Below are 57,671 nucleotides of genomic sequence, written 5' to 3' on the forward strand. Positions count from 1 at the left end.
TGACATATCGCGCTCATGTTTATCATTCGTATTGCACAGAATCAGATTCCAGCCCTGCCTGCGGCAGGAGTCCTCCACACCTTTTGCCAGCGTTGAGAAAAATACATTACTGACATCCGATATAATCAGGCCGATTGTCTGCGTCCGCTTTTTAACCAACCCTACCGCCAGCTGGTTAGGATGATAATTTAATTTTTCAACGGCTTCTAAAATCTTATTTTTCGTACTCTTGGGAATCTTATCTGCTTTATTATTTAACACCAGGGATATCGTCGTAACTGAAAAACCTGTGTAATTTGCAATATCCTTAATTGTCGTTCTCAACTTTTCACACCCTCACCAAACTATTATTTTTCTGCGTATATACTGGCAGAGCCTCGGTCGCTTCGCTCGCCAAATTACCGGAAGCATGTCCTCTTGAGCTTGCTCATCGGAGCTGGCACTTTACTCTTTCGCCGCTTCCGGGCAGAGCCTCGAAAAAGCTCCGCTTTTCCTCGGTCGCTTCGCTCGCCAAATTACCGAACAAGTGTCCTCTTGAGCTAGCTCATCGGAGCTGGCACTTTACTCTTTCGCTGCTTCCGGGCAGAGCCTCGCAAAAGCTTCGCTTTTCCTCGGTCGCTTCGCTCGCCAAATTACCGAACAAGTGTCCTCTTGAGCTAGCTCATCGGAGCTGGCACTTTACTCTTTCGCTGCTTCCGGGCAGAGCACCTCGCAAAAGCTTCGCTTTTCCTCGGTCGCTTCGCTCGCCAAATTACCGAACAAGTGTCCTCTTGAGCTAGCTCATCGGACATTTGTTCGGTAACTTGGCTCTGCCCTATACGCACATTATACCCTATATTTCCATAATATGGTTAAAATAATCGACTTAAGACCGTGATATATTGTAAATATTTTTCGATTTCTACGTATTCGTTTGGCTTGTGTGCCATCTCGGGCTGGCCGGGGCCGAAGAGGAGTACTGGGGTGTTGGGTATTCCTTTTGCTAGTATGGACGCGTCGGTGAAGTAGTTGATTCCTGTTCGTTCTTTTGGCAGTCCTTTCAGCTCTAATTCCCATTGTAATTTTTTTAGCCATGGGTTTGTGCTGTCGATTTCTATGGCTTGTCTGTCGTTTTTTATATGTACTTCTGCTTTTAGCTGGCCGTCAGTTTCTGCCTTGTATTTGTCAATAATTTCTTGAGTCCATTCGCTGACCATCAGTGTTGTGATGCCGGGAATTACTCTGATATCCAGCATGAATTCTGCCATATCGGGGGTCATATTGGGGGCGATTCCTCCTTCTGCCATGGTTATCTGGCAGGTGGGCTCTCCTAGAATCTCGTGGTTGTATTTTTTCAGGCATTCCTTTAAATCTTGAAAAATACGGATACCATATTCAACTGCATTGACGCCCTGCTCCGGGTATGCTCCGTGGCTGGTTCTACCTTGTATTTTTAATTGCAGCCAGATGCAGCCCTTCTGAACTGTGCCGGGGCGCAGTCCGGTTGGTTCTCCGATGAGGAGCAGTGCTGGCTCGCCCAGCATCTGATATTCGAGAAGCTGTTTTGCTCCCAGTCCATCCTTTTCTTCATCACACGTACCACAGAAATAAATAGTGTGGGAGGGCACATATCCTTTTTTCTTCATCGTCCCTAAAACATAGGCCATCGCCGCCAGCCCGCTCTTCATATCGCTGGCGCCTCTGGCGTAAATACAGCCGTTTTTCTTGATTGGCACGGACGGTTCTGTCTTCCATTCGCCCATCTTACCATAAGGAACCGTATCTAAATGCCCATTCCAGATGACCGTCTCTTTCGACTTTCCCTCCAGAACTCCTATCACGTTGGCTCGTTTGCTGTCAATTTCCTGTACAACAGCGCTGACTCCGCAGTCTTTCAAAAAATCACGTAGAAATACAGCCAGCGCCCGCTCATCATCTTTCCCATTCACCGTCGGTATTTTCAGCGTTTCCATCAAAAATGTTTCTGCATCGTATTTCATCTGTCTTTTCCCTTAATCAGTAAGCCAGCCAACAATTCCCTGCCAGATCTGGTTGTAGTTTTCCCACTCGCAAAATTCCGGCGGTGCCCAGTGTGGCGCGCAGTCTGTGGTAAACACAGCGCTCTTTCCTTTTCCGTAGGTTCCGAACGCGATAAATGGATTGTCTTCTACTGTCGCAGCTACAAACGCTTCCGGTTTCGCAATGGTCTTATTGTAACCGAGAACTTCCGGCCATTCTGTTTTAATTCCTTTCAACGCCTCGTGTTCTTTTATCGTGACAGGACGCACTCCCTCACAATGCTCCATCCTGTCATCCACAGTCAGGACTTCAACGGGCAGAACCTCCTGCACCGCTGTATCATGCCATTTTCCTTTGGCGTCCACGCCTGAGAAGGTCAGATAACCGCCTATCATCAACAGCGCTCCTCCGTCCATGACATAATCTCTAATTACTTTTGCACGGTTCGGCATTTTTTCGCTCTTTGTGAAAGTAGGAACCGGAAGCAGCAATGTATTTGCCCCTATGTCTGACAAGATGACACAATCATATTCCTTTAATTCTTCTACTGTGAACGGAAATTGTTCTGTGGCCAGATGATTGGGCAGAAAATCCACTTCATATCCGCCTTCTTTCAATGCCGCCACCAGCCATTTTTCCCCAGTCTCATATACTGATGTATAAAAACTGTCAAATCCCTTTACATGGGTGGTATAACTCATCCATGATTCTCCGGCTAATAATACTTTCTTCATTTACTTGTACCGCCTTTCTATTTTATATCATACATGGGTAATTCTCCGATTCCCATGCTTTTCTTTGTCTGAAATTTGCTGACCCAGTATCCGGCTTTCCCACCCGAGCGGAGGTATCTTTTCTCAAATGACACCAGCCTTCCATTCGTCAGCACATAAACTGCATATTTTCGCTTCGGCTCCACAACAGTAATGTTGGCGTAGGCACCGGAACCAAGATGTCCATATCGACTTTTCCATTCCTCATTTCTTGTTCTCTGTGCCAACAGTTCTGCCGGATTACTGGTCATCAACGCAACTGAATCCTTTTTGCTTAGAACTTTATTTTCTGCAAGCTCAAGCAGACACGGAATATTATCTCTTGTATCTCCGAACCCTTTCATAGTAGATTGGTTTTGTCCATCAGATACTAAAATCTTAACTACATGTTCTGACAATGCTTCCAGCGCTATCTGTCTCGCAGGTTCGGTCATTTTCAGGCCTTCCCGGCTTCCTCCGCCCTCACGAAGCATAGTCGTGACAAATTCTCCCGTCACTTCTTTTCGCCTGCACAGATCAACCATTTGTCGCATCGACCACACTGCTTCTCCATGTGTACCACATCCGACAGCATTTGCATGTCCCATATGTATGTTTCTTCCTTGCGCCATATCACACAAGTGTAACGTGTGTTCAATATCTTGCGTATGAGAAGTAAACATTAGATTAGCTTTATCTGTAATCGTAAACAATTGCTCCATTTTTTCATCCGGCAATAGGAAATGTCCCATATGTTCCTTGATTCCTATAGCGTATTGAGCCGTAGAATTGACAATATTATTATGACTTAATTTTTTCTCTTTCTCCGCCTGTCCCAGCGTTCCCGCAAACAACTCAATCAGCTCATTCTCATTTAGTCTCGTTCCTAAGATATTAGCCGCGCCAAGGAATACACCTACATTAATCGGAAGACCCCTGTCCATTTCTGCACCCAAAAGTGCCGGTGCCATAAAAGTATTGCCTGCCCCCGGAGAAAGTGCTGTCGTGACCCCGTCCTCAGCGGCTCCATACGCCGTATTTGTATGTATCTCAAAAAGGTCACTAACATGAAGATGCATGTCAATCAATCCTGGCCATATTTCCAGTCCCGAACAATCGATAATATAGTCACCGGTTTCTGCAGCTGCACTGTCACATACTTCATGAATCAAATCACCTTCTACGACAATATCTTTTACCGATTCTATTCCATTTGCCGGGTCAACTACAAAACCATTTTTCAAAATCATACGGCCTGAACAATTTCTGTCCCTTTTCATGATTTCACATCCCTTATTCTGCTGATTCCGCCCACTCTAAAATCAAGTTCGCATAAATTTTAATTGCATCAAGATATTGTTCCACAGTAACATATTCATTTACCGCATGACATTGTTCCAAGGACCCCGGTCCATACTGAAGCGTTGGGCATCCTACAATATTATGCCATGTTCTGGAATCACAGCCCGCCGGAGAACCCGTCAGTTTTACATTCTTTCCCGTAGCTTTTTTATAAGCCTCTTTAAATGCACCTACAAAAGGGTGGCCTAATTCCATTTCAAATGGATTTCCAGTCTGGTATACGCTGATTTTAGGTTTGTGGTCTTTCAGCCACTCATCTCCCTCACAGCATCGTAGTATGGCACCTGTATACTCTTCGACTACCTGCTCGTGGCTCATTAAATTGGGAAGGTAATGGACACAGGTTTTAAAACAACAGTAATCCGGTATAGTAGAACCAGCTTCTCCGCCATAAATAACTCCAACATTACTTGACGGCGGCGGTAGGAGCGGATGTTTATATTTTAAAAGCCAGCGGTGTTCTAACTCATCGATAGCGTTCATTAACTTTCCGGCTTTTTCTATTGCATTTACTCCCGCGAGTTTTAATCCTGAATGTACTGCAATTCCCTCTATCTCGACTTGAAAAAATACCCAGCCCATATGTGCCACAATCAGCTCGTAGTTGGTCGGCTCGCAGACAACCACCGCATCACCTTTTATGCCACTCATCGCCGCGCACAAAGAACCGTTTCCTCCGCCCTCTTCATCACATACTGATGCATATTTTACAGTAACCGGTAATTCTATACCTGCATCCTTCAATAGAGCCGTAGCCATTACAGATGCCATAAGTCCTGCTTTCATATCAGCCACACCGAGCCCAGTTATTCTATTTTCAATAACTGCCGGGCTAAGCGGTGGTATACACCAATTCTCTTCATTTTCTGCAGGCATATGGTCAATATGACCGTTAAACAGAATTGATTTTTCAGATTTTCCCGGAAAACTTGCATAAACATTGTATCTGTTATCGTAGTTATGTCCGGTATTCCCTTCTCTGTATTTCTCTTTACAAGCGACAATACTTTCTTCTTTCAAGGGATCTTTCACAACTTCATCGGCGCCCAACTCGTGGAAAATGTCTGCCAAAAAATCCTGCCCCGCTGCCTCCAATCCTCCTTCGATTCCATGCCCGATGTCATGTGTGTCAATAGAAACAATCTTCAACAAATAGTCTATATATTTTTGCCTATTTTCTTCCAATGCTTTTTCAATTTTCTTATTCATCATATTCCTCCTTACCTATAATCATTTTATAAACACTTTCTGCCAGCTTTTCATGTCCTTCTACATCAAGATGAATCTTGTCAAAAGTCCCTGCACTTACCACATTACCTACATTCAAAAACTTCCATCCATGTCGAGATGCCAGCCTTTTATAACAAGCCGCAAGTTCCTTGCTTTTTTCTTCCGCTCCTTTTCCGAACTCACTGTAAAAAGGACTTTTTTCCAGATTACTAAGTATCGGTGGTGCCGCAACAATAATTTTTGCCCCAGTCTTTTCAAATGTTTCAGCTATTTTCTCTATACCTTCACCAATCACTTGCGCTTTTGCACAATATTCATCTTTACAATCATTCGTTCCTAGCATGATAACAGCTATATCAATAGGTTCATTTATCATGGCACAAACTTTTGCCTCTTCAACCCCATTTACATAAGGTTCTGTTTTACTGTCAAAGCAAGTGGTCCTACCGCATAACCCATTTTCTATGACTCGGTATTCGGTGCCTAATTTTTTGCTTAAAACTCCCGGATACCTCTGTTCCCATGAATACCTACCGTCCTTTTCCGGCTGATATCCCCATGTATTGGAATCTCCGTAGCACAATACTTGTATCATGATTCCATCACTTCTTTATATCGTTTTACGAACTCTTCTGCATTTAAAATATCTTTCCCAAGTCCGATACGGTCTGCTATCTGCCCGATTTCAGGACGCTTTATCTTACTCTGCCGTAATATTTCATCCTCCTTAAATATATCTCTCACATTTCCGTCTTTAATTATCTTTTTATTAGCCATGGCTACCACACGCTCAAAATTGTTGGCTGCAAATTCCATATCATGCGTAATCGTCACTACACCGATTTCCTGTTTCTCCAATTCGTCTAAAACTCGTATAAGGACCTTTATTCCTGTCAAATCCTGTCCTGCCGTCGGTTCGTCCAAAATCATATATTGTGGCCTTGTCGCTAAAATTGCGGCAATGGTTACAAATTTTCTAATAACATATGGAATTTCAAAGGGGTTTGATTTCAAATAATTTTCTATTTCTAATAATTCTGCAACCTCTTTTACTCTCTTTTCAACTTCTTTCTCATCTAGTTTATAATATCTAGGCATATATGCGATTTCTGCATATACGGTTTGGTTAAATATTTGGTCATCTGGATTTTGGAAAACATAACCTACTTGCCGGGCTATTTGGGCAGTAGTAAAATCTTTTGTGTTTTTTCCTTCTACAAATACATCACCTTTACAAGGTTTATGTAATCCATTCATCATTTTTACTGCTGTTGTTTTCCCAGCGCCGTTCTGACCTACAATTGCAACTCTTTCTCCTCTTTTTACAACAAGGTTCAAATTATCATTTGCTAAAAATCCATTTGGATACTGAAAACTTGCATTTTTCAGCTCAATTTGATTCATGCTTTTCATCCCCTTTCTGTAAAAGTCGAATACATTCTTCTGTAGTAACCGGTATCTGCGGAAGAATAATTCCATTGCGCCTTAATTCCTGTTCTAAAATAACCGCCTGCGGCAGCATCGTTCCATGTTCCAAAAGCTCCAAATCACTCAATACTGTTCTGGCCGGCCCTTTTTTTAACAAAACACCCTTTTGAAATACTAATACTTCATCCGCATACTCAGCAATAAGGTCTATTTTGTGTTCCACTAAAATGATAGTTTTCCCCTGCTCTTTCAGCATCTGTATAATTTCAAATATTCGCTCCGTCCCTTCCGGGTCAAGCTGAGATGTAGGCTCATCTATCACAAATATATCAGAATCCATAGCTATTATCGACGCAAATGCCACCCTTTGTCTCTGGCCTCCTGACAGTCGGTTTGGGTCATTTTGCAAAAGTTCCTCTATCTTCAAAAGTTTTGCCACTTCAATGACCTTCTCTATCATACGCTCCTTGGGGACCCCTAGATTCTCAAGTCCCAACGCGATTTCCTCAAATACTGTTTTCCTGACACCACTTATCTGAGTAAACGGATTTTGAAATATATATCCCATCTTTGTAGATAAAATATCCACATCAACTTTTCGGATATCTTCTCCGTTAATCGTCATATCTCCAATGAGCTTACCTTTATAAAAATGTGGAATAAGGCCTCGCAATAAGTTGCAAAATGTCGTCTTCCCCCCTGCATTTTCACCAATAACCCCATAAAATTTCCCCAATTCCAATGAACAGGACACGTTTTTTAGCGCCGGTTCTTTCATAAGCGGATATGTATAGGTAATCTCTTTTAACTCTATATAAGCCATAAAACTATCCTCCCTATTATCAATCCAACAAATGCAATATCAAACAGTATGACAAATACTTTTTCCTGCCTGCTCACTTCAGGAAGTTCTGACAAAAATGTATGTGCGACAGGTGCAGAGAATGCTCTGGCATCCATAGCTATCGACTTCTCCTCCGTACTGGATATTGCATTGAGCACAAGCGGCCCCATAACTGGAATATACGCTTTCGCCCTCTGCAGAAGATTTCCTTCTGTTTCAATTCCCCTAGCCTTTTGGGATTCCATGATTACCTGTGCACTTTGTTTCAAATCTGTAATCGTTTGAAAGGACGAAAGAATAACAAATGAAACCATGTGTGATACGCCCTTCTTCTCTAAGGCATATGTAAATTCATCCATAGGCGTTGTTTTCACAAATAAAATGAACGCACCACTAAACGCTAAAACCAGAGATACAATATTGAGCCCTGACTGTATACTTTCGGTAGTAACACAAATCCCCCAAAGCTTAAATAAAACATGTTCTCCTGGTGCAAACGCCGCCTTTACTATAAATAGGAATACTCCAAACAAAAGCAGGACTTTCCAATATAGTGAAAAGAAAGAGCGAAAACATCCCGCTACGGCTGAACACAAAATGAAGAACAGCACCATCCCAAATCCGAAAAAATAGTTTTGAACAAAAAATGGAGTCAATCCCAACACCAGCATTAAATTGACTTTACTCATAGGATTCAAATCTTTTATTATATTCCCTGTTCTTTTGGGATTCATATACTGTTTTGCAAAATCATAATCCATCTAATCATCCTCCTTTTGGAAAAGATTGCAGTCATGTCGTGCATGACTGCAACCGATTTTTACTGCTCTTCTTTGATAAAGTGTTTTCCATTTGGAAGCTTTACTACAAAACGTGCCGGCATAGCCTTCAATACAAAGAAAATAATAATTAAGCAAATGATTTTGTCCATCAGCTCAGATGATAGCTCACTCACAAAGGTAGCCGGAAGAACATCCCATCCTGCTGCCATCAACGTGGTAACAATAACACTGGCGCCCGTCCCGACAAATCCTCCATATAAAACAGCCGTAATCGGAACCGCAAGACATGTACTGATAATTGCTATTACCACACCATTCACCGGAGCTTTCCAGAATTTTGAAAACATTTGCTTCTTAGCTAAAAATGAACCTAAAAATCCAAACAATACACCGATAATCGTGTATGGCAGAAGAGTCGGCAGGGAAATAGCATTAATTAATCCGCAGCCTAATCCTACCAATGCTCCAGGAATACCTCCACATAAAGCACCAACAACGAACGTTCCAATACTATCCAAAAATACTGGCAATTTTAGCAGAACCGCAAGCTGTCCGCCTACTACATTTACCGCAATACCGATTGGAATCAAAAAAATTGTTAACTTGTTAAATTTTTTCATGTTTTTCCTCCTTTTACTTTGACCTTTCTCTCATTGTTGCGTAAATACGTTTGGTAAATCGTTTTTCCAAATGATTTAATAACATCATACTTTACAATTTGCTAAGTGTCAATCGGCACATTTCGACGATTTATACGGTTATTTTTTGTCAATTGTCACAATTATAACTTTTATTCTCGTTATTTTCACCAAAATTAAACTGTATTTTTGTGCATAACGCCATTTTATAAAACGTTTTACCTAGTATAGATTATATAAAAAGGCGTTGACAGTTTAATCTGCCAACGCCTTTCTTCTCACTCTCTATATGCTTTTTCAACCGCTTGCCTACTCTATCTCCCGCTTTATCCTCTCCATATCCTCATCCGTAAGAATTGTAAAAAATCCCTTGAATTCTTCTATATCATCTCCACGTTTCAGCAATATTCTGGCAAACTCCGTTTCCTTACTTCTTGCCACCTCTGCCGACGCTTTCTCCACCTGTTCTCTCGCATACTCCAGCTTCTCTTCTTCAATCAACCTTCCTACTTTCGTCATCTCAAGCCACCTCCTGATTTCTTTTGAATCCCTATCTGCTATCACTTTATCCGCAAACACCAGCATTCCCGACAGCATAAATGTCTGCACCGGTATATCCTGCACTTCCTTCGCCATCTCAAAACACTCTCTAATACACGCCTGCTTCTTCTCCTGCCCCTTGTAAGTCAGCGGCAGAATAATAAATTGCATCTGCTCCTCCTCTGTGAGCTTTTCTCTATGTTTTACTCTTTCCCATAACCTATCTCTGATACCCTCAGAATCCAATTCTGTCAAAAAAGCCTCCTGAAGCTGAAATTTCAAGCATCCCACATCCATGAACGGGCGAGTGCGTGCCGGTTCAATGTCCGCTGTGTAAATGACAATCATACGGATTTTACGGAGCATGCTGTGCTTCTCCATGTTGCGTTTCAATGTGCGGACAATATAATTCAGATACTTGATTTTATCAATATCCGCATACGTGCTCTCATAATCCACCAGCGCCAGAGAACCGTCCTCCAACTCAAATAGATTGTCAAGCCTTAATTCATTTGCCTCTATTATCGGCAAATTCGTTGGCAGAACATCCACTATCTTCGGTATGTTAATTCCATACACAGCAAAAGACTTATTTTTCAAATGCTGCTCCAAATACTTTGCAGTGATATCCTTGTTTTGATAAGCTATCTCGCTTTCTCCTGACATATCTGTCTCCTCCTTTGAGGCCAAATATGTCAGCAGAGACCAGCTTCTCCTGTTACCTCTATTATACGAAGACAACAAAAAAACTGCAATAAGACCTTGCAAAATCCAAAACACATCCAGCCTATTTTATTTTTTCATTAAATTTGATTTTCCGGCTGAAGCGCCACGAAAATTAGAATATCCATTCCGGAGAAGCCGGAACGGTCTTGGAACAGATTAGAATATTAGAGAAACTCCGTCCACGATTTTGATGTAACATCAGTATACCACAAACGCAGGAAAGGAAGCAACGTTTTGCGCCATTTACTTTTCAATTTGAATAACTCAACAAAATAATAAAACATGCAACCTCAAAGATTCCTGTCTTGAATAAAACAGAAAATGTGGGGCCGGTCTCGTCCCGGGACAAGACCGGCCCCACATTTTCGTTATATAATCAATTAATCAATTAAACCTCACCTTCGACAAATTCTCTCATTCCTTGGAAAATGAGCCACACGGATGTTGCTCCGGCATCTTGATGTCCGATTGCTCTTTCCATCAGTGATTTGGCACGACCGAATTTTGCCACGTAATCTTTGGTGTTCTCCACACCTTGTCTTGCTGCTTCTTCTGCTGCTTTCAGCATTTCAAGAAGCGGTCTGTCTTTATACTCTTCCATAGCAAGGACAGCCGGCTCTAGCGCATCTACCATGGTCTTGTCTCCTACCTCTGCTTTTCCACGCTCTTTGATGGCCTCCAGACTCTTCCGCTCCATGGCAGCCAAATCGGCTGAAGTGAGCTCTGTTTTTGCATCTGCCCCCTTGGCTCCGGCCAGATACAGGCTTCCGAAGATGACCCCGGACGCTCCGCCCATGGACATTAACATTGCTTTTCCGGCCGTCTCAAATACGGCATATACATTTCCCTGTGCATCCAGATTCTCAAGCTTGCCCTTGGCCTTCTGCATACCACCTGCCATACCAATTCCATGGTCGCCGTCGCCAATAGCGCTGTCGATCTCTGTCAGATAGGGTTTCTTTGCAATCACCTTATCGGCGATATACATCAGCATCTCACGTGCATCTTCCGCAGTCAGTGTCTCTAAAACACCTTCCCGTCTCTTGCCGCAGCACTTCGCTGTTTCAGCCTCAGCCTGGCTCCCCGCAGATTCCTGTGGCTTATCCGTCTCGGACTCCGCCGGAACTGGTGTATCGGCAGAAGTATTTTCTACCGCCCCTGTCAATTCCCCTTTTGCATAATAGGGAGAATAGCAGGGCATATCATAATATGTTTTCAGTTCATCATCCAGCTTCATGAATGTGATGGAGAATCCTCCCATGCCCTGACTGGTACAAAAGTTATTCATGTCTGAATCATAAACATAGATTCCGTCTTTATCAAGCAGTTGTTTCACCTTACGGTAAACAATTGCCAATTCCAGATTTGTGGTAGCTCCCAATCCGTTGATAACTACACACACCTGATCTCCTTTTTCTAGCTTTGCGTCCTGCATCAGATTGCGGTACAGTTCTTCCGTAAGTACGTCCGCAGGCTCCATTTTCGTTCTCTGAATTCCCGGCTCCCCGTGAATTCCCATTCCGTATTCCATCTCATCCTCACCAAGCTCAAAGGTCGGCTTATCGAGACCCGGAATCTGTCCCGGTGAAACAGCGATACCGATGGACTTCGTGTTATCTCTTGCTTTTTCTACTATTCTCGTTACTTCCTGAAGGTCAAGTCCTGCGTCACAGGCAGCGCCAGCCACTTTAATTACCGTTACATCCCCGGCAATTCCCCGGCGGTCCTCGATTCTATCCGCAGGAGCAGATGCCACATCATCCCACACCCGTACATGGGCTGTGGGAATCCCGTCATCATTGAGAAGCTCCTCCGCCATATCAAAGTTCAGATTATCTCCCGCATAATTTCCGTATACGAAAAGAACTCCCTTCCCTTCATTCACTGCATTGGCAGTCTCATAGACAGTATTAGGATCGGGTGATGCGAAAATATTGCCACAGGCAGCCGCGTCCGCCAGCCCCTTGCCTACAAATCCCGCGAACATCGGTTCATGTCCGCTTCCTCCGCCGACCACGAGCGCCACTTTGTCTTTTCTCCGGTTCTTAGAAATAACACCCTTGACTTCCGGGTGCTGTTCATAATATTTGCTATAGCAGGCCACAAAGCCTTCCAGACCTTCCATAACTGTGTCATCTGCATTGTTGATTATTTTCTTCACCTTCAAACCCTCCTGATTCTGCCTTTTTTGCATAAAAGGGGATGCATAAGCACCCCCCTTTACATTTACTTTTGTCTTATGTCATGATAAACCCTGACATCATGTTATTTTTTGAGATATTCATCAACATTGTCTTTTGTTACGAGTACGAATGGAATCATAACTTCTTTCTCTGTTGTTTCGCCATTGATAGCTTTCTTGATTAAGTCAATAGCTCCACCAACCTGTCCAGGACCATCCTGAAGAACTGTTGCGCCCATTTCGCCATCTTTAACCATCTGAAGTGGGTTCTCATTTCCGTCAACACCTACACAAACGATGTCTGTTCTTCCAGCGTCGTTACAAGCCTTCTGAGCTGCGGAAGACATATCGTCGTTGTCACAGATGATAGCTTTCAGTTCATCGCCGTACTGGTTCATCATATCTGTTGCTACGTTAGCAGCCTTGTCAGCCTGCCATTCACATGGGAAATCACCAACTGATTCAAATTTGTCGTTGTCCTTCATAAGCTCTTCGATACCCTGTCCACGCTGAATCTGAGCAGAGTTACCGATAACGCCCTGACAGTGTGCGTATTTTCCGCCATCCGGTACATTGTCGATTACCCACTGAGCAAGCATCTTACCAGCTTCAACATCGTCTGGTCCAACATAAGCCATAGCTACGTCGTCTGTGCTGTCTGTCTTAGAGTTAACTACGATAACTTTGATGCCTGCATCTGTCATCTTTGTTACAGCTGCGTCAGAAGCTGTTGCTTCTGCAGGAAGAATGATAACATAGTCACAGTTTTTAGCGATACACTCGTCAGCACGGTCAATCTGCTTATTAGCATCTGTCTCACCGTCAAGAACTCCTGTCCAGTCATCAATTGTTCCGTCTTTTTTCAGTCCGTCAAGTGTTTCTTTTGCGTAATCATTGATCGGTGCATGGAATGGGTCAACAATGTTCTTGGAAATGTAACCAACTACAAGCTTTCCGTCACCGTTAACATCTCCGCCTTTAGCTTCGTCTTCTGTTTTCTTGTCGTCAGTTTTACCTGCGGTATCATCTTTTTTGTCAGATCCACATCCGATAGCCATTGATGCTACCATAGCTGCACAGAGCAACACGCTTAACACTTTTTTCTTCATACTTTTTTCCTCCTTATATTGAAATAAACTTTTTATAATCAGGGAGTGTGAAGTGCACTCCCAAAATTATCCTTTAAATTAGCTGTTCTTTTTATTCATTACCATGTCAAGAAGAACCGCGCCGATGATAACCGCACCCTTTGTCATAGACTGATAATAAGAGTCGATACCAATCAGGTTCATACCATTGTAGATAAATCCAATAATGAAGATACCCATAAGCACGCCAGGGATTGTGGTAACACCACCTGCGAAGGAAGTTCCTCCGAGTACACAGGCTGCAACGGCGTCTGTCTCATATCCTACACCGATATTAGACTGCGCGGATGCTGTCTTTGCAGTAAAGATAATTCCTGCGATACCTGCCAAAAATCCTGAAATTGCGTAGGCTCCGGTTTTCGTCTTCAAAATACTTACACCAGATGCGATTGCTGCCTGCATATTATCGCCGACTGCGAACACATAGCGGCCAAATTTTGTCCAGTGAAGCAGAAGATACATTAAAATTGTAACAATAATCAACACGATAATCGGGAACGGAATCGGACCGATTTTTACGGAATAAATCTGCTTGAAGGAAGCGTCCGTTATCGGGATTGCCTGCCCGCCGCTGACCAGCTGTGCAAGTCCACGGATGATCAACTGTGTAGATAAAGTAACAACGAATGGGAACATATTGAACTTAGAAATCAAAAATCCATTGATAACTCCCCATGCCGTTGAGATAACCAGCGCAGCCAGACACGCCATCGGAATGCTCCAGCCTTTATTGGAAATCAATGTTCCAAGGACACAGCTTACAAGTGCCAGCTGTGCGCCTACAGAAAGGTCGATACCTTCTGTCGTAATTGCAAGGCACATACCATAAGCGATCATTGCGTTGATAGAAACCTGCGTCGCTACGTTGATCATATTACTTCCGGTTCTGAATGAAGGCTCCATAACCGCAATTACAATCATCATGATCAACAATATTACTCCAATTCCGTATTTACCCATGAACATACGGAACTTTTCTCTGTCCATTCCTAAAATCTTTGAATTATTCTTCGCCATCGACTCTTCCTCCTATTTTCCTCCGAATGCTTTGCCTAAAATGGTCTCCTGATTGGCCGCACCGCTCAGAATCTCTTCTCTCATTACTTCTCCATTAATCTTGCCCTCATGGTAGATTAAGATGCGGTCACTCATACCCATAACCTCGGGCAGCTCAGAAGAAATCATAATAACTGCCATTCCCTTTGCCGCAAACTCACACATCAAGCTGTGAATCTCTGATTTTGCGCCTACATCCACACCTCGGGTAGGTTCATCCAGTATCAGAACCTTAGGGTCAGCCAGAAGCCATTTTGCAAGAACGACCTTCTGCTGGTTACCACCACTCAATGAGAACGCATCGTGATCGATGCTGGCTGCTTTCAAAGTAAGCATCTTTCCCATATCCTGACAGTCTTTTTCTTCCTTCCTTTTATTCAGAAGCGGCGCCTTCTGCTTGATTGGCAGAGTCGGAAGCGCCATATTTTCACGGATAGAACGGTGCAGTGCAAGACCATAATTCTTCCGGTCTTCATTTACCATACATATACCATGCTTAATCGCCTGACTTGGCTTTTTAATCTTAATTTCTTCACCGTCCAGATACATCTTTCCACTGGTAATCGGATCCATTCCGAAGATTCCTCTCATGGTCTCGCTTCGTCCGGAACCTACCAGACCAGAGATACCAAGGATCTCACCTCTCTTAACTTCAAAGGTGATATTTTCAAACCCTTTTCCGCTAAGTCCTTCTACCCGGAACACTACATCCCCTATTTCACAATCAGTCTTAGGGAATACATTTTCAACCTTACGGCCGACCATCATGGAAATCAGCTCATCTCTCGTAACGCCGTCCATCTCACGCTCGCCTATGTATGTACCGTCACGGAATACGGAAACACGGTCGCAGATTTCAAAAATCTCTTCCATTCTGTGTGAGATGTAGATAATGGCAACCCCTTTTTCTTTCAGCTCACGTATGGTTCTGAACAGATGTTCCGTCTCCTCGCTGTCCAGTGAAGACGTAGGTTCATCCATAATAATCATTCTGGCATTACAGGATACTGCTTTGATAATTTCCACCATCTGCATCTGTGCCAATGTCAATTCCTTCATCAATGTCTTAGCGCCATGAGGAAAATCAAACTTTCTCAAAATCTCTTCTGCTCTTTCATTTTGAGCTTTCTTGTTAAGGAAAATTCCTTTTGTGTCTTCTCTCTTCAAGAAAATACTTTCCGCAATGGATAAATGCGGCTCCGGATTCAATTCCTGATGGATCATGGAAATTCCGGCATTCAGCGCCTCGACCGGGCCTTTTACAGAGTAAGGCTTGCCCTCAAATGTGATACTTCCTTCATCCTGCTGGTGGAGTCCGATGATACATTTCATCAATGTGGACTTACCTGCACCGTTCTCTCCGAGCAGTGCATGTACTTCACCCGGTCTGATATGAAGCTCTACATCCTTCAAGGCCTGCGTCCCCCCGAACGCCTTCGATATGCCGTGACATTCCAGAACGTAATCTTCTTTTTTCATTGTTGTGTCTGCCAAGTGTCTCACCTCATCCTTCCTAATCTCTTCTGCCTGCAAGTGTTATCTTCTCGATAACTCCCCTGCCTTCCTGATACATTTCTTTGAATAACCCATAATATTCTTTATATATCTTATGATTTTCAAGGCTGGGTTCTATCACAAAGTCTTTATATCGTACAACTCTCTCGCAGCCTTCCTCTACATCCTTGTAGATTCCGGCTCCTACACCTGCCGCAATCGCGGCTCCGAGGCTGGCCTGCTCTTCCGTATCGGCAACCCTGAGCGGAAGATTATAGATATCGGCCTGAATGTGAAGCCACGGCATGCTCTTTGTCGCCCCGCCCGAGGCAATCATGGAATCTGTCTTAAGTCCCAGTTCCCCGCAGACCTCAATACATTGATTGAGCGCAAAGGAAACTCCTTCCATGACGGCTCTTGAAAGCTCTTCCCGGCCGGTGTTCAGATTCAATCCCACAAACGCACCGCTGATATTCGGATTCAAATGTGGCGTCCTCTCACCGTTCAAATAAGGAAGAAAGATAACTCCGCCGCTTCCCGGTTTCACATTTTCAATTTTCTTATTCATACTTTCAAAATCCACTGTTTCAAACAAACTGTTGAACCATTTGTATGAAAGTCCGGCATTCATGATGGCTCCCATAGTAAACCATCTATGCTTCTTATACCCGCAGAATGTATTCGTGCTCAACAGCGGATTCAGAATCGGTATGCCGCTCTGGAAAGACACCTGACCGCTTGTTCCGATGTTAACGGACGCCTGCCCTTCTTTCGTGACTCCGTTTCCGATTCCCTGCATGACCTGATCGCCGCCGCCCGCAGTAACTATGGTCTTTTCAGACAACCCTGTCTCTGCCGCAGCTTCCTTGCAAACCGTTTCAGTGGGTGCGCACGTATCATAACATTTGGGGAACAAATCCTTCGAAACATCGGTTATTCTTAAGATTTCTTCCGACCAGCAGTTCTCTTTGATATCAAACGCCAGTGTGGCCGACGCATCCGAATAATCCGTAGATATCTCCCCCGTCATCCTAAACTTTAAGTAATCCTTGGGAAGCATCACATAAGCTATCCTGTCAAAATTCTCCGGTTCCGCCGTCTTCACCCACAGAAGTGAGGGAAGTAAAAAGCCAGTGTAAATCGGATTCATAATAATATTCTTGATCTTATCCGGTCCAATGGTATATTTCAACCACTCTACCTGCTCGGACGATCTCGCGTCGCAATGCAGTATTGCCGGACGTACTACTTTGAAATCTTTATCCAGCATTACCACGCCGTGCATCTGGCCAGAGAATCCAAGACTTTTTATTTCCTCTTTTGCTACCCCTGAGTCACTCAAAACCTCCCGCACAGTTTCGCAGCAGGCCTTCCACCATTCCCGGGGGTCATGTTCCGCATATCCATTATGCGGAGACGCAAATTGATAAGCTCTGGCGCTCAGTGCCAGCATCTGTCCTTCCTCTGTAATCAGCATGGACTTCAGGCTGGAGGTTCCCAAATCAATTCCTAGTAAGCAGCTCATCTTCATCCCCCTTTCCATCATATCTCTTATATTCAAATTATAGTTATATTTGCCCCAAATGTCAATGTGTGCACGAAAACATTTTTTATCCAGCATTCATTTTCGTCAGATTTGAACATTTTCTAACGCCTTTTTTGTGCATATACTATAATCTTGGCTTTCGCTCGTGAAATTTTTTTTCATGGAGGGGTATAAAAAAAAGAAAACTACTTTACAAAACACATTTGCATTCCCGCCACAAAGGTATCTCCAAGCCCTATTGTGAATCTTGGTTTCTCCATATAGCGTGACGGCACTAAAATAGCCGTATGCTTCAAATCCATCTTGTTGATTTTCTCTGCAAATTCTACCCCTGTCGGACTCAGTTCAAGTTCTAATGATTCACGGCAGTCACTCTGTGTACCGTAACGTCCGATTCTGGCTCTCGTTCCTGACATAAGGTTGCCGAGTGTAAGTCCCATCTCAAGGTCCACTCCATCCATTGGCTCCCCATAATATAAAGCATAATCCTTGCTGTGCATGACAATCCCTTTTACCGGGTAAAGCTCCAGCACATAATCAAGTCCCGACAATACGGACACAATATCATCTTTATCAACTGGGTGCTCCTTTTTCTTTGTCAAGTCTACCAGCTCTTCCTCATTCATTCCCATGATATCTACATATCCTGCCAGTACCGAGTACAGGTAATCTCTAATCTTCGCGCTGATAAAGTGCGCGCTTTCAAAATAAATCTTCAAATCCGGGTTCTTTTCTTTTAAAATCTGGTAATGCCGCTCCAGCTCACAAAGTCTTTCTTTCAGTACATCCAGACTAACAATTGCATTAAATCCCGAAACGTCATAAGAATACATATTCTCTGAATGCGCTTCCATATAATTCAAGAAGTCTTTCTCTACCGGCATAATCTTATGAACCTGATCATAGCCCATAATCAATCTGTTGGAAAGTGGAATCTCATACTCTCTGCCATTGGCACGGATGATATCGCCCTTCGTGAACTGCATGATCAAATGAATCAGAGGCTCATCTCCGGAAACGCACTGTGCAAGAGGTACTCGTTCTTCCCCCTTAATAGATTCCATTCCCTCATAGTCCATCCATTCCAGCACTTCCTTGGAACGGTCAGTGATATGAACCATCACCGGCATCCCCATGGCACCGAGAGCCGCCGCACCCTGCGCACAGGTGCCTCCCAGTCCGTGCTGCATCTCAAAATAACTCTTTAACTCTTCAATCACTTCTCCTGAAGTAATATCCACCTCGCCGCCGTATCCGTTAATGGCAAAATATGTAACGATTCTCGCAAAATCTTCCATATTATCAACAGACTCTTCCTCGGCAAAAGAAGGTTCGTCCTTTAAATACTTCTCCAGCAGGCTGTTAAAGCTTTCCACGTCCCATTTGACTATGGCGTCCAGATTGCTGGTATAAGCCAGTACCGGCCTGTTTCCTGTCTCACGGCATCGGTCTACAACGCCCGGCACCGCCTCAAGATATTCCAAATACTTATCCTGATAAGCCATCTTCGCCCTCCGCTTAATATGTTATATTACAATTTGTATTCGCTCAACAGCAATTCCACATCATCGCTGTAATTATCAGCTTTCTTGTTATCCTGCGCACTTTTCATAAATGCGTCAAAATAACGGACGACGTAAAGAATTGCATCACTGATTGCCATCTCACACAAATGCGAATCCGGTTCAATCCCCACTCGAATCTTCTTCTGTTTGTCCACTATCTGCAGTACACAGTCTGTATATTCGGTAAGCTGGGTTTTACGTTCTCCTGAAATGACTATCGAGTGCATATTATTTTTTCTTGCAAGTTCCATCGCCTGCACGACCTGTTTAGACGCGCCAGAACGAGAGATTGCAATGATAGTATCATCGCTTGTACCTAAGCTGATATGATTGAGAAAATGTTCCGGTATCATAGAATAAGAACAGGGGATTCCACATCTTTCCAGACGAAATCCCAAATCCATAGCTATAGGACTTGTATTCCCGGCAGCTATGACATATACCATCCGGCTCATTCTCAGCAGTCTTGCAGCCTTTATAAGCATCTCAATATCAATGGTCTCCCCCAGTGCCGCAATTCTTGCGGCACTGAAGTCGAACAGTCTTCTGGCTGAATTCAGCATTTCATTTTCATCATAAGATACCCGATTCTTGCCCAAGTCGTGGGACATAAGGAGCCTCATCTGATAATATCCCTGATAACCGACATGCTTGCACATCCGCACGACCGTAGCTTCGCTCGTACCGCTCTTTTGTGCCAGCTCGGAAATATTCATCATAATGCATTCCCCGGGGTTAGCCAAAATATAATCGGCCGCCCGTTTCTCTGCAGAAAACAGCTTATCATATTTCGCTTTTATGTCTTCAATTACAGAATTGCTTTTTTCAGCCATTGTTGTTTCCGTCCTTTTATTATGTATAAACTCTTATAACATCTCGTTCAATGAATAGTACTGTACTTTATCATCATCATTGAACAGTTTGATCTTGTGCTCAACAACGTCCTGCATAGCCTTAACACTAGCCGGATACAGTTCGAAAGGCTCTCTGATCTTCGGATCCTGAAGTGTCTTTCTCAGTTCCTGATAGAATGCATCTTTGATATCAGAAGAAATGTTAATCTTATTGATACCACGTTTTACTGCTTCTGCAATCTCAGAATCTTTGTTTCCTGAGCCGCCGTGAAGTACGAGCGGTACAGATACTTTGCTCTTGATTTCAGAAAGAAGATCCTGCTTCAATTCTGGTTTCATTCCTGCCGGGTAGATTCCGTGAGCTGTTCCGATCGCGATTGCAAGTGTGTCACAGCCTGTCTCTTCTACAAAGCGTACTGCATCTTCCGGTTTTGTATAGATGATCTCGGCTGTTCCGCCTTCTGTGTCGCCGTCTGTTGTTCCGATTGTTCCAAGCTCGCCTTCAACGGATACTCCAAGTGGATGAGCCAGTTCGCAGACTTTCTTAGTAATCGCAACATTTTCTTCGAATGGTAGAGAAGAAGCGTCAATCATTACAGATGTAAATCCAGCTCTGATTGCTCTTACGATTGGGCCCCACTCGCTGTGGTCCAGATGAATACATACCGGAATCGGAGATTTGTTCGCACGGTCAATGCACATCTTTAAGAAGCTGTCCCCCTGAAAGTCATGCTCTAACGGGTGAATAGCAAGAATAACCGGAGCCTTTAATTCCTCACATTTGTCCATGACACCATTTAAAATCTGTCCTGTTCCGATGTTAAAAGCCGGTACCGCAAAGTTGTGTTCGTTGGCAACTGCCAAAAGTTCTTTCATGTTAAGTAACATTTTTCTTCCTCCTTATGCCCTCAATTAGTCAAGGTTGCTTTGTTAATAAATGTTATAACTGTATATTAGCCTACCTGAAACTTAATGTCAATATTTTCGTGAAATTTTATTTTATGCTATTGTTCTTTTTGTCTAATTTAGCTATTTATTTTTCTATTTTTTTGTGCTATTATATATTAAAACTTGCTTTCAAAGAAGTCTTAACGAAAAAAGTTTTCACAGCATGGAAACTTTTTTCATGCTACAAAGCACAAAATAACCTTTGATTTTAATGTAAGGAGGGACAAATCATGGAGCAATCCAAGTATTATGGACATCCTTCCCAGCTCTACGGAGTTACCGAATACCGTCTGATGGGCGGCAAGAGCGACGGGATGCACATGCTTCACGTAAAAAACGGAAAGGGATTGGAGTTCACCGTGTCTGCCGACAGATGCGCCGACATCTCGGAGCTGAGTCTGGACGGAAAAAATCTTAGCTATACTTCTGTAGGCGGTGTTACAGCGCCTGCTTATTATACAGAAGGGCATGACGGTTTTGGTTTTTTAAAGTCTTTTAATTGTGGTTTTTTGACCACCTGCGGTCTCCACAATATCGGAACCCCGAATGTAGTAGACGGCACTCCCTATGGACTTCATGGCACCATAGGTAACATTCCGGCGGAACATGTCCGTTGGGAGATTACAGACGAAGCCATTATTTTAAAAGCCGAAGTCCACGACGAGATTATTTTCGGCTCAAAGCTGGCGCTTATCCGTACCATCACCGTCAGCCTGAACGAGAATAAGCTGGAGATACACGATGAGATAAAGAATACAGGTTCAAAAGAGGAAGGCATCATGTGCCTTTATCATATGAATATTGGATATCCGCTCCTGAGCGAGTCGGCGCTCCTCGCTGTCAACAGTGACAAAGTTGTTCCGAGAGATGACCGTGCCGCCGAAGATCTTGACACTTGGAGCCAGATGATTCCTCCGGTACCCAACTTTGCCGAACAGTGCTATTACCATATCTTTGAAGGAAACACCGGCTGTGCAAAGGTCTACAATCCGGAAATCAATAAAGGGCTTCAGATTACCTTTGATACTGAAGTATTCCCGCAGATGACACAGTGGAAGATGATGGGGGAACGAGATTACGTGCTCGGCCTTGAGCCCACCACCAATACATTGGAGGGCCGGAAAACCATCGAGGAGCAAGGCAAACTTAAGACTGTGGCTCCCGGCAGCAGCCGTGATATATATATTCAAGTTTCATTTTATGACAATCAGGTTGATTGGGAGACAGGAAAATAAAATTAATTCTTAGAAGGAGGATTTTTATCATGAGCAATGTAAGAAAAGTATTTGAACAGGGCGAAGGCGTTCTTCATCTGACACCAACCTGGGTTCCGCGTGGATTCAACGAACCGGGCAAGCGCCTGCGTCTCCATCCGGATGACTATTTTGCACTCGGCATGGACAGGGGCGGTATCTGTGAAAGATGGCTCGGTTCCCTCGCAAAGGCACTGAACGGCCCGAAGACCGGCGAAACAGAAGGTATGAGCTACGTACTTGAGGACGCTGCCACCAAGACAACACGCCTGTTCAAAGATTATGTAGAAGAATTGGGCGCTGACTTAGTCGGAGACGACCTGATGGCAAGATACGGCACTTGGCCGACTTTTGCTAAACTGTATGACTATGACAAACCTCTCTTCCACCATCTTCATTTGACAGAGGAAAAGGCCAACAAAATCGGAATGCACGGAAAGCCGGAAGCATACTACTTCCCGCCGCAATACAATTGCAGCTATCTCGGCAGATTCCCGCTTACATACTTTGGATTTGATCCTTCCACAACAAAAGAAGATGTTATGAAGTGTCTGGAAGACTATGATGTTAGAGATACACGTATCACAGAGCTGTCCCGCGCATACAGAATCCAGCTTGGCACAGGCTGGTACACCCCGGCAGGCGTAATCCACGCACCGGCTTCTGTCGTTACGTTTGAGCCGCAGTGGAACAGTGATGTCAACACCATCATGGAAAATGTTACAATGGGAGAAGTCAACCCGCACAATATGTTGACGGACTGCGCTCCTGAGGAAGAAAAGAATGACCTGAACGCAATCTTCAACCAGATTGACTGGGAAGAAAGCACAAGGCCAGACTACAAAGAAACATACTTCCGCGCTCCGAAGGTAAAATCCGAGTCCGCAGAAGCTGTTGAAAAGTGGGTTGCCTACGCTAACGAATGGGTTGCAGCTAAAGAAGTAACTGTTCTCCCGGGCCAGACTTACACATTGACAGATCAGGCTTGCTACTGCGCTATCGTAGTACAAGGCCACGGTACCTTCGGCGTATTCGAATGCGAAGCTCCAGAGCTCGTTCACTTCGATGATATTACCGGCGACGAATACTTCGTATCCGAAGCAGCCGCTAAGAAAGGTATCAAAGTGACAAACACAAGCTCCTACCAGCCACTCGTTATTCTGCAGAACTTCGCAAATAACAATCCAGAAGTACCAGCTGAGGTATAATTTGGTATTTTTTGATTAAGAATTAAAAGTCCGTGTCATCTTACATTTGTAGCGTACATGCTCCACTTTGTGAGATAGCACGGACTTTCTGTTTTACTCAAACTTATATTCAAACACCAAACTTTCGAAAATTTTCGGCTTGAATTAAGCAGATTCTTGGAAAGGATTTACTGCCCTACTCCCGCTTTGCGGCAAATCACTATCTTATGCAAAATAGTCCTTGCATTTCCCATGGACTATGCTTATTATAATAGCGTTAAGTAAATTGTGCTTGGATTTTTATACCTATAAGGAGAACACCATGATTAAACTGATAGCAAGTGATTTAGACGGTACTCTCGTCCGAAACTATGAACAGACTATTTCCACTGAAACTTTTGATTTGATTCGCCAGCTCAAAGACCGGGGCATCATGTTCGTGCCTGCCAGCGGGCGGCAATATGCCAACATGCGTAGGCTGTTCGCCCCTCTCGGTTATGAAGTGCCCTATATTTCGGAAAACGGCTCTCTCTGTATCTACAATGACGAGATTCTATCTACGGGACAAATCCCTCCTGATACTATCCGCCATATTCTCGACGCGCTCATGGAATACCGCAGTAAATTCCACACGGGCCATTGTATTCTCTCCGTCAAGGACACTTACTATACAGATTCTAATGACGCCAAATTTATGGATTATATGCACAATACTATGGGCAACATTGTTAAGCAGATTCCGGATCTTTATGCCGTGAATGAACCGCTTCTCAAAGCTGCCATCTGCGATTTTAACGGAACTAAAGACTTGCTTCCGTTTTTCACCGATAAGCTGAAAGGTGAGATTCGTGTGGCCACATCTGCCTCTCACTGGATTGATTTCATCGCTCCAAATGCCAATAAAGGTACCGCACTCAAAGCCTTGATGGAACGTTTTGGGATTCGGAAAGAGGAGTGTGTCTGTTTTGGTGACCAGCAGAACGATGTAGAAATGCTGAAACTGGCAGGAACAAGCTACGCTATGGATACCGCCGTTCCTGAGGTAGTGAAGCATGCAGATCATGTGATTGAATCTGTTGAACCGGTGTTGAAAGAGATTCTCGCAGCACAGATTTAGTATAGAGAAAGAAAAGATGCCGGTGAGCATGGCCTGCCAACTCACCGGCATCTTTTCTTTACACACGACTGTCCTGCAGCCTTGCTAATTTGTTACTGTTCAGCCTATTGGACATGCTCAGTAACACTTATTTATCAGTGTCCACTGCCCAACGGTCAAGCTGCTTCATGAACTTTTCGTCTTCTGAAACCACTGTCACAGGCTTTTTGTAATCAATCGCCATCAATCCCAGAACCGACTTTCCATCTGCGATTTGGTTGTCCATTGTATGTACGCCTATATCCATCGGGGATGAGCACGCCAAATGCATGAAGTCTCTCAAATCATTCGACGTATATAACATAATATCTCGAACCATTTTGTTACCTCCTTCAGAATTCAGCATAAGTATAGCACCTCCTTTCTCATAAGTAAAGTTAACCTTTTATATATTCCCACTGCCTAAGGGCAGCGCTCAGCTCTTCCTTTTCCCCTGACGCCTCTGCAAAATCCCGTCCTTCCATTACAATTTCAATGGCCTGCCTCATGGCTCTTGCACCTGCTCTGGCTCCCATCGGATGTCCTTGAACTGCTCCACCTGCTGCCAGAACAATATCGTTCCCTGCCTGATGCATGTATTTTTCTACCATACCAGGATGAACCCCGCCACCGATAGACGGCATAGATGGCTTCAAGTCATACCAAGGAAGGGTGAGCTGCGCTAACGTCTGCATATATTTTTGATATCGTAGCGGATATCCACCGTATGGAGTGTTCACCATCACAATATCGGCCCCGGCAAGTCTGGCCAGTTTTCCCGCGGCAAGAGGGGATGACATCCCGCTGGCAGTCCCTTCATAGAACATTCCAGAACCAGCAGCATGTCCAAGAATCGGTACTTCCGCAGTTTCTGCCACTTGCTTTAATCCACTGTATCCTACCGCAGCAAAGTTAATCATAATTCCATCGGCCCCGGCTTCCTGAACACGTTTCACATTCTCTGTCAGTTCTCCAGCCCCACTGGTAACATTGACAAAGTATCGCACCCTCTCCCCTGTCTCCTCATAAGCTGCAGCAGCCGCTTTTTTATACTCTTTTACACGTTCCCACGGCTTACTATAGGTGGGATTGCCGAACAACTCGTCATCTTTGATTAAGTCTACGCCCCCCAGCGCAGTCTCATAAAATATCCTTGCCCCCTCCTTTGGCGTCAAACCAGTACAGGGCTTAATCATGTTCAACAGAAGGGGACGTTTCACAATGCCTGTATACTTGCGGATTCCTGCAATTCCATAATTCGGGCCTCCAAAATCCTCCGCAAATTCCCGGGGAAATTCAATGTCCAACAGTTTAACCTGTGCTGAGGTCGATGCATCATTCCCCAGCAGTGACGTGAGCATAAGAGGAAAGTCACTGCCAAAGTTCACTGCTGGGTAAGCAATCTGAATCATATACTCCCTCTCCGGTGTATCAACCTGTGTCTCCAAGTCAAGCGCTGGGATGTCAAAAACATTTACTACTTTTCCCATATATCTTTCTCGAATATCCTCAGTAATTCCCGGAATGGGAATCCAGGTTCCAATAGTCTGACCTATGGCAAGCGAAGCTGCCTTTTTTAACACATCCACCTCCTTTGGGAGCTTGATGTAATACGATGCAACAACATAATTTCTGCTGCGGATATTCTCCGGCAGCGTATAAAGTACTGAATCCATATTGCCTCCTTTTATACAGAAACGAAAAAAGGTGGTATCTATTATGTTCCCTTCGTAATTAAAAAAGTCTGGATACCGTTTCGTATCCAGACTTATTAATTACTTTATTTTTCATGAAAATATGCATCCGAATTATATGGAATATGCTCCGCCCGCTTCTTAAGATTGCACTCCAGAAGCTGGAAAATCAAATCGCTGTCCCGCCTTTCAAGAGCGTCTAAATAACTTTGATGTTCAGCTATCATACTATCCCTTGACTCTTTGCTGTCCAAAAGCTTCTGGCCATAAATCAGTTTAAAAAAAGACAGGTTATCCCACAATGACTCAATCATAGCACAGACTCTTGAAAGTCCGCTTGCCTTATAGATGGAAAAATGGTATAAGCGGTTGTGTTGATAGACATCCACTGCATCAAGTTCGTCATGACTGACAATTTGCTTATACTCCTCTTGAATACGCCGAAGATCCTCAATCTGCTTATCCGTTATCTTCGCACAGGCGTATCTGGCCGCCACTGGCTCAAGAGCTGTTCTGGCTATGTATATTTGACGCACGTCATCCTTAGTCAGCGTAACAAGTCTCGTTCCAGCATAGGGTATCGATTCAGCCAATCCCATTTTTTCCAGATTACTTAGAGCTTCTCTTATGGGCATCCTGCTGACTCCCAGCTGTGTTGCCAGCTCCTCAGTATTCAGCTTATCACCCATAAGCAGCTTTCCGCTCATAATCCATTCCATCAGCTTGTCTAAAACAAGGTCCGGCAGACGGTTATGCTGCAGGGTCTCCCTGTTCAAGTCATTCATTGTAATTCGCATATTAGTTCTCATATAGATTTCACCTAAAGTAATATTTACAAGCCAAGCTTTGAAACGGCTGCTTTCAAAATCGCCACCTGTGCGGTTTCTTCCATCAACTCTGCCGCATGTTCTGCGTTAATCGCATCCTTGCCGACCGCCACGATACCGTGATCCACCAAGAGAAATCCGGGCAGTTCAGGACACTCGTCATATAATTTTTCCACAAGCGGAAAATATTCTTTTCCGACTACCGCTGCAGGCACATCCAATGTAGGATAATCTGTACATACTTTCAGCTTCGCATGCCATGTCGTTCTCGTTAAAGCCTTCCCTGTGGAGGCCCATGCAATTGAGTATGGTGAATGAACATGTACCACTGCATTCACCTTTGGGCAAATTCTGTACAACAAACCATGTAACAAAGCTTCCCTTGTAGGTTTTCCTTCCCCTTCTACTAGATTGCCGTCAAAATCTGTTATAACAAATCCTTCCGGCGAACTGTCTGCAAAGGAACTTCCGCTTGCCTTAACAAGCATCAAATCCTTGCCTGGTATTCGGGCACTCACATTACCCCCGCTACCTGTCTGTATACCTCTAGTATAAGCTCTTTTGCAGGCAATGACAAGTTCCTCTGCTATCTTTTTAACATGTTCTTCCATAGTCTTTCAATCCCTTTCTGTCGAATTTCGTCTTAGTTTATATGCTACTATAAAGCTTTCACTAATAAGAAATTTCACTGCCAATCACGCCGCGTTCACGGAGTTCATCAATCATACAATGAGCCGCTTTTATCCCCCATTCTACTGTATCTAAGTTTCCCGGAATTGTTATTATTTCAACATTTTTGTTTTTCACACCATAGAGCTGTCTGAGAATAATCTCATCCACTTCCTTATAATACAATTCTTCACCTACACGGGTATTATGGCGCATCCCCTCAGTGGGAATCAGAAGCTTTACCGGATAATCAATTTTATTCAGACGTTCTACAAACCGGGCAGTCGTAATCTCCGCTTCATCAGGGAGAAGCTTGATATGGGCGGTCGTAGCATTGTGATACATGTAAACCCGCTCATCCATGCGTGGCGGAAACTCATCAACGGAAAAATCTATAAAATCTAATCCACCTACGCTGATAACCAAAGGTACTTTCTTCTCCACCCCTTTTACGAGTCTGTACTTAGAATTCTCACCATAAGAAAATCCACCTTTAAAATACTCCTGCGTAATCTCATGAGTAGTTAAATCGAGTATACCGTCAATTAATCCGTCCGCAGCCATCTGCTCCATAATTGCGCCTCCCGTGCCGGTAGAATGGAATCCTATCACTTCTATCCCTAGACGTTCTAATTCATCCACCGCCGCACAGGCGCCTGTGTTGGTAATTCCCATCAAAGTAATACCAACGACCGGACGTTTCCCCTTCTCCAGCACCTGCCCGGCAGACTGCACCATACCGGCGCAGCATGCACAAGCATTGGCAAGGATTTGTCTGGTCACAATATTCATTCCTGTAAAATCGCAGATAGAGGGAATTACGACGATATCCTTGTCACCTACCACACTGTCAAATGTCTTTCGCCCTGATGCCACCGTTGTAGCCATCACTTTGGGAAATCCTATGGGAAGCCTTTTCATCGCATTCGTTGCCATTACAGTATTCTGCAGGCCACCAGCTGATAAAATCCCCTGAATCTTGCCATCCTCATAAAGTTTTTCTACATATAAGGCAACGGCTTCCATCATAAAAGCAATTTTTTCTCCCTTTGTCTTAGGCTCAAGTGTTTCCCATTTTGTGCCGGCAGCTTCCGTAACTTCCTCTCTCGAAACATCATATCCATAGGAAGAATCCGGTCCAGTCGCTACATCAATGACAAGAACATTTATTGTCTGTGCTTCCAGCAATTCTCTCATATAAGCCACTTCTCTATATTTCGTATCGCAGCTCCCTATTATCGCAATTGTTTTCATACAATTCGTCCTTTTATGCAAAATACTTTGTTTTCGCTTTATCAGCAGCTTTCCGGGCATCTTTATCGATAATCGCACCTTTATATTCTTCAAAAACAAAGTCGCTGTCCTTTGGTCCGATTACCGGAATTTTATTGTCCTTTTCAGATTCATATTTTTCAACCGCAGCAGAAAGGATTACATCATGAGACAGCAACAGATGGCTGTGTGGATCTACTCCAGCCTCTTTGCAGCGGCGAACGGTGTCACGGATTGTTTCCCATGCGGCAACGATATCTACAAAACGTCCCGGAGGGCAGATATCATAGTGAAGCTCATCCTGCATATCTTGTGGTGCGTCAATATTTCCCATAACAAATACAGAATCACCCACACAGAAATACGGCCCTGTCTCCGTCTCTACTACGATTGTCATATGCCCCGGGCAATGACCAAATCCTTCATAAACGCTGACTCCCGGCACAATTTCCACTTCTCCCTTTACTGTCTCAAAACGCTCGCGAACGCCCGGCTGGTCATAAGGTGCAATAAACTGGTCGCCACAGGTGACATCCCCATCTTTTGCAATAATCGGCCTGCAGTAAGATTTGTAATGCAGCGGAATCGGGTTATGGGCATAATTCCATTCCGTCTCATTGCAGATAAAGCGGGCATTTGTAAATTTTTCAAGGTAAAACACATGATCCCAGTGAAGGTGTGTGAACAGCACAATATCCACATCCGTAGGTTTGTATCCTACTTGAGCCAGACGTGATTCAATATCGTCAATTCCCGGTCTTTGAAGTGACGGACCGTGATGGTATTTATCCGCATGTTCTGTCCAAGACATTCCGGTATCCACAAGTACAAGCTTGTCTCCGCCTTCAATCAAAAAAGTGAAATCCGGAAGCTGGTCAGATTCATTGGTAACTCCACGCTTCTCTACATATTTTTTACAGGAAAAATGATACCAGTATTCCAGCGGACGTGTCGGTATATATCCTGAGTTAAGTGGTCTTATTGTTAATGCCATAATTAATTTCCTCGCTTTCTTTAGAAAAGTTTTTTGTTATATCTTAAAATTGTCGCCAATTTTAATTCGATGACTATGCAGCACTTCTTTCTTGTTTTCTCTTTGTATAAGTGTCAAACAGAACCATAGCAATAATTACGATACCCACCACCATACCTTGTGCAAAGGAAGAGATTCCTTTCAGATTCATAACGTTTACGATAATCGTCAGAATCAACGAACCGATAACAGTCCCTACAACTCCGCCTTCGCCGCCGAGCATGGAAGTTCCTCCTATTACAACCGCCGCTACAGTCTGAAGACCGTAGCTATCACCCATGGCTGCATCTGCCGCATTAAGCCTTGCAGTGATTAGCATACCGGCTAACCCCGCACACATACTACACATCACGAAACTTGATATCATGATTTTTTTCACAGGTACTGCAGAATATCTGGCAGCCACCGGATTGGAGCCATATGCATAGACCTGTCTTCCGTACGTCGTCCTCTGGAGCAGTACATAGATAATGACTACCACAATAGCCGCTATGATAATCAGATTGGGAATCGGTCCAGTATACCCAACACCTATTCTGGTGAAATTTTTAGGCAGGTCATAGATAACCGCCCCCTGCATAACGATAATCGCCAATCCTCCAAGCACCCAGTTTGTTCCATAGGTAGCTATAAAACTCGGAAGAATACCTGCCAGAAGTCCATTGACGACGCCCACAGCCATTCCTATTAAAATTCCAATGGCAAATGCCGCCGGAATCGGAACACCGGCTTTCAGCATCTGGGCACAGATACATCCTACGAACCCCGCCGTTGCCCCTACAGACAAGTCCATGCCGCCCGTCAGAAGCACTGCGGTAAGCCCTGCGCTCAATACAAGAAGAACACTGGCCTGCCTGAAAATAGTAATCAAATTGTCCACAGTCCGAAAATTCGGAGCGATAACAGCCGATATTACAATCAGCACAATCAAGCCAACCAGACTGTAGAAGACTTTTGAACTTTTTATTTCATCAAACATTTTCTTTGCATTCATGTCCATGTCCTCCTATTCCTTTGAACGAATACGGACAACCGCATCGATAATGATAGCTGCTAGTACGATAGAACCAATAATGGCATTCTGGAAAATAGACTGGACACCGATAACATTCAGGCCGTTCTTAATAATCCGTATCAGCAGTACTCCAAATATCGTACCGGTCACGCCGCCCTTGCCTTCTCTCAGGGAAGTTCCTCCCAAAAGTGTCGCGGCTACCGCCTGAAACTCCCACCCTGTGGCTACGATCGGCTGCCCTGACTCTACTCGGCAGAGCGTGATGACACCCGCGATACCAGCAATCATCCCCGCAAACGCATACGTTTTAATCAGACATTTTACCGGGCTGATTCCTGCAAGTACCAGTGCCTCTCTGTTACCTCCAAGTCCATATATATTGGTACCAAACTTTGTTTTTCTAAGTACAATCCAGACTACGATAAACACGGCTGCTGCCACCCACACCATAAGGGGTATAAACAAAATCGTCGTCTCTGTCACTACCCTGTATGTAAAGCTAGAGTAAAAGATAGAGGAGCCGGCAGTCAAAAGCAGTGAAATACTGTTCACAATATTCTGCATACCATATGTGGCAATAAAAGGAGGGATATTTCCTTTGGCCACGATAAGTCCGTTCAAAGCTCCTATGAGCATCGTACAGACAATAGAAATCAACATGGCTACTTCCAGAATGATTCCCCGCTGTGCAAGAAATACAGTAAATACTGTTACAAAGCTTACCTGTGCACCCAATGACAAATCAGTTCCCTGTGTCAGTACAATGCAAGTCTGTCCAAACGCTACGATCATCAAAGGTGTCGCCTGAATCAGAACATTTCGAAAATTTGAAAAAGACAAATAATGCGGATCCATAAAGCTAAACGCCGCGATGATGACAATAAGCATGTACGCCACCGGAGGTACCCTTTTAATTCTCTGCAGTACGCTGGCGCTCTGCCCCGTATTATTCTGAACTGCATTAACTTTCTGCATTCTCAGCACCTCCTGACCCCAGCATCATCCGCGCGCCGATGCTTTCAGAATTAAACTCTTCTGAGCCGCGCGTCACTTCATCTACAATAGTCCCTTCATGCATGATATAAATTCTATCGCTCATTCCGATAACCTCCGGAAGTTCTGAAGAAATCATAATAATCGCCTTCCCCTCCGATGCAAGCTTATCCATAAGCCCATAGATTTCCATCTTTGCTGCAACATCAATTCCCCTTGTCGGTTCATCGAAAATTAAAATGTCCGGATTAAAGCTCAGCCATTTGGCTAGAACAACCTTCTGCTGATTACCGCCGGATAAATATTTACACGCCTTATTGACACTCGTTGTTGCAATTCTAAGCTGTTTTTTATAATCAAGAGCTATCTCTGTAATTTTTTTATTAGATATAAAAAACTTAGGAAATATTTGTTTTAAGCTTACAGCTACCGTGTTGAGTGCCACAGACTCATCTAACGCTAGTCCCTGTCTCTTACGGTCCTCACTTACTAGACCAATACCAAGCTCTGTCGCATGTTTCGGAGATTTAGGCGAAACTTTTTTCTCGTTGACATAGACCTCGCCTGATTTTATAGGCTGTATACCATAAAGAAGTTCTGCCGTCTCCGTGCGTCCCGCACCGACAAGTCCAGCAATTCCCACAATCTCTCCCCTTCTTACTTCCAAGTTTACATTTCTCACTTTACCTCTGTGGTCACACAGATTTTCTGTCCTAAGCGCAATGTCACTGTGCTTATTCTCTGTCCTTACATAGACTTGTGAGACATCACGGCCAACCATCATATTGACCAACTCTTCATTCGTACACTCGTCGATTCCCACCGTATTAATTTTTACACCATCCCTTAGAATAGTGATACGGTCGCCAATTAGCGGAAACTCCTGCATCCTGTGGGATACATAAATAATACCAATTCCTTCTTTTTTTAATCTGTGTATCTGTGCAAAAAGAGAATCTACTTCTCTCTCTGATAAAGTAGCCGTTGGCTCATCAAATACCATAATTCTTGGTTTGAATGAGAGCGCTTTCGCAATCTCTACCATCTGCTGCTCCGCAACACTCAAATTCTTCACATGGCTTTTTACATCAATATACTCACAATTGAGCGACTTCATCAGCTCCCTTGCTTCCTTCTCCATGCGTTTATGATCAATTAATCCAAGCTTCGTCCGGTATTCCCGGTTTAAAAATATATTCTGTGCCACACTAATGTGAGGAACAAGTGTAAATTCCTGATATACCGCCACGATTCCTTTTGCCAGTGCTTCTTTAGTTCCGTTAAATTTTACGATTTGATTATCAAAAGTAACCTCTCCTTCTTCCGCCTTATAGGCCCCCAAGATTACTTTCGCCAGCGTACTTTTTCCCGCGCCGTTCTCTCCGACCAGAATATGTACCTCGCCCTCCCGTAAATCAAAATCCACATTGTCCAGTGCCTTCATTCCGGGAAACAGTTTCGTTATATGGCGTGCTGTTAAAATTGTTTTACCCATCTTTCCACCTCATCCATTCTTCCAACCGGATACTCTTTTAACATAGAGGGTGCCCTGCTTTGCAGAACACCCTCAGGTGAAATGTCAAGAACAACGATTGCCTCTATTGGATTACTTTCCACCAAGCAATATTGTCTTTATAATCTTGAACGGTTCCAGCTGTGATCAATGGATCGTTGGCTGCCGTTGGGAACGGAATAAACTTACCTTCCGGCTCGGTGCCGTCATTCAAATAATTCACTGCGTACGCACATGCAATATATCCTGAACCGTACGGGTCTGTGTTGTATGTAGCAAACATATCTCCGGTCTCTACCGCACTTGTTGCGTCTGTACTTCCGTCAAATCCTGCTACAAGAACATCTGTCATACCTGCTGCTTTTAATGCCTGAATTGCTCCCAGTGCACTCTCATCGTTCATTCCAATGATTCCCTGTACATCTGTATATTTCTGGAGAAGATTCTCTGTTACGGACATACCTTCTGTTCTCTTGAAGTTTGCTGTCTGTGAAGCTACCACTTTAATATCTGGGTATTTTTCAAAAGCTTCATTGATTCCTTCCAGTCTTTCAATTGCGTTTGCTGCTCCCGGAGGACCCTCAAGAATGATGATATTCCCCTTGCCGTTAAGTGCCTCTGCCATCTCAGTAGCGATAGTTGTACCTGTTTCTTTATAATCAACACCTGTTCTTAAGAATGTATCCTCTGAAGCTGGTGTGCCGATTGTAAGAACAATAATGCCTGCCTCCTGTGCTTTTCTGACACCCGGCATGATACCATTGGAGTCCGCACAATGTACGATGATAACATCCATTTCCTGCTGAATCATATCCTCCATTATCTTAACCTGTTCTTCAACGCTGTCTGCAGTGGACGGTGCCTGTGTTACTGCGTTGAATCCCATATCTTCTCCAGCCTTTTTCACCCCTTCAGCTTGAGCTACCATGTATGGGTTGGTTGTATTTTTCGCAATATAACCAATCTTATAATCTTTTTTTGCCTTTACGTCTGATGCAATCTGAGCACCGATTCCGGTTACCGGAAGCTTGTCCGCGCCCACAATCGTAGCCGCTTCTCTCGTTCCTGCAGTTGTTGCAGAGTCATCGGAACTTTTTTCATTTTTAGTTCCGGAATCTGATGTTTCTTTTGTCGGAGAGCTACATCCGGCCAGAAGTGAACATGCCATTGCTGCCGTCAATAAAATAGATACTAACGTTTTCTTTCTCATTTTCTTCCTCCTTTGATTTTCCGTTTCCATTTTTTGGATATCGGATATTGGATACAATCTTGTTGTAATCAATATAGCACTCTCATTTTTATATGTCAATAATAAATAGTATTTTTTTATACTCACCACCATTTTTGTGCGTTATTCACAAAGCAAACCCAAATTTTCTGTTAACTATTACAATTGTCACTTTTTTATCAATTCAGCAGTTTTACCAAATTTATAAAAAAAAGAAGCACTCCGGTAATACTCAGCATATTACCGAAGTTGCTTCTCTATTCTAATGCATTATTTGACTCCGATTCTCTCTCCCATCTTCACAATGGTCTCATATCCCTCCTCGGTATTGCGAAGGATATCTTCATCTATCTTTACTTTTCCCTTCTGAGTCAGCACAACAATCGTAGAGCCGCCGAACTCAAAACGTCCCTTTTCCTGTCCTTTTTTCACTTCGCACCTCTGGTGGTAATTGTTGATTCTCCCCACCATCAGCGCTCCTACCTCCATCATCAATACGGTTCCAAAATGTTCCGTCCGCAGAAGGCAGTACTCTCTCGTATTCATCTTATATATGGGCAGCACATCATTGGCCGCAGGATTCACAGTGTGCAGTACTCCGGGGATATGAATCTGCCCTGATTTTTCCCCATTGTCTATATAACAATATCTATGATAGTCATCCACCGTAAGCCTAAGCACTATGGCATAACCGCCCTCATAATATGCGGCCAGCCTCTTGCTCCTCACCAGCTGTCCTACCGTATATGGAGTATGCTTGATTACGAAACGGCATTCGCTGTCTATGGGATAGACGCTTGCTTTTCCATCACACGGACTTATGAATACACTCTCATCCCTCTCTATCGGGCGCATCTCTTCCCTTATGCGCCGTGTAAAAAACGCATTATAGGAACGGAACTTCTGCTCCTCGTATTCCTGCAGCTCTATATGATTTTTGCGCACGAACCGAGGCACCGCAAGAGCCGACAGCCTGCTATCCAAAACCTTACCTCCGAGCTTAGACACAGCCGGAGAAACAAAAGGCCTGATCAGCATCCTTGTTAAAGCATGACCGTATACCCATGCCAGAAGCTTATCCTGACCGGTTGCTTCCTCGCGCCTTTCACCTGTTCTATCTATGTATTTCATCAGCTCCACACCTACCCTACATGAAACAGCTTCAGCACAGCGATGGCTACAATCGTAACCAAAACAGCCAGTGTAGCATTTTTCGGCTTTTTCAACTTGAAATTAGTGATAAAGAGAATTCCGATCGTCAGTACCACGGCATGCAGTGTTACGAGGAAATCCCTGCGCAGAATCGGACTTAACATAAATACAATAGGAAGGGCTATGGCCGCTGACGTGATAGGAAGCCCCTGATAATACTTCCGGTTCTCATCTGTTTCATCCTGCCGTCTTTCCTCCATCACATTAAAGAACGCCAACCGAATCAAGCCTGCCAGAACATATATCATCAGGATAAATATTCCGATAAGGCTTCTCATCCCTAATCTGTAGCATAAAAGTGCCGGGGCCACGCCGAAACAGACGATATCGCACAACGAGTCAATCTGTATGCCGAACCGTTTTTCATCCTCAGTGCGGTTCTTTTTTGTTCTGGCAATTTTCCCGTCAAACATATCGCAGAGTCCGGATAACGCCAGACAGGTCACCGCCAGTTTAAAGTGTCCGTTCATGGTAAACATCATGCCACCCACAGAGATGAACAGGCTGATATAGGTAAGCACTACAGTATAATCATAAAATCCTAACATTTTGAATCCCCTTTTCCTCATTCAAACGCTTTTTTCCTATCGTAAAGTTAGCAGTCACAGTTAACAGGGCGCTTATGATAAGCTCTGTATAATAGCCTAAGCCACGGCTCAGTATCATTCCCGGAAGCAAAAGTTTTACTCCAAATATAGGCACAAAGATTATCAAAAACAACTTTTCACTGATTCCCATGCCTCCCGGAAGCGGGAGCATATCTACCGCAACTGATATCACTGCCTGAAGGAGCACTATCACCACAATGCTTTTTCCTTTCAGTCCGAAGGAACGGTATACAAAGTAAGTTGCCAAAAACAGAGACAGCCTCTGGAATACGGTAATTAAAAAAACATTGATGATGACCATCGTATGCGACTTCAAGTAAACGGCCGTCTGACTGTATTGTACCATAGATTCCTCTAGCTTATCAATTCTTGACTGTTTATGCCGGACCAGATGCATTCTTTCAAGCAGCCAGAGCCCTTTTACCATGATGTTTCTGGCTAATCTGGGATGGAATACAAGAATCAGCATAGCTGCAACACAGAATACGTTCAAAGCGATGCCCAGATAAAATACGAACAGCATACCGGATAAATATTTGTGGATAAAGCCCTGCCCGAAAATCACAAGTCCAAGTCCAATTACTACCAGCACCAGTTTGTAAGTGATTGTCACTATCATCAGCACGAGCGTGGACACAGGAATCGGTATTTTTTCCTTTTTCATATAGTAGATTTGCGCCGGCTGTCCACCCGATGCCGATGGTGTGATACAGCTGAAAAAGAAACCGACAGATGAAAATAGAAAACAGGTCCATTTTTTCAGCATAATTCCCAGAGACCGCATCATGTAATAGATAATGATGGATTCTCCCCATATAAATATAACCACGCACAGCACTCCCGGTATAAGGAACGCCGGATTCACCGTCTTAATGATATTAAGTATCTGTCCTAAATCTTCTCCATGGAAAACACCATACATGGTGAGTCCGAATACAAGGACGAGAAAGGTTACATTAAACAACATTTTCTTCTTGTTTCCCATGCTCTTTTCCTCTTATTAATTCCATGAGCCGGTCTCCCGCTCGCTCAAAAATTTTCATATAAATACGATACCCGTTCGTATGGCAGCTGATAAAGTATGTAATCTCCGCCAGCGCGACTCCCGCAAACACATCAATCAGTACGTGCTGCCTAAGCGCCAAAGTAGAATAGAATACAACAAACGCCGCAATACATGTAAATCTCCGGTACCACAACGGTATTTTTTTATTTCCACGAATCCCCACATAGCAGAACCAGCTGGCCATGCAGTGTATGGAAGGAAGCAGATTGCTGGCCGGATCTATACTATATAAAAAGCGGACTGCCTCTGTCCAAATATCGCCGCCAGATAAAACCGGCCGGATATTAGTCGTGGGAAGGAACAGGAAAAACAGCAGGCACACAATCCGTGCATAAAAATCGGCGGTAAAAAATCGGTAGCGCTGCTCTTTATCTTGCTTGGCAATCATGCAATAATTCACGACCCATAAAATGTAACAGCTAAAATAGATTATAATAAACTGTGGCATAAAGGGTACCAGATTGTCTATCGATGAAGTGAGGTCAAAATGATGTCTGCCCTCTGTAAAAAGACGTACTCCGAAATATATTGAATTATTGAACACAAATGTAAATATCACTGGTAACAGCCAGTGAACCGGAAATATGAATTCTTTCCATTTCATTTTCAGTTTATCCATCTTTCGTCTTCCTTATCAATATATTTGCTTGCATCACTCTTATTCATTTTACATGATATGCCCGAAAAAGCAAGGAGAGGCCTTCAATCTTAATAAATAAAGCCCAATTCTTTTGGGAATTGAGCCTTTTTCTTTAGATTTTCTTTAGTTTTAAAGCACCTTGGATAAAAATTCTTTTAATCTGGCATCTTTGGGATTACTGAAAAATTCGCTGGGCGACGCCTGTTCTTTTACCAGTCCCTCGTCGATAAAAAGCACCCTGCTGCCAACTTCTTTGGCAAATCCCATCTCATGGGTAACAACGACCATAGTCATGCCGTCACGGGCCAGCTTCTTCATAAGCTCCAGCACCTCTCCTACCATCTCCGGATCCAGCGCGGATGTAGGTTCGTCGAACAGCATCACATCCGGATCCATGGCAAGGGAACGAATGATTGCAATCCTCTGCTTCTGCCCTCCTGAGAGCTGCGCCGGGTATGCCGATGCCTTCTCCTCCAAGCCCACCAGCTTTAACAACTCCATGGCCTGAGACTCGGCTTCCTCCTTAGTTTTATTCAGAAGCTTCATCGGCGCCAGCGTGATATTTTCCAAAATAGTCTTATGAGGAAAGAGATTAAAATGCTGAAATACCATTCCCATTTTTTGTCTGTGCTTATCAATATCAACTTTCTTGTCTGTGATATCGGTACCTTCAAAATAAATTTTTCCCTGTGTGGGAGGTTCCAGAAGATTCAGTGACCTTAAAAATGTAGATTTTCCCGAGCCCGACGGCCCTACGATCACCACTACCTCTCCTTTGCGGATTTCCTCAGAAATTCCGTTCAGCGCATGAAAGCCTCCAAAGGCTTTGTGAAGGTTCTCCACTTTAATCAATACTTCTCCATTAGTGGTCACTATTCCTCAGCCTCCTCTCCAGCATGCTCACCAGCTTGGTGAATATCATAACCATAACCAGATAGATGAGCGCCACCGCCATCAACGGCATAAACGCATCAAAAGTCCGGCTTCTTATAATATCGCCGCCTTTCGTCAAATCCTGCAGCGCAATGTATCCGGCGACCGACGTCTCTTTCAGCAGCACGATAAACTCATTTCCCAACGCCGGGAGGACATTCTTGAATGCCTGAGGCATGATTATGTAGAGCATTGTCTGCCGGTAATTGAAGCCAAGACTTCTGCCCGCCTCGAACTGGCCGTTGTCGATAGACATGATTCCCGAACGGAATATCTCCGCCACATAAGCGCTCGAATTCATTCCAAAGGCAAGTATGGCAACGATTGTCTTGTCAATGTTAACGCTGGAAAAGATAACATAAAAAATGATTAATAGCTGAACCACTACCGGGGTTCCCCGAATAATTGTTATGTAAACTTGGCAAATGAAATTTAATATTTTCATCCGTTTTGTTTTATCATAAGTCGCGCGCACTACTGCAAGCAGAAATCCCAAAACAACACCAATTATAACGGCACAAAAGGTTACAAGTAATGTAACCTTTAATCCGTCCGTAATATAATGCCATTGTTTATCTTCTATAAAATTAAAAATAAACCGTTCTTTAAAACTCATAAATACCGCCTGTCCGCAAAATTATTTGATATATTTTGCTACGATTTTATCAAATGTACCGTCATCCTTCAACGCCTTGATTGCGTCATTCACTTTTTTAACAAGTTCTTCATTTCCTTTTTTCACAGCCATAGCATAGTCTTCTTCTATATATTCTGTCTCAAGAATCTTAAGGCCTTCATTCTGAGAGACAAATGTTTTCGCCGGCTGGTCATCGATAACTACCGCGTCAACTTTTCCCTGTGTCAGTGACATAACGGCTTCCATACCCTTGTTGAAACGCTCGATGTTCTCATCGCCATAGTCGTCTGTTGTGTACTGGTCGCCTGTTGTCCCCTGCTGTACGCCAATCTTTTTACCTTCAAGATCGTCTGGCCCTGCAATGGTGCTGTCCTCTGTCACGATGATGACCTGACGTCCTGTATAATATGTATCTGTGAAATCAACACTTTTCTTTCTTTTTTCGTCCACTGTCAAACCTGCTACCCCAATATCTGCTTTTCCACCCTGAACAGCAGAGATAATGGAATCAAAAGCCATATCTTCAATCTTCAGCTCCATGCCCAGCTTCTCAGCGATAGCTGCCGCGAATTCTGCGTCGATTCCCACGATTTCATCACCTTCATAAAACTCATACGGTGGGAATTCTGCATTGGTTGCCATAACTAATGTTTTCTTATCTTCTCCCTTGTCATCTGCTCCTTCTTTTTTAGAGCCACATGCAGCCAAAGTCACGGCACATGCAAGAACCAGTCCTACACTAATTAACTTTTTCATCTTCATAATATTTTCCTCCATCAAATATACTCATTCTTTATAGTACTGTTTTTAATTCTACCATGTTCCCAACAAAAAACAAGTGGTTTTTTATACATTTTTTTGCATAAAAAACCACATTTTTTTAACAATATGCCACTATCACCTAATTTTAAGCTCTATCCCCATACAATAAAATACAAAAGGACCATAACGCCTAATACAATACGATAATAACCAAATGCCTTGAAATCATGTTTCTTTATGTATGCCATCAAGAACTTGATCGCGAATACGGACACGAAAAATGCCACAATACATCCTACAAGAAGAATCCCCACTTCCAGTGCAGTATAGTGGAAGCCGAACTTAAAGATTTTCAGCGCGCTGGCTCCGAACATAACCGGAATGGCAAGATAGAATGTAAATTCAGCCGCCACATAGCGTGACGCACCTAAGAGCAGGCCGCCTATAATCGTGGCCCCAGAGCGGGAAGTCCCGGGAATCAGCGCCAGAACTTGAAATAGCCCGATAAAGAAGGCTGTGGAATAGGGCATCTCCGTCAATTTGGTAATCTGTGGCCTTACATGGGCATTCCGGTTTTCTATATAGATAAAGAGAATACCATATATAATGAGCATTAATGCCACGACAATATAGTTATAAAGATATTTATCTAAAAAATCGTCGAATAGAAGGCCTATCACCGCTGCCGGCAGGCAGGATACTATGATTTTTGTCCACAAATTCCATGTGTTGCGCCTTTGCTTGGCCGTCTTCCTCGGCGAGAATGGATTCAGCTTATGGAAATACAATACCACAACTGCCATAATCGCGCCCAGCTGGATAACTACCATGAACATACTTTTAAAGGCTTCACTCGTTCCTAGATGCAGGAACTCATCCACCAGAATCATGTGCCCGGTGCTACTTATGGGCAGCCATTCTGTGATTCCTTCCACAATTCCAAGAATTATCGACTTCAGAATATCTAACATCTTTTTCCTCTTTCCTCCCCCTCAGGGTCATTTTGTACTTTAATTTATTTTATTGTAAGTATTGAAATATATAACCTTAGAGTACAAATCTTTCGATAGCTTTTGCCACGCCATCCTCATTATTTGTATCGGTAATATAGTCCGCAATTTTTTTCACTTCCGGCAGTCCATTGTCCATGGCCACACCAAATCCGGCCATCTCAATCATCTGCAGGTCATTATTACCGTCACCGAAAGCGGCAATTTCCTCTTTCTCTATGCCAAGAAGCTCTCCCAATTTCAAAAGGCCTGCCCCTTTATTGATGCCGGGAGCGTTGACCTCCAGATTATTTCCCATTGCTCCGCTCACAGAAAGTTCTCCCAGCTCCATTATGCGGGCATGCGCCTCCTGTTTCTCCTCATGTACAGCGAACACACCCTGAACCTTGTCCATTCCCCGGTCCTGCATTTTCTCTACCTTATCCCATAAATCAGGGACAGCCGTCCTTGTTCTCAGTACATATTCTGCCATAGGTTTATCGGTGATATATTTGCCGATATTCCGAAGATTGTCGGCCTCCGCAAAGCTTTTCCCTTCATAACAGATTTCACGCAGTGTGTCGTAGTCCTCCATTATTTTTAAAATACGCCTGCTGATATCGGCCGGAACCAATTTCTCCCATAGGATTTTGTTCTCCTTTGTATCCACAATTCTGGCGCCGTTAGCCGTCAGGGCATAACGAATCCCCGGTAATTCCAACAATTCCTCAGGTACACCAGACAAAGGACGCCCTGTCGCCGGCAATACGATAACCCCAGCCGCCATCGCTTTGGTCAGCACATCCTTCGTGCGGGATGTGATTTCTTTTTTGTCATTCAGCAATGTACCGTCTAAATCAAGTCCTATTATCTTTATTTTCTTCATGCACGTTCCTTCCATCCGCGACGAACGCCACCTCGCAAGGCGTCCTTTTGTCTGCTGGCAGACAACGGCCTCTTTTTCTAATCTGCGTTCATGTCGTTCATATCGTCCGCGACGAACTCCACCTCGCAAGACAAGCTTGCTCGGTGTACGTTGCACTCACATGAATAAAGAATAAGTTCCTTTTGTCTGCTAGCAGACAACGGCCCTTTTTCTTTATTCGCGTTCGTCGCTATGCGCTCATTATATCAAAATTTGCTAAATAAAGCAATTTGTAGTATACTGTTAGGGAAACTCATTTTTGACGAAAGGAAATATGATGATGAATAAGAAGTTAAAAGCATTAGCGAGGACATGTACTGCCATTGCTTGTGCTGTTTCTGTCTGTTCTGTCAGCACTTTGGTGTATGCCGATGATGCGGTTGATAATCTCGAACAGCAGACCTCCACTCTTCAAAATCAATTGGACACCCTGAACAATGAGCTCAATGCAATAAGTTCGGAGATTACAGATTTGGCATCAAAAATTGAGGAAACAGACGCATCTGTTCAGAAAGCGGAACTTGATCTTGCCGCAGCCAAGGTAAATGAAGAGATGCAGTATGATGCGATGAAAAAACGAATTAAATATATGTATGAGGCCGGCAACACGTCTCTCCTAGAAATAATTTTTTCCTCGGAAAGTATGGGCGATTTTTTAAATAATACGGAATTCGTTTCCAATGTCATGGAATACGACCGTAACATGCTTGAAGAACTAAATCAGATACATAAAGATGTTGCCGAAAAGGAAGCTGCTCTAAAAGCTGAACAGGCTTCTCTGGAAGAGATGAAAGTGCAGCTTGATTCTAGACAAACATCACTCAACACTACCATTGCCTCAACCTCCGGAGAGCTTGCCGCCTCCTCCGATGCCCTCGCCAAAGCGAAAGAAGCGCAGGCAGCTGCTGCTATGGCATTGAAGCAAGAACAGGCAGAACAGCCCCCACAGGACTCACAGGGCTCCGGCAGTTCAGGCGGAAGCACTACTCCCGGTGGCGGCAGTGGAACCGTGACTGTTCCACCAACAGAAGCCGAGACCAATGACTTAGTATTACTGGCAGCCATTTTACAGTGTGAGGCAGGTACTTCCGATTACGATGGACTTTTAGCGGTGGCAACCGTCATTATGAATCGTGTAAGCAGCGGGCGCTATCCTAACACTATCCGGGGAGTTATCTATCAAAGCGGACAGTTTTCGCCGACTTGGAACGGAAGCTTAAATCGGGTGCTCGCTAACGGCCCCGCTTCTCTCTGCTATCAAGTCGCACAAGACGCCTTGAACGGCGCACGCCTTTCATCCGTAAGCGGATGCTACTCCTTCAATGCTTCTTGGACAGGCCGTCCCGGAATCATAGTCGGCGGCAATGTATTCTTTTAAGACAATGGGGACAGGTCCCAACGCGTTGGGACCTGTCCCCTTCTACAATTCTACAAATTTTCTGACAATAGCACGAAGCCATCAATTCCTGTGATGATAAGTGGTTCTCCTTTTTTTGCGGTCTGTCCTCGTTTCATCCTGACTTTCTTGATGTCACCGTCTATTTTTATCTTGCCTTGGTAATCGAAATCTCCTTCTGCTACCCCAATTTCCCATAGGTATTTCTGTTCTTTTCTCTCCCGCAGGCGGGATATGCTTAGCCGCTGGAACTGCAAGACTATATTGACAATCACAATCAGGCTGACCAGCTGCTGGAAGGTACGAACCCACAGCCCGATGCCGATAGCCGCAAACAGGCTGGCATTTGCAAGTCCGCCTAGACCTGCGCCTCCCCAGTTTTCTGCCCACGCGTAGAGGAAGGGGAGATCCATATATTTCTCCACGGCCGAGTCACAAAATGCCACTATAAGAAATAAGATTCCCACGAACCGTAAACCTGTATCGCTTTCTGAAATCGGGGGGCTTATCAAAATTCCGCTTAGCTTTAGTCCGCCAATTAAGGCAGCCCAGCCCAATATCCAGATAACTTCTAGCCATTCGATTTTCGGGCGGTACACATTGTGAAACTGTAACCCGATTTCCCCTGCGTCTCCCATCTGCCTCACCGCCCGTTCCTCGGCTTCTTCCGGTGTCAACCCTCTGCTCAGGAATTCCTCGGTCAGATCCTCTATACAATCTCTCAGCTCTTCTTTCACTTCGCTGCGCACCTGCCCATTATAAATAGGTTTGGTCGCCTTTTTTAGAAAATCATCAGGCTTCATTCGGCGCACCCCCGATAATATCCACCACCGCTTCGGAATACTCACGCCATACTTTCTGCTTCGTTTCCAGAAGCTTTTTTCCCACGGCAGTCAGGCGGTAATATTTTCTGGTCTTCCCGTTGACTTCCTTCTCATAGGATTCCAGACATTTCTGTTTCACAAGTGTATGAAGCAAGGGATATAGTGTACCCGCCTTCATCTCAAATACATTGTTGGATTTCCTGCATAAAGTATCAATCATCTCATATCCATACATATCCTTTTCTTCCAGTAACTTGAGAACCAGCATAGTCATGCTGCCAGAAAACAAGCTTGCGTCCGTTGCCATTTTTTCACCTCTACTTTCTAACTACGTACTTATACGTGCCCTTCAACTCGTTAATCATAACATGTGTTCCTTTTGTAATATGCTCCTTAGAGCAGACCTTTATTTCTTTATCCCCTATCTGAGCTTTCGCCATATTGGGCAAATCTCCCAGCAAAACGCCCTCTTTTCCAATATACTTTTTCTCCAGCCTGCGGTGCATATATCTTCCATATTCTCGGGCTGCAAATAAAATCGCACATGCAATCAAATCTGTACACAGCCAGCTTAAAATTCCTCTTGAAACAATCGCTATCAATATCGCTAACACCACAAAACTGTTGACTACGCCCATTTTCTGTGTGCGGCCTTCTATCAGCAAATCCCCGTCCAGACTCTCCCAAAAACCAAAAATAATAGGGTACAAAAAAGCCAAATACCAGATTGTGATTAGAGGTTGCTCCCATCTTGGCATTTCCCACGGTTTAGGAATCACCACAAGAAGCAGCGAAAATGCACTAACAGCCACCAGTGCCCAAATATCTTTTACCCTGAATGATATCTCTTTCTTCATGACCAATCCCTCCTTAAACTTTTTATATTGGTTACCTATATATCTTACTTACATTATATATAGGTAACCAATATATGTCAAGTATATAAGGAGATTTTTATATGTCAAAGGGGACAGGTCCCGATGCGTTGGGACCTGTCCCCTTTGATTGTCTGACATCTATTCTGTTTTTCTGCTGCTTCTATTTTTTATATGCTACAGAGTTCCACAATAATTCGTTCTTGAAGTTTCTGATGGTCGTGTCTTTGTCAATGTAAACAGCTTCAATTCCCATAGCTGCTGCCCAGTCGCCCATCTGCTCTGCTGTCAAGTCGTAGGAGAATGCAGTGTGATGTGCTCCGCCTGCTAAAATCCATGCTTCAGCGCCTGTCTGAAGATTCGGCTCCGGTGTCCAGAATGCGGTTGCTACCGGAAGCTTCGGCATTGGTTTCTCTGTCTTCTTGCAGTTTACATCGTTGATGATGAGACGGAATCTATCTCCCAAGTCAATCAGTGATGTAGCAATAGCCGGGCCTGTCTTTGAGGTAAATACAAGACGTGTCGGATCCTCTCTGTCACCCATGGAAAGTGGCTGGCACTTGATGCTAATCGGGCCGTCTGCGATAGTCGGGCATACTTCCAGCATGTGAGCCTGAAGGATTCCTTCTTTACCCGGCACCAGATTGTAGGTGTAGTCTTCCATGAAAGAAGTACCCTTTGCGTCCTTCATGCCCTGAGTCATAATCTTCATAATGCGAACCATGGCTGCTGTCTTCCAGTCACCTTCACCGCCGAATCCATAGCCTTTTTCCATCAATCTCTGTATAGCAAGACCCGGAAGCTGCTGCAAGGAACCCAAATCGCCAAAGTGCGTTACGATTGCCTGATAGTTCTTTTCTTCCAAAAATCTCTCAAATCCAATTTCGATTCCCGCCTGAACTGCCACATGTTTGCGGAACTCAGCTTCATCTCTTCCCTCCAGAAGGATTTCGTATTTATCATAATACTCTTCTACTAATGTATCGATATCTCCCTGAGGAACTCCGGCAACAGCCTCTGCGATTTCATTCACCGGATAAGCGTCGATTTCCCAGCCAAACTTAATCTGAGCTTCTACTTTATCACCCTCTGTAACGGCTACGTTTCTCATGTTATCAGCGATACGCATAACACGTACATGACTGCTCTCGATCACACCGATAGCGGTACGCATCCAAGAAGCGATTCTCTCCTGAACATTCTTGTCTGCCCAGTGTCCCATGACAACCTTGCGCTCCATTCCGAGACGGCTGAAAATATGTCCATACTCTCTGTCGCCATGCGCGGCCTGATTCTCGTTCATGAAATCCATGTCGATAGTGTCATACGGAATCTCTTCGTTGAACTGCGTATGCAGATGAAGCAACGGTTTTCTGAATTCCTGAAGTCCTAAAATCCAAGATTTTGCCGGTGAAAATGTATGCATCCATGTGATGACACCTGCACAGTTTTCATCCATGTTCGCCTCATTAAAAGTCTTTCTGATTAATTCATTCGTAATTAAAGTTGGTTTCCAAATTACTTCATAAGGAAGTACACCGGATGCGTTCAACGCATCTACGATTTTATGAGAATGCTCTGCGACATTTGCGAGACACTCATCTCCGTACAAGTCCTGAGAACCTGTACAAAACCAAAACTTATATTCTTTGCATGCTATCATAATTCTTACTCTCCTTTTTCATCAATAATAATATTATAAATATCTCCACTGTGAACAGGCTGCGCACTAACCTCATCCTTCGCCTTCGGCTCGGATTCGCCAAGTGCTTTAGCCTTGTCCGTAATAAGCGTCTTTGCCGTGTTTGCGGTAGTAGTGTTTGTCTTGGAGTTCTTGCGGCGCGGGTTTTACATCTGGGTTAATCATCTCGCAGCGCGCGGCCATTTTGGCTACTTCTTCGAGGACTACTGCGTTGTGTACTGCTTCGTGTGCGTCTTTTCCCCATGTAAATGGCCCGTGGTTCTTGCACAGTACGGCCGGCATTGCCATGTATTCTGTATCTTTAAAGTGTTCTACGATGAGAAGTCCTGTATTTTTCTCATACGCCTCGTCGATTTCTTCTTTTGTCAGGTTGCGGACGCATGGAATTTCCCCGTACATATAGTCTGCATGGGTCGTGCCGTAGCACGGGATTCCTCTTCCCGCCTGTGCCCAGCTTGTAGCCCACGGTGAGTGTGTGTGCACGATTCCGCCCATCTCCGGGAACGCCTTATAGAGCTCCAGATGTGTTTCCGTATCGGAAGACGGATTATATTTTCCTTCTACCCTGTTGCCGTCAAGGTCCATAACGACCATGTCCTCTGCCGTCAGCTTGTCATAATCGACTCCGCTTGGCTTGATGACGAACAGTCCGCTTTCACGGTCGATGCCACTCACATTACCCCATGTAAATGTCACGAGTCCGTGCTTCGGCAACAGCATATTTGCTTCGTAAACTTCTTGTTTCAGCTGTTCTAACAATTTTCTCCTGCCTCCTTATCTTGTCTGATTGATAGTTACAGTTTATTTCAAAGCTTCTACCGCAGCCCGCTCAATTGCAAGGCCCTCGGTATAGCGTTTGATAAATGTCTCAAAGCCTTCCACATCCTTTGCATCCGGCTCCATCTTGCTGCCCGCGTTTCCGCCGAAAACTTTTTCAGCGAGGTACGCAGCAAGCTCTTCGCCCCCTGCTTTATTCACCATATAAGATGCCAGCAGGGCGATTCCCCACGCGCCGCCTTCTCCTGCGGTCTCCATTACGGATACCGGGGTATCGATAGCTGCCGCCAGAATGCTCTGGCCAACGCCTTTAGTCTTGAACAGTCCGCCGTGTCCCAGCATTTCATCAATCTGCACATGCTCCTGCTTCAACAGAATATCCATACCTGTCTTCAATGCTCCCAGCGATGTGTACAGATGTGTCCTCATAAAGTTGGCAAGGTTAAACTTGCTCTCCGGTGTACGTACGAACAGCGGGCGTCCTTCTTCGAATCCGGTAATATGCTCTCCGGAGAAATAATTGTAAGCCAGCAGTCCTCCGCAGTCTTTATCGCCTTCCAGCGCCTTATTGTAAAGTGTTCCGAACAGCTTGTTCATATCCACGTCCATGCCGAAGCTCTCTGCAAATTCCTTGAACAATCCTACCCAAGCATTTAAGTCAGAGGTACAGTTATTGCAGTGCACCATGGCAACGAGGCTTCCGTCCGGTGTAGTGACAAGATCCAATTCCGGATAAACCTTGGATAATTCTTTTTCCAGCACGACCATGGCAAATACACTTGTGCCTGCTGAAACATTACCCGTACGGACTTTTACGCTGTTCGTCGCAGCCATTCCCGTTCCCGCGTCACCTTCCGGCGGACATACCGGGATTCCGGCCTTCAAGTTTCCTGTCGGGTCAAGAAGTTTTGCCCCCGCCTCTGTCAGAATTCCGGCGTTCTCTCCGGCTGACAGTACCTGTGGGAAAATATCCTCTAATTTCCAAGGATATCCCTTCGGCGCTACCAATTCGTTAAATTTGCTTACCATATCTGTATTGAATTTCTTCGTATGTATATCAATAGGGAACATACCGGAAGCTTCTCCCACACCGAGAACCTTTTCCCCTGTCATCATCCAGTGGATGTAACCTGCAAGGGTGGTCTGGAAGGAAATATCCTTCACATGCTCTTCCCCGTTCAAAATTGCCTGATACAGATGGGCAATGCTCCATCTCTGCGGTATATTATAGTTAAATACCTTTGTCAGCTCCTCAGAAGCCTGCCCGGTAATTGTATTTCTCCAAGTACGGAAGGGTACCAGAAGTTCTCCTTCTTTATCAAAAGCCATATATCCGTGCATCATCGCACTGAATCCGATCGCGCCCACCGTCTCAAGGACAACACCATACTGTGCCTTCACATCATCGGCCAGATTTTTGTAACAGTCCTGAAGCCCTGTCCAGATATCCTCCAGCGTATAGGTCCATATCCCATCCACATATCTGTTCTCCCAGTCATGACTCCCGGAAGCAATCGGTGCATTATCTTCTCCTACCAATACTGCCTTAATACGGGTGGAGCCGAACTCAATCCCCAGCGCAGTCTTTCCATTCAAAATGGCATTCTTTGCATCACTCATATTCCCTACACCTTTCCTTTCTTTTATTTAAAGACCTGCGTCTTTATATACTGTTAATAATCCGAACCGAACTACGGTTCACGATTTCCGGATCCAGCTCTGCCGCTTTCGGAACCGGCATTCCCTTCATCATCTCCAGCATCTCGAGAGCCGCGACTTTCGCCACATCCCTGATGGGATTCCTTGCAGATGTGAGCGGCACCTCACAAAATGTAGCCAGATTGGAATCATCGATTCCCATTACCGACAATTCCTCCGGAATCCGCATTCCCTGCTCCATGCAGAGGGCTACCAGATGATTCGCGACCTCGTCATTGTAGCAGACACAGGCCGTACATCCCATAATCCTCCGGAGTATCCATCCCCCATCCTCTCTCATGTTTCGGATGGTGTCCGTATCTATCCATACGATATGCTTACTTTTCAACTCTATATCCGCCTCCATCAAGGCTTCCATATACCCTTTATAACGCTCGTGTCCCTGCCCGTCGTCTGCTTTGAATATAGCCGCTATCTTCCGATGCCCGCATTTGAGCAGATGTTCAGTGACCATCTTGCCGGCCAGCTTATCGTTCATACTTACATGGGGCGCATCCAATTCCTTGTAGAAGCTGTTGACAAAAAGTACCGGGATGCCACGTTTCATAATCTTTCTATATATATCCAAATTTGGATTGGGGAGGGCACTTTTTGTAGTCTCCGCAATAATGCCGTCCACCATATTTTTCTCCAAAATATTTTTCAAAACCAGTCGTTCTTTTTCAATTGTATTATTCGTAAGTGCTATCTGCATCTCATATCCGGCCACCGATAATGTATGCTCCACTTCCTGAAGCATGGCCGAAAAAATATATTCTTGTACATAGGTCGTGATTACCGCGACCCGCATTGTTTTTACTTCTTTTTCCCCTACATTGATTGTCTCTTTAATATAAGTCCCGCTTCCCCGCCGTCTTTCCACAATCCCATCATTTTCCAGCACGGAAATGGCGTGGCGGACCGTCTGTCTGCTCACTTTGAACAAAGCACACAGCTGATGTTCTGAATCAATTCTGTATCCGGGCTTCAACTCCCCGTCTTCTACTCTTTCTTTTATCCAATCTGCTATTTCTTCATATTTTGCTTTTTGCTCTTCCATGGATATCCTCCATATATCAGGGCGAAGCACTGGCTTCGCCCGATATCCACTTTCAATTAGTTTTTCTTCTTGTTAGAAAGCACGTCGAATGTAACGGCTCCAAGAAGTACAAGGCCCTTAACAACCTTCTGAAGGTCTGTAGAAAGACCAACGAGGAACATACCGTTGTTCAGGATACCCATAACGAACGCACCGACTACGGCACCGATTACTGTTCCGACACCACCGGCTGCTGCCGCGCCACCGATGTAGCAAGAACCGATAGCATCAAGCTCGAAACCGTCACCGGCTTTTGGTGTAGCGGATGCATTACGTGCAGATAACACGATACCTGCGATAGCTGCCAAGAATCCCATGTTCGTATATACCCAGAAGAATACCTTCTTTGTATCGATACCGGAAAGTCTGGCTGCCTTAGCGTTTCCACCCAAAGCGTAAATCTGGCGTCCTGCTACTGTCTTGCTTGTTATGAAATGGTAAATACCTACAATTACACCCATGATAATCAATACAATCGGGATACCGTTGTATCTTGCCAGTTTGTAGAAGAAGAACCATACAATACCAAGAATTACTACTAATTTTACAATTGTCTGCCAAGGTTTTACGATAGCAAATCCATATTTTTGTTTTGTCTTAATATTTTTAAATTCAGAGAAGATGATAAGCAATGTAGCGATAATTGCTACGATAATACATACGATATCAATATGCCCATCACCGAACGGTACTTTCTTCGTCAGGAAGAAACCTGCGCCGAACCGTACATAGTTATCCGGAAGCGGGCCTACTGTCTTGGATGCAAGCAAGGTATATGTAAGACCACGTCCCATGAGCATTCCTGCCAATGTTACAACGAATGGCGGAATGTTCAGATAAGCGATAAAGATACCGTTAAATACACCAAATGCAACACCTACAAGAAGTGCAACTAAAAATGCCAACGGGATTGCCCATTTCTGCTCTACTACAAGTTTTGCTGCGATTGCTCCGCAAAGAGCTACATAAGAACCAACACCAAGGTCGATATTACCTGTCAGTACGCAGAGAAGCATACCGGTCGCAAGGATGACAACGTAGCTGTTCTGCATGATCAGGTTGTTCATGTTCATAGGAGTCGCATTGTTTCCTCCCGTCATAAAGTAAAAGATAATAAAAATTGCAATGAGAGCAAATACCATGCCGTACTGCTTCATACTAAGATTTACTGTTTTTTTCTTTTCCATTGTTATGCTCCTTTCTTACTATTATGCTGCATAATGCACTTCATAATCTTTTCCTGTGATAACTCTTCTTTTGATAATTCCCCTGCAATCTGGCCTTCGTTGAGGACATATGTCCTGTCGCAAGTACCGATGATTTCCGGCATTTCGGAGGAGATAACGATAACCGCTTTTCCTGCCTTAGCCAGATCGTTGATCGCACAGTAAATTTCGTATTTGGCTCCTACGTCGATACCACGGGTAGGTTCGTCCAAAATCAATACATCCGGTTCTGTCATCATCCATTTTGCCAACACAACCTTTTGCTGGTTACCACCTGATAATGAGCCAACAGTCTGGTTAATAGAGTTTGCTTTTACATTAATCAGTTTCTTATATTTTTCAGCCGCCAAGACTTCTTCATTGGTGTTCGCAACTCCGTTTTTGGAGAAGAAATCACGCAGGGCGGCCAGTGTCATATTCCATTTAATATCGTTAATCAATATAAGACCATAGGTCTTTCTGTCTTCGGATGTATATGCGATTTTGTTCTTAATCGCATCTTTTACACTTTTAATCTTCACCGGTTTGCCATGCATATAAATCTCACCGGTAATTTTCTGTCCGTATTCACGTCCAAAAAGGCTCATCGCAAGCTCGGTTCTTCCGGCTCCCATAAGTCCTGCAAGGCCGACTACTTCTCCGGCGCGGACTTTGATGTTGATATTTTTCAGCATCTGGCGGTTTGCATCTTCCGGATGGTACACGTTCCAATCCTTAACTTCCATAACCACGTCGCCGATTGGGCAGTCTGTTCTTTCAGGGTAACGATTGGTCAGCTCACGTCCAACCATGCCTTTGATGATTCTGTCTTCTGAGAAATCGTCTTTTCCTTTTTCCAGTGTCTCGATCGTCTTACCGTCACGGATTACAGTAATAGAATCAGCAACATAACTGATTTCGTTCAATTTATGTGAAATGATAATACATGTGATGCCTTGTTCTTTAAGCTTCAGCATGATTTCCAAAAGCTGTGCACTTTCTTCGTCATTCAGGGCGGCGGTAGGCTCGTCAAGAATCAAGAGGTCTACTTTTTTTGCCAGAGCTTTTGCTATTTCAATCAACTGCTGCTTTCCTACACCGAGAGAGTTAATCGGTGCATCTAGGTTTTCATTGTCAAGACCGACCTTTTCCAGCATTTCCTGTGCTCTGTTATGTGTCTGGGTCCAGTCGATGACACCCCTCATAGTTGTCTGTTCGTTACCCATAAATACGTTCTCTGCTATTGACAGATATGGGCTAAGTGCGAGTTCCTGATGAATAATAACGATGCCCTTCTTTTCACTGTCCTTAATACTGTGATTCTTCACGATTTCGCCGTTGTAAACGATATCGCCGGAATACGTACCGAAAGGATAGATACCGGACAATACATTCATCAGAGTTGATTTTCCTGCACCATTTTCACCGCAGAGTGCGTGAATCTCGCCGCGCTTTACTTTTAGATTTACATCATCCAGCGCTTTTACACCCGAGAACTCTTTCGTGATATGGTTCATTTCCAGAATGTTGTCAGACATTTTCTCAGCTCCTTTTCCTTAATGTTTGTGAATCTGTTAGGATTCTTGTGAACAAAGTGGACAAGTCCACTTCAACGTGTGCATCCCCCGGAGGGGTTTTTATAACATAGGGAACTTCGTTCCCTATGTTTAAAAAAGCAGGGCGGCGGCTAAAACCGCCACCGCCCTGTTCCTTCACACATATTAATTTTTACAAATTATTCTGCGTTCTTGATTTCGTCTTCTGTGTAGTATCCACTGTCAACGATTACTTCCTGATAGTTGTCTTTGTCAACTGCAACTGGTGTGCAGAGGTAAGACGGAACTACTAATTTACCATTGTCATATGTTTCTGTATCGTTGATTTCTGGGTCTGTTCCTTCGAGAACTGCCTCTACCATTGTTACACATTTGTCAGCAAGAAGTCCTGTATCTTTGAAGATAGACATTGTCTGTTTTCCAGATGTGATGTTCTTAACTGCCATAACTTCTGCATCCTGTCCTGTGATTAACGGCCAGTTAGCGTCTGTGTATCCAGCACCTTCTAATGCAGCTTTGATACCATAAGCAAATCCGTCGAATGCGGAGCAAGCGATATCAAGGTCTTCGTCTGCGTAGAATCCTGATAAGTAGTTTTCACAGTTCTGCTGAGCTGTTTCCTGAGACCATCTTAAGATACATGTGTCTTCGAAAGATGTTCTTCCTGATTTACAAACAAGCTTTCCATTGTCAAGGTATGGCTGTAATACTTCCATAACACCTTCGTGAAGGAGAACTGCGTTGTTGTCATCCGGAGATCCCATGAAGAATTCAATTGTCTGAGGTTCTGCTGCGTTTTCAAGGTCAGCTTTTTCTACGATGTAGTTAGCAATTGCTGTACCAACACCTTTGTTATCGAAAGATGCGTAGTAGCTTACTGCGTCAGTGTCCATAAGCAGACGGTCATAAGCGATAACCGGGATTTCTGCGTCTTTTGCCTGTTTCAGTACGTTAACAAGTGCGGAAGAGTCGATAGATGCAACTACAAGGCAGTTAGCGCCTGTAGCGATCATGTTCTCAATCTGAGAAACCTGAGCCTGTACATCATCTTCTGCATACTGAAGGTCAACTTCATATCCAAGTTTCTCCAGCTTTTCCTTCATGTTCTTACCATCTTTGATCCATCTTTCGGAACTCTGTGTAGGCATCGCTACACCAACCTTTTTGCCTTTGCTTTCTGCTTTGTCCCCATCGTCGCCGCCGGACTTTTTGTCGCCACCGCATCCTGTTAATGCGAGAGACAATGCCATTACTGCAACAAGAGCCACACTGAGAATTCTCTTTTTCATTCTTTTTCCTCCTTTTAATTCCCTTGGCAGGCGTTTGATACCCCTGTTTGTCAGGTTTGTACACTTTTTTCGCCTGTCAATATTGTTTCTGGTATTAATATACAACACAACTTTGAAATATACAAGACGTAATATGTTACAAAAACAAGTACAACTTTTTGTACAAATTTTAAACTTGTATTGTTTGTAGCAAAAGTTGTACATGTACATATTCACCTATTTTATGGCAAAATTAATGAAAACTCATAAAAAAAGTGAGGGTAAAAAAATCTATTTTTTACTTGACATCCAATTTTCGACAACCGGAGGGGACAATTCTTTTTATTGTCTAAATTGCGCCCAAATTGTAGAGAGGGACGGGTCCCAACGCGTTGGGACCCGTCCCTCTTGATGTCATCCTTGAATGAATTATTCTAAGGCCATTATCATATCTACTCTATCTTGATGTCTTCCGCCAAGGAATTCTGCATTCAACCATTCGTCGATTATCATCTTCGCCATCTCAATTCCGATAACTCTTGCTCCGAATGCCAGTACATTTGCGTTATTGTGCTGTCTTGATAACTTAGCTGTGTAAGGTTCTGAGCACACCACCGCCCTGATTCCCTTTATCTTGTTCGCCGCAAGTGAAATGCCCACGCCCGTTCCGCAGATTGCAATTCCCAAATCTACCTCACCGGACACGACAGCCCTTGCGACTTTCTCCCCATAATCCGGATAGTTGCAGCTCTCGAAGGAATCTGTCCCATAGTTAGTCACCTCATACCCCTTTTCAACTAAGTACTCTACCACCTGTTTCTTCATTTCAACTGCTGAATGGTCATTTGCAATACCTATTTTCATATTGTTCCTCCTTCTTTCTATAATGTTTTAATACTTTCTCACGGTCAATGCTTCATCCAAATCCATGGATGTATCGAAATACGCCTCATCTACATATTGCTTTTTATCCAGCGACACTCCCGAATCCAGCTTCTGTATAATCTCAGCTATCTTAGGGCCATACAGTGGGTTACACTCAACGGCCGCGTTCAATTCCCCCGCCTTCATGGCCTCTAATTCCTTCTTGCCGGCGCCGTAGGAAATCACTATAATATCCCCCTTCGGCCCGCAAGTCTTTCCTGCATCTTTAATCGCCTCTATAGCCCCGAATGCCATCTCATCATTTTCAGCAATCACTACATCTATATTGGAATGTGTCTCCAGAAACAGCGCCATGACCTCTTTGCCTGTTTTCTTTGATGCCTCTCCGGTCTGCTGCGCCAGCATTATCCAATTGGGATTATCCTGTATCGCCTTCATAAACCCTTCTGTCCTCTCGGTCTGTGCCAGCGTTCCAATAGGGCCTTGAATGGTGGTCAGATTGATTTCCTCTTCGGTGCGCTCCTGCTCCTCCAGATACTGCTCCAGCCAATCCGCGGCCATCTTGCCCTCTTTCGTAAAATCACTGCCAAGCCAGCACTCGTATAAAGAATCGTCTTCTTCGATTGGGTTGTTGATGATAATCACGGGGATATTCGCTTCCTTAATCTCCTTGAGCACGGTATCCCATCCTGTCTCAACCACAGGGCTCAACACGATATAATCCACGTCCTTCTTAACAAATTCCCTCAGGGCCTCAATCTGCCGTTCTTGATCCTCCTGCGCATCTTCCAATATAAGTTCATATCCATTCTCTTCTATTAAAGTACTCTTCAATGATTCGGTGTTGGCCGTACGCCAATCAGACTCCGGCCCTCCCTGAGAAAACCCGACCGTTATCAAATAGTCAAACTCATCCTCCAACACATTATAATTGGACGTTTTTTTCTCCCCGCACCCAATCAGGGTAAACACTGCCACAGCCGAACAAAGCAATGTCTTCCACAACTTTTTATTCATATCCGCTTTCATACACCTCCTTAGACATCGTTAGTCAGATGAAACTTATCTAATATATAGAAGGAAAGACTCAGAATCATGCCGACGATACATGCCAGAACCATTCCCGTCAGCTCGATGTTGCCAATTTTAATAGCCGCACCGGAAAGCCCCGTGACAAAAATAACAGACGTCAGCATCAAGTTTCTGGATCTGCCGTAATCCACCTTCTCATCTACAAGAATACGGATTCCGGAAGTACCAATCATACCGTAGAGCAGGAAAGAAATCCCACCGATGACAGGCCCAGGAATCGTACTAATCAGTGTGGACAGCTTACCGATAAACGAAACAATAATAGAAAGTATAGCGGCCCCGCCGATAACTCGGACACTATACACACCCGTCACTGCCATTACCCCAATATTTTCCCCGTATGTCGTAGTGGGAACTGATCCGATAAAACCGGAAATCATAGTAGAAAAATTATCCGCAAACAAGGAACGGTGAAGTCCCGGATCCTTAATCAAATCTCTTCCGATAATCTTCCCTGTCACAATCTGGTGACCGATATGCTCCGACGCAATCACAAGAATAACCGGCAAAATAATGACTATAGCCTCCAACTTGAACTTCGGCGCAGAAAAATTCGGCAACGCAAAGACAGGAGCCGCCGCCACCTCGCTAAAATCCACGATTCCACACA

General features: G+C 44.1%; 55 protein-coding genes (2 of these 55 only partly in view). 4 read left to right on the top strand and 51 right to left on the bottom strand.

Going from position 1 to position 57,671, the window contains the following annotated elements:
- The 19 genes from BN6465_RS16980 to BN6465_RS17070 all read right to left on the bottom strand — a co-directional run.
- A protein-coding gene (locus BN6465_RS16980; RefSeq protein ID WP_066737422.1) for a LacI family DNA-binding transcriptional regulator crosses the window boundary here: on the bottom strand, nucleotides 1–324 show its 5' end (the start). It extends 714 nt beyond the left edge of the window; only the first 324 of its 1,038 coding nucleotides appear in the window; the start codon lies at nucleotides 322–324; its stop codon lies off the left edge, out of view.
- A 527-nt stretch (nucleotides 325–851) separates the two neighbouring features.
- Nucleotides 852–1,979 carry a M20 family metallopeptidase gene (locus tag BN6465_RS16985; protein ID WP_066737424.1) on the bottom strand — a complete coding sequence of 376 codons (1,128 nt, stop codon included), beginning with the start codon at nucleotides 1,977–1,979 and terminating at the stop codon, nucleotides 852–854.
- A gap of 12 nt (nucleotides 1,980–1,991) precedes the next feature.
- Nucleotides 1,992–2,732 (bottom strand): glutamine amidotransferase, encoded by a 741-nt coding sequence (locus BN6465_RS16990; protein WP_066737428.1) that lies wholly within the window; start codon nucleotides 2,730–2,732, stop codon nucleotides 1,992–1,994.
- A gap of 17 nt (nucleotides 2,733–2,749) precedes the next feature.
- Nucleotides 2,750–4,030, bottom strand: coding sequence for an amidohydrolase family protein (locus BN6465_RS16995; RefSeq protein ID WP_066737434.1), 1,281 nt, complete (start codon nucleotides 4,028–4,030; stop codon nucleotides 2,750–2,752).
- Nucleotides 4,031–4,043: 13 nt separating this feature from the next.
- Nucleotides 4,044–5,321: a M20 family metallopeptidase gene (locus tag BN6465_RS17000; protein WP_066737436.1), complete on the bottom strand. Its 1,278-nt coding sequence runs from the start codon at nucleotides 5,319–5,321 to the stop codon at nucleotides 4,044–4,046.
- The gene (locus BN6465_RS17005) at nucleotides 5,314–5,937 is read right to left on the bottom strand and encodes a GDSL-type esterase/lipase family protein (RefSeq protein WP_066737438.1); all 624 of its coding nucleotides are present in this window, start codon (nucleotides 5,935–5,937) and stop codon (nucleotides 5,314–5,316) included. Before BN6465_RS17005 ends, BN6465_RS17000 begins: the two co-directional genes overlap by 8 nt.
- Nucleotides 5,934–6,746 (bottom strand): energy-coupling factor ABC transporter ATP-binding protein, encoded by an 813-nt coding sequence (locus tag BN6465_RS17010; protein ID WP_066737440.1) that lies wholly within the window; start codon nucleotides 6,744–6,746, stop codon nucleotides 5,934–5,936. The genes BN6465_RS17005 and BN6465_RS17010 overlap by 4 nt, the downstream gene beginning before the upstream one ends.
- Nucleotides 6,733–7,593, bottom strand: a complete 861-nt coding sequence (locus BN6465_RS17015; protein ID WP_066737442.1) for an energy-coupling factor ABC transporter ATP-binding protein — start codon at nucleotides 7,591–7,593, stop codon at nucleotides 6,733–6,735. Before BN6465_RS17015 ends, BN6465_RS17010 begins: the two co-directional genes overlap by 14 nt.
- Nucleotides 7,581–8,375 carry an energy-coupling factor transporter transmembrane component T family protein gene (locus tag BN6465_RS17020; protein ID WP_066737444.1) on the bottom strand — a complete coding sequence of 265 codons (795 nt, stop codon included), beginning with the start codon at nucleotides 8,373–8,375 and terminating at the stop codon, nucleotides 7,581–7,583. Before BN6465_RS17020 ends, BN6465_RS17015 begins: the two co-directional genes overlap by 13 nt.
- Nucleotides 8,376–8,434: 59 nt before the next feature.
- Nucleotides 8,435–9,016, bottom strand: a complete 582-nt coding sequence (locus tag BN6465_RS17025) for a hypothetical protein (RefSeq protein WP_066737447.1) — start codon at nucleotides 9,014–9,016, stop codon at nucleotides 8,435–8,437.
- A gap of 327 nt (nucleotides 9,017–9,343) precedes the next feature.
- On the bottom strand, nucleotides 9,344–10,240 hold the full coding sequence (locus tag BN6465_RS17030) for a hypothetical protein (RefSeq protein WP_066737449.1): 897 nt from the start codon (nucleotides 10,238–10,240) through the stop codon (nucleotides 9,344–9,346).
- A gap of 448 nt (nucleotides 10,241–10,688) precedes the next feature.
- The gene (gene dhaL, locus BN6465_RS17035) at nucleotides 10,689–12,461 is read right to left on the bottom strand and encodes a dihydroxyacetone kinase subunit DhaL (RefSeq protein WP_199882859.1); all 1,773 of its coding nucleotides are present in this window, start codon (nucleotides 12,459–12,461) and stop codon (nucleotides 10,689–10,691) included.
- Between the two features lie 104 nt (nucleotides 12,462–12,565).
- Complete coding sequence (locus BN6465_RS17040; protein ID WP_066737454.1) at nucleotides 12,566–13,591, bottom strand: substrate-binding domain-containing protein; 1,026 nt, start codon at nucleotides 13,589–13,591, stop codon at nucleotides 12,566–12,568.
- A 78-nt stretch (nucleotides 13,592–13,669) separates the two neighbouring features.
- The gene (locus tag BN6465_RS17045) at nucleotides 13,670–14,647 is read right to left on the bottom strand and encodes an ABC transporter permease (protein ID WP_066737456.1); all 978 of its coding nucleotides are present in this window, start codon (nucleotides 14,645–14,647) and stop codon (nucleotides 13,670–13,672) included.
- Nucleotides 14,648–14,659: 12 nt separating this feature from the next.
- Entirely contained in the window at nucleotides 14,660–16,180 is a 1,521-nt protein-coding gene (locus tag BN6465_RS17050) for a sugar ABC transporter ATP-binding protein (protein WP_227183507.1), read from the bottom strand.
- 19 nt (nucleotides 16,181–16,199) lie between these two features.
- Nucleotides 16,200–17,705: a xylulokinase gene (gene xylB / locus BN6465_RS17055; RefSeq protein WP_066738754.1), complete on the bottom strand. Its 1,506-nt coding sequence runs from the start codon at nucleotides 17,703–17,705 to the stop codon at nucleotides 16,200–16,202.
- A 206-nt stretch (nucleotides 17,706–17,911) separates the two neighbouring features.
- Nucleotides 17,912–19,231, bottom strand: a complete 1,320-nt coding sequence (locus BN6465_RS17060; RefSeq protein ID WP_066737458.1) for an ADP-dependent glucokinase/phosphofructokinase — start codon at nucleotides 19,229–19,231, stop codon at nucleotides 17,912–17,914.
- Nucleotides 19,232–19,257: 26 nt separating this feature from the next.
- Complete coding sequence (locus tag BN6465_RS17065; protein ID WP_066737460.1) at nucleotides 19,258–20,124, bottom strand: MurR/RpiR family transcriptional regulator; 867 nt, start codon at nucleotides 20,122–20,124, stop codon at nucleotides 19,258–19,260.
- 33 nt (nucleotides 20,125–20,157) lie between these two features.
- A complete protein-coding gene (locus tag BN6465_RS17070) occupies nucleotides 20,158–21,033 on the bottom strand; it encodes a ketose-bisphosphate aldolase (RefSeq protein WP_066737462.1) in 876 nt (291 codons plus the stop codon).
- 290 nt (nucleotides 21,034–21,323) lie between these two features.
- Between BN6465_RS17070 and BN6465_RS17075 the strand changes: the two genes are divergently transcribed.
- The 3 genes from BN6465_RS17075 (at nucleotide 21,324) to BN6465_RS17085 (ending at nucleotide 24,650) form a co-directional block, all read left to right on the top strand.
- On the top strand, nucleotides 21,324–22,328 hold the full coding sequence (locus BN6465_RS17075) for an aldose 1-epimerase family protein (protein ID WP_066737464.1): 1,005 nt from the start codon (nucleotides 21,324–21,326) through the stop codon (nucleotides 22,326–22,328).
- Nucleotides 22,329–22,357: 29 nt separating this feature from the next.
- Nucleotides 22,358–23,554 (top strand): cupin domain-containing protein, encoded by a 1,197-nt coding sequence (locus BN6465_RS17080; protein ID WP_066737467.1) that lies wholly within the window; start codon nucleotides 22,358–22,360, stop codon nucleotides 23,552–23,554.
- A 301-nt stretch (nucleotides 23,555–23,855) separates the two neighbouring features.
- Complete coding sequence (locus tag BN6465_RS17085) at nucleotides 23,856–24,650, top strand: Cof-type HAD-IIB family hydrolase (protein WP_066737469.1); 795 nt, start codon at nucleotides 23,856–23,858, stop codon at nucleotides 24,648–24,650.
- Between the two features lie 127 nt (nucleotides 24,651–24,777).
- On the opposite strand, the gene BN6465_RS17090 is transcribed toward BN6465_RS17085, so the two are convergent.
- The 19 genes from BN6465_RS17090 to BN6465_RS17180 all read right to left on the bottom strand — a co-directional run bounded on the left by BN6465_RS17090 (nucleotide 24,778) and on the right by BN6465_RS17180 (nucleotide 42,645).
- On the bottom strand, nucleotides 24,778–25,008 hold the full coding sequence (locus BN6465_RS17090; protein WP_066738756.1) for a hypothetical protein: 231 nt from the start codon (nucleotides 25,006–25,008) through the stop codon (nucleotides 24,778–24,780).
- A 58-nt stretch (nucleotides 25,009–25,066) separates the two neighbouring features.
- Nucleotides 25,067–26,344 (bottom strand): RuBisCO large subunit C-terminal-like domain-containing protein, encoded by a 1,278-nt coding sequence (locus tag BN6465_RS17095; RefSeq protein ID WP_066737472.1) that lies wholly within the window; start codon nucleotides 26,342–26,344, stop codon nucleotides 25,067–25,069.
- 104 nt (nucleotides 26,345–26,448) lie between these two features.
- Nucleotides 26,449–27,171, bottom strand: coding sequence for a GntR family transcriptional regulator (locus BN6465_RS17100; protein ID WP_066737475.1), 723 nt, complete (start codon nucleotides 27,169–27,171; stop codon nucleotides 26,449–26,451).
- Nucleotides 27,172–27,194: 23 nt separating this feature from the next.
- Nucleotides 27,195–27,800: a class II aldolase/adducin family protein gene (locus tag BN6465_RS17105; RefSeq protein ID WP_066737477.1), complete on the bottom strand. Its 606-nt coding sequence runs from the start codon at nucleotides 27,798–27,800 to the stop codon at nucleotides 27,195–27,197.
- Nucleotides 27,801–27,861: 61 nt separating this feature from the next.
- Nucleotides 27,862–29,112: a Tm-1-like ATP-binding domain-containing protein gene (locus BN6465_RS17110; protein ID WP_066737479.1), complete on the bottom strand. Its 1,251-nt coding sequence runs from the start codon at nucleotides 29,110–29,112 to the stop codon at nucleotides 27,862–27,864.
- A gap of 13 nt (nucleotides 29,113–29,125) precedes the next feature.
- A complete protein-coding gene (locus BN6465_RS17115) occupies nucleotides 29,126–30,124 on the bottom strand; it encodes an N-acyl homoserine lactonase family protein (RefSeq protein ID WP_066737480.1) in 999 nt (332 codons plus the stop codon).
- Between the two features lie 73 nt (nucleotides 30,125–30,197).
- Complete coding sequence (locus tag BN6465_RS17120) at nucleotides 30,198–31,157, bottom strand: ABC transporter permease (protein WP_066737481.1); 960 nt, start codon at nucleotides 31,155–31,157, stop codon at nucleotides 30,198–30,200.
- A 12-nt stretch (nucleotides 31,158–31,169) separates the two neighbouring features.
- Nucleotides 31,170–32,153 (bottom strand): ABC transporter permease, encoded by a 984-nt coding sequence (locus tag BN6465_RS17125; RefSeq protein WP_066737482.1) that lies wholly within the window; start codon nucleotides 32,151–32,153, stop codon nucleotides 31,170–31,172.
- The gene (locus BN6465_RS17130) at nucleotides 32,140–33,666 is read right to left on the bottom strand and encodes a sugar ABC transporter ATP-binding protein (RefSeq protein ID WP_066737484.1); all 1,527 of its coding nucleotides are present in this window, start codon (nucleotides 33,664–33,666) and stop codon (nucleotides 32,140–32,142) included. Before BN6465_RS17130 ends, BN6465_RS17125 begins: the two co-directional genes overlap by 14 nt.
- A gap of 103 nt (nucleotides 33,667–33,769) precedes the next feature.
- On the bottom strand, nucleotides 33,770–34,894 hold the full coding sequence (locus BN6465_RS17135; RefSeq protein WP_066737485.1) for a sugar ABC transporter substrate-binding protein: 1,125 nt from the start codon (nucleotides 34,892–34,894) through the stop codon (nucleotides 33,770–33,772).
- A gap of 288 nt (nucleotides 34,895–35,182) precedes the next feature.
- Nucleotides 35,183–36,043 carry a phosphatidylserine decarboxylase gene (locus tag BN6465_RS17140; RefSeq protein ID WP_066737487.1) on the bottom strand — a complete coding sequence of 287 codons (861 nt, stop codon included), beginning with the start codon at nucleotides 36,041–36,043 and terminating at the stop codon, nucleotides 35,183–35,185.
- Between the two features lie 11 nt (nucleotides 36,044–36,054).
- The gene (locus BN6465_RS17145) at nucleotides 36,055–36,672 is read right to left on the bottom strand and encodes a CDP-alcohol phosphatidyltransferase family protein (protein WP_066737489.1); all 618 of its coding nucleotides are present in this window, start codon (nucleotides 36,670–36,672) and stop codon (nucleotides 36,055–36,057) included.
- Nucleotides 36,656–37,717 carry a lysylphosphatidylglycerol synthase transmembrane domain-containing protein gene (locus BN6465_RS17150; RefSeq protein ID WP_066737491.1) on the bottom strand — a complete coding sequence of 354 codons (1,062 nt, stop codon included), beginning with the start codon at nucleotides 37,715–37,717 and terminating at the stop codon, nucleotides 36,656–36,658. Before BN6465_RS17150 ends, BN6465_RS17145 begins: the two co-directional genes overlap by 17 nt.
- Nucleotides 37,689–38,417, bottom strand: a complete 729-nt coding sequence (locus tag BN6465_RS17155; RefSeq protein ID WP_066737493.1) for a phosphatase PAP2 family protein — start codon at nucleotides 38,415–38,417, stop codon at nucleotides 37,689–37,691. The genes BN6465_RS17150 and BN6465_RS17155 overlap by 29 nt, the downstream gene beginning before the upstream one ends.
- 150 nt (nucleotides 38,418–38,567) lie before the next feature.
- The gene (locus BN6465_RS17160) at nucleotides 38,568–39,311 is read right to left on the bottom strand and encodes an amino acid ABC transporter ATP-binding protein (protein ID WP_278276536.1); all 744 of its coding nucleotides are present in this window, start codon (nucleotides 39,309–39,311) and stop codon (nucleotides 38,568–38,570) included.
- Entirely contained in the window at nucleotides 39,301–39,987 is a 687-nt protein-coding gene (locus tag BN6465_RS17165) for an amino acid ABC transporter permease (RefSeq protein WP_066737497.1), read from the bottom strand. The genes BN6465_RS17160 and BN6465_RS17165 overlap by 11 nt, the downstream gene beginning before the upstream one ends.
- A 21-nt stretch (nucleotides 39,988–40,008) precedes the next feature.
- Nucleotides 40,009–40,770 (bottom strand): basic amino acid ABC transporter substrate-binding protein, encoded by a 762-nt coding sequence (locus BN6465_RS17170; protein WP_066737500.1) that lies wholly within the window; start codon nucleotides 40,768–40,770, stop codon nucleotides 40,009–40,011.
- Nucleotides 40,771–40,922: 152 nt separating this feature from the next.
- Nucleotides 40,923–41,741 (bottom strand): undecaprenyl-diphosphate phosphatase, encoded by an 819-nt coding sequence (locus BN6465_RS17175; RefSeq protein WP_066737502.1) that lies wholly within the window; start codon nucleotides 41,739–41,741, stop codon nucleotides 40,923–40,925.
- Between the two features lie 76 nt (nucleotides 41,742–41,817).
- Nucleotides 41,818–42,645, bottom strand: coding sequence for a Cof-type HAD-IIB family hydrolase (locus BN6465_RS17180; RefSeq protein WP_066738758.1), 828 nt, complete (start codon nucleotides 42,643–42,645; stop codon nucleotides 41,818–41,820).
- 319 nt (nucleotides 42,646–42,964) lie between these two features.
- Between BN6465_RS17180 and BN6465_RS17185 the strand changes: the two genes are divergently transcribed.
- Complete coding sequence (locus BN6465_RS17185) at nucleotides 42,965–44,062, top strand: cell wall hydrolase (protein ID WP_066737504.1); 1,098 nt, start codon at nucleotides 42,965–42,967, stop codon at nucleotides 44,060–44,062.
- 50 nt (nucleotides 44,063–44,112) lie between these two features.
- Here BN6465_RS17185 and BN6465_RS17190 read toward each other — a convergent pair whose 3' ends face one another.
- The 13 genes from BN6465_RS17190 to uraA form a co-directional block, all read right to left on the bottom strand.
- Nucleotides 44,113–44,883, bottom strand: a complete 771-nt coding sequence (locus BN6465_RS17190; RefSeq protein ID WP_066737507.1) for an NfeD family protein — start codon at nucleotides 44,881–44,883, stop codon at nucleotides 44,113–44,115.
- Nucleotides 44,873–45,211, bottom strand: a complete 339-nt coding sequence (locus BN6465_RS17195; RefSeq protein ID WP_066737508.1) for a PadR family transcriptional regulator — start codon at nucleotides 45,209–45,211, stop codon at nucleotides 44,873–44,875. Before BN6465_RS17195 ends, BN6465_RS17190 begins: the two co-directional genes overlap by 11 nt.
- A gap of 10 nt (nucleotides 45,212–45,221) precedes the next feature.
- On the bottom strand, nucleotides 45,222–45,761 hold the full coding sequence (locus BN6465_RS17200; RefSeq protein ID WP_066737510.1) for an NfeD family protein: 540 nt from the start codon (nucleotides 45,759–45,761) through the stop codon (nucleotides 45,222–45,224).
- A 181-nt stretch (nucleotides 45,762–45,942) separates the two neighbouring features.
- Nucleotides 45,943–47,442 carry an L-arabinose isomerase gene (gene araA / locus BN6465_RS17205; protein WP_066737512.1) on the bottom strand — a complete coding sequence of 500 codons (1,500 nt, stop codon included), beginning with the start codon at nucleotides 47,440–47,442 and terminating at the stop codon, nucleotides 45,943–45,945.
- A 108-nt stretch (nucleotides 47,443–47,550) separates the two neighbouring features.
- Nucleotides 47,551–48,240 carry an L-ribulose-5-phosphate 4-epimerase gene (locus tag BN6465_RS17210; RefSeq protein WP_066737514.1) on the bottom strand — a complete coding sequence of 230 codons (690 nt, stop codon included), beginning with the start codon at nucleotides 48,238–48,240 and terminating at the stop codon, nucleotides 47,551–47,553.
- A gap of 42 nt (nucleotides 48,241–48,282) precedes the next feature.
- Complete coding sequence (locus tag BN6465_RS17215; RefSeq protein WP_066737516.1) at nucleotides 48,283–49,878, bottom strand: xylulokinase; 1,596 nt, start codon at nucleotides 49,876–49,878, stop codon at nucleotides 48,283–48,285.
- A gap of 43 nt (nucleotides 49,879–49,921) precedes the next feature.
- On the bottom strand, nucleotides 49,922–51,016 hold the full coding sequence (locus BN6465_RS17220; protein ID WP_066737518.1) for a GntR family transcriptional regulator: 1,095 nt from the start codon (nucleotides 51,014–51,016) through the stop codon (nucleotides 49,922–49,924).
- A 56-nt stretch (nucleotides 51,017–51,072) separates the two neighbouring features.
- Complete coding sequence (gene mmsB, locus BN6465_RS17225) at nucleotides 51,073–52,242, bottom strand: multiple monosaccharide ABC transporter permease (protein ID WP_066737520.1); 1,170 nt, start codon at nucleotides 52,240–52,242, stop codon at nucleotides 51,073–51,075.
- Between the two features lie 2 nt (nucleotides 52,243–52,244).
- Entirely contained in the window at nucleotides 52,245–53,798 is a 1,554-nt protein-coding gene (gene mmsA, locus BN6465_RS17230) for a multiple monosaccharide ABC transporter ATP-binding protein (protein WP_066737522.1), read from the bottom strand.
- Between the two features lie 197 nt (nucleotides 53,799–53,995).
- Nucleotides 53,996–55,105 (bottom strand): multiple monosaccharide ABC transporter substrate-binding protein, encoded by a 1,110-nt coding sequence (chvE, locus tag BN6465_RS17235; protein WP_066737526.1) that lies wholly within the window; start codon nucleotides 55,103–55,105, stop codon nucleotides 53,996–53,998.
- 408 nt (nucleotides 55,106–55,513) lie between these two features.
- On the bottom strand, nucleotides 55,514–55,948 hold the full coding sequence (gene rpiB / locus BN6465_RS17240) for a ribose 5-phosphate isomerase B (protein WP_066737528.1): 435 nt from the start codon (nucleotides 55,946–55,948) through the stop codon (nucleotides 55,514–55,516).
- Nucleotides 55,949–55,975: 27 nt separating this feature from the next.
- Complete coding sequence (locus BN6465_RS17245) at nucleotides 55,976–56,986, bottom strand: ABC transporter substrate-binding protein (protein ID WP_074017818.1); 1,011 nt, start codon at nucleotides 56,984–56,986, stop codon at nucleotides 55,976–55,978.
- A 20-nt stretch (nucleotides 56,987–57,006) separates the two neighbouring features.
- Nucleotides 57,007–57,671: the 3' portion of a uracil permease gene (gene uraA / locus BN6465_RS17250; protein ID WP_066737531.1), read on the bottom strand. 589 nt of this gene lie beyond the right edge of the window; 665 of the gene's 1,254 nt are visible here — the last part of the coding sequence; its start codon lies off the right edge, out of view; it ends in the stop codon at nucleotides 57,007–57,009.

Source organism: Bariatricus massiliensis, assembly GCF_900086725.1.
In the GTDB taxonomy this organism is placed as follows: Bacteria; Bacillota; Clostridia; order Lachnospirales; family Lachnospiraceae; genus Allocoprococcus; species Allocoprococcus massiliensis.

Bases quoted from the DNA above. Each gene is read 5' to 3' on its own strand.
- BN6465_RS17115 (WP_066737480.1), bottom strand. From the start codon at position 30,124: ATGGCATTAACAATAAGACCACTTAACTCAGGATATATACCGACACGT.
- BN6465_RS17130 (WP_066737484.1), bottom strand. From the start codon at position 33,666: ATGGGTAAAACAATTTTAACAGCACGCCATATAACGAAACTGTTTCCC.
- BN6465_RS17025 (WP_066737447.1), bottom strand. From the start codon at position 9,016: ATGAAAAAATTTAACAAGTTAACAATTTTTTTGATTCCAATCGGTATT.
- BN6465_RS17155 (WP_066737493.1), bottom strand. From the start codon at position 38,417: ATGGATAAACTGAAAATGAAATGGAAAGAATTCATATTTCCGGTTCAC.
- BN6465_RS17090 (WP_066738756.1), bottom strand. From the start codon at position 25,008: ATGGTTCGAGATATTATGTTATATACGTCGAATGATTTGAGAGACTTC.
- BN6465_RS17015 (WP_066737442.1), bottom strand. From the start codon at position 7,593: ATGGCTTATATAGAGTTAAAAGAGATTACCTATACATATCCGCTTATG.
- BN6465_RS17085 (WP_066737469.1), top strand. From the start codon at position 23,856: ATGATTAAACTGATAGCAAGTGATTTAGACGGTACTCTCGTCCGAAAC.
- BN6465_RS17200 (WP_066737510.1), bottom strand. From the start codon at position 45,761: ATGAAGAAAGAGATATCATTCAGGGTAAAAGATATTTGGGCACTGGTG.
- BN6465_RS17065 (WP_066737460.1), bottom strand. From the start codon at position 20,124: ATGGCTGAAAAAAGCAATTCTGTAATTGAAGACATAAAAGCGAAATAT.
- mmsB (WP_066737520.1), bottom strand. From the start codon at position 52,242: ATGGAAAAGAAAAAAACAGTAAATCTTAGTATGAAGCAGTACGGCATG.
- BN6465_RS17105 (WP_066737477.1), bottom strand. From the start codon at position 27,800: ATGGAAGAACATGTTAAAAAGATAGCAGAGGAACTTGTCATTGCCTGC.
- BN6465_RS17175 (WP_066737502.1), bottom strand. From the start codon at position 41,741: ATGTTAGATATTCTGAAGTCGATAATTCTTGGAATTGTGGAAGGAATC.
- BN6465_RS17040 (WP_066737454.1), bottom strand. From the start codon at position 13,591: ATGAAGAAAAAAGTGTTAAGCGTGTTGCTCTGTGCAGCTATGGTAGCA.
- BN6465_RS17215 (WP_066737516.1), bottom strand. From the start codon at position 49,878: ATGAGTGATGCAAAGAATGCCATTTTGAATGGAAAGACTGCGCTGGGG.
- BN6465_RS17170 (WP_066737500.1), bottom strand. From the start codon at position 40,770: ATGAAGATGAAAAAGTTAATTAGTGTAGGACTGGTTCTTGCATGTGCC.
- BN6465_RS17070 (WP_066737462.1), bottom strand. From the start codon at position 21,033: ATGTTACTTAACATGAAAGAACTTTTGGCAGTTGCCAACGAACACAAC.
- xylB (WP_066738754.1), bottom strand. From the start codon at position 17,705: ATGAGCTGCTTACTAGGAATTGATTTGGGAACCTCCAGCCTGAAGTCC.
- BN6465_RS17125 (WP_066737482.1), bottom strand. From the start codon at position 32,153: ATGCAGAAAGTTAATGCAGTTCAGAATAATACGGGGCAGAGCGCCAGC.
- rpiB (WP_066737528.1), bottom strand. From the start codon at position 55,948: ATGAAAATAGGTATTGCAAATGACCATTCAGCAGTTGAAATGAAGAAA.
- BN6465_RS17120 (WP_066737481.1), bottom strand. From the start codon at position 31,157: ATGAATGCAAAGAAAATGTTTGATGAAATAAAAAGTTCAAAAGTCTTC.
- mmsA (WP_066737522.1), bottom strand. From the start codon at position 53,798: ATGTCTGACAACATTCTGGAAATGAACCATATCACGAAAGAGTTCTCG.
- BN6465_RS17100 (WP_066737475.1), bottom strand. From the start codon at position 27,171: ATGAGAACTAATATGCGAATTACAATGAATGACTTGAACAGGGAGACC.
- BN6465_RS17080 (WP_066737467.1), top strand. From the start codon at position 22,358: ATGAGCAATGTAAGAAAAGTATTTGAACAGGGCGAAGGCGTTCTTCAT.
- BN6465_RS16990 (WP_066737428.1), bottom strand. From the start codon at position 2,732: ATGAAGAAAGTATTATTAGCCGGAGAATCATGGATGAGTTATACCACC.
- BN6465_RS17060 (WP_066737458.1), bottom strand. From the start codon at position 19,231: ATGGCTTATCAGGATAAGTATTTGGAATATCTTGAGGCGGTGCCGGGC.
- BN6465_RS16995 (WP_066737434.1), bottom strand. From the start codon at position 4,030: ATGAAAAGGGACAGAAATTGTTCAGGCCGTATGATTTTGAAAAATGGT.
- BN6465_RS17245 (WP_074017818.1), bottom strand. From the start codon at position 56,986: ATGAATAAAAAGTTGTGGAAGACATTGCTTTGTTCGGCTGTGGCAGTG.
- BN6465_RS16985 (WP_066737424.1), bottom strand. From the start codon at position 1,979: ATGAAATACGATGCAGAAACATTTTTGATGGAAACGCTGAAAATACCG.
- BN6465_RS17010 (WP_066737440.1), bottom strand. From the start codon at position 6,746: ATGAATCAAATTGAGCTGAAAAATGCAAGTTTTCAGTATCCAAATGGA.
- BN6465_RS17185 (WP_066737504.1), top strand. From the start codon at position 42,965: ATGAATAAGAAGTTAAAAGCATTAGCGAGGACATGTACTGCCATTGCT.
- araA (WP_066737512.1), bottom strand. From the start codon at position 47,442: ATGATAGCATGCAAAGAATATAAGTTTTGGTTTTGTACAGGTTCTCAG.
- BN6465_RS17180 (WP_066738758.1), bottom strand. From the start codon at position 42,645: ATGAAGAAAATAAAGATAATAGGACTTGATTTAGACGGTACATTGCTG.
- BN6465_RS17030 (WP_066737449.1), bottom strand. From the start codon at position 10,240: ATGTCAGGAGAAAGCGAGATAGCTTATCAAAACAAGGATATCACTGCA.
- BN6465_RS17190 (WP_066737507.1), bottom strand. From the start codon at position 44,883: ATGAAGCCTGATGATTTTCTAAAAAAGGCGACCAAACCTATTTATAAT.
- BN6465_RS17150 (WP_066737491.1), bottom strand. From the start codon at position 37,717: ATGGGAAACAAGAAGAAAATGTTGTTTAATGTAACCTTTCTCGTCCTT.
- BN6465_RS17110 (WP_066737479.1), bottom strand. From the start codon at position 29,112: ATGAAAACAATTGCGATAATAGGGAGCTGCGATACGAAATATAGAGAA.
- BN6465_RS17020 (WP_066737444.1), bottom strand. From the start codon at position 8,375: ATGGATTATGATTTTGCAAAACAGTATATGAATCCCAAAAGAACAGGG.
- BN6465_RS17045 (WP_066737456.1), bottom strand. From the start codon at position 14,647: ATGGCGAAGAATAATTCAAAGATTTTAGGAATGGACAGAGAAAAGTTC.
- BN6465_RS17005 (WP_066737438.1), bottom strand. From the start codon at position 5,937: ATGATACAAGTATTGTGCTACGGAGATTCCAATACATGGGGATATCAG.
- BN6465_RS17000 (WP_066737436.1), bottom strand. From the start codon at position 5,321: ATGAATAAGAAAATTGAAAAAGCATTGGAAGAAAATAGGCAAAAATAT.
- BN6465_RS17140 (WP_066737487.1), bottom strand. From the start codon at position 36,043: ATGAAATACATAGATAGAACAGGTGAAAGGCGCGAGGAAGCAACCGGT.
- BN6465_RS17220 (WP_066737518.1), bottom strand. From the start codon at position 51,016: ATGGAAGAGCAAAAAGCAAAATATGAAGAAATAGCAGATTGGATAAAA.
- BN6465_RS17165 (WP_066737497.1), bottom strand. From the start codon at position 39,987: ATGAGTTTTAAAGAACGGTTTATTTTTAATTTTATAGAAGATAAACAA.
- BN6465_RS17075 (WP_066737464.1), top strand. From the start codon at position 21,324: ATGGAGCAATCCAAGTATTATGGACATCCTTCCCAGCTCTACGGAGTT.
- BN6465_RS17135 (WP_066737485.1), bottom strand. From the start codon at position 34,894: ATGAGAAAGAAAACGTTAGTATCTATTTTATTGACGGCAGCAATGGCA.
- chvE (WP_066737526.1), bottom strand. From the start codon at position 55,105: ATGAAAAAGAGAATTCTCAGTGTGGCTCTTGTTGCAGTAATGGCATTG.
- BN6465_RS17195 (WP_066737508.1), bottom strand. From the start codon at position 45,211: ATGGCAACGGACGCAAGCTTGTTTTCTGGCAGCATGACTATGCTGGTT.
- BN6465_RS17095 (WP_066737472.1), bottom strand. From the start codon at position 26,344: ATGGATTCAGTACTTTATACGCTGCCGGAGAATATCCGCAGCAGAAAT.
- BN6465_RS17145 (WP_066737489.1), bottom strand. From the start codon at position 36,672: ATGTTAGGATTTTATGATTATACTGTAGTGCTTACCTATATCAGCCTG.